We start from the raw sequence: 57,671 nt of genomic DNA on the forward strand, positions 1-57,671 counted from the left end.
AAAGCTTGAATTGCAGCAAATTGTTCTGGATTGTCAGTCTTAATTTCTTCAGCCAAGTAGGCTTTTTGAATTTTCATTTCTGAAAGAGTTGCAGCCAAAACATCAATGAACAAAGGAAGTCCACGAACTACTGAAAGGTCAATTTTACGACCATCATCTTTAACTGGAAGACCTGAATCACCAATGGTTAACCATTGTGTGTGCCCAATTTCTGAAATGGCATTTGATAACTTAGTATTTAAAAGATTTGTCTTACGCATAATCTATCTCCAATTCAATAATTAATTAATTATTTGTGTGCTTCCAAAACAGCCAAAACTTCGTCTTCAGTTGGAATACTTGGTTGTGCACCGGCACGTGAAACTGTCAAAGATGAAGCAGCTGAACCGTAACGCATTGATTCTGCTAAGTTATCCAAGTTAGCGTGCAAACGAGTTGCAGTAGCTCCGATAAATGTATCTCCGGCTGCAGTTGTATCAACAGCACTAACCTTAAAGGCTGGCACAATTCCTTCAGTTCCATTATCACGCATGAAGAATGATCCTTCTGAACCAATAGTAATGATCACAGTATCAATTCCGCGTTCGAAATAGTAAGCCGCATTGTGCAACATTGAGTGCTCATCAGTCACTTCAATCCCAGTCAACAAGAATGTTTCATGTTCATTAGGTGCAATAATGTCAGTTAATTCTAGTAATTCGGCTGGCAAACCACCAACTTCAGGCATTGGAGCAGGGTTCAAGATTGTCTTTACGCCATTTTCGTGCGCAATTTTGAATCCTTCAATAACTGTTTCCATTGGTGTTTCTAATTGTGCAATTACGAAGTCTGATTCAGCAATAGCATCTTCATGTGCACGAACATCTGCAGCAGTCATATCAGCATTGGCTCCACCATAAATGTGGATGATGTTATCTCCAGTTTCAGCAGAAACCGTGATATATGCTTGTCCAGTTTCTTCAGTTTCAGAAACCATTACATGTTCAGTGTTCAAATTAGCTACGTTCATGCTCTTAGCAGTGTCAAATTCAGCACCAACCTTAGTGATCATGTTAGTCTTAACACCTGAACGTGCTACGGCTACGGCTTGGTTCAAACCTTTTCCACCCATTGCTTCAACTTGATGATTTGGAGTGTGAAGAGTTTCTCCACTTGCTCCAAAACGGGGTACAGAAACAACTTTGTCAATGTTAGTTGAGCCTAAAACAGTAATAATCTTTGCCATTAAATTATCCTTCATTTCTTTAGTATATTTTTTAGTAGCACCACTTAACTGTCCGTATAAATTGACAAGCAATGTGAAGCAAATTTCAATAAATATATTATAATATACCTTTTTTTGTTTGTAAACGTTTTCTGAATGTTTTTTTCAAACGTTGTGGTTATTAGATGTTAAACGTTTTATCTATTTTAGTTAAACGTTTTATTTGTAATCGGTTAATGCATGTTTTTTAATATACTTTATATATACATTATCATATTAATGGTTTATACAAGCAATTTTGATTATTTTCATATTTCTTTTGAAATTTTAGTAAATTCAATTGACCATGAAAATTACTTACATTTTGTTTGAATTTCTTTACTTTAATCTCACCCAAAATTGAATTAAATCAAATTTTATGGGTTTTGTATTGTTTATCACAAATTTTATGGATTTTCATATAAAAAAGAAGCTGTACAAATAAATACAGCTTCTTTATATAATTATTTATTTTTATAGACTCCAAAGTCCAAAAATCAACAGTAACACCGCTGCAAAAGCAAAATTAACTATCATGAAAACTTTTAAGAAGGTCCAAGAAAACTTAGGATCTAACTGACGGAAAACACGATACCCTATTAAATTAGCCATTGAGGCGAAAATTGATCCATATCCTCCAATATTTGATCCAATAAATAAATCATAAGCATGATCTGTGAAGGTTGAAATCAAAATCGTTGAAGGTAGATTTGAAATAAATTGACTTAAGAAGAATGTTCCAAATAAAACGTGAGACTTGGTATCAAACAAGGTTTCAATTAAATGTTTTACCTCTTCTAAATGAGCTAAATTATTAGTCGCAATAAAGAAGAAAATGAACGTTGCCAATAAACCAAAATCCACTAAGTTAAACATCTTGGGATTATATAGAAAAAAGGCGATTAAGATTAATGGCACCACCAGATTAAACGGTGTCCAACCAAAAATCGTAATAATTAAAATAATTCCAGTAACCGTCAAAAGGCTCAAACGTCCCCGATGAATTTTATCTGGTTTTGGTAAATCAATTTGGATTGGTGTACTTCGAACAAAGCGCGTAATGATAAACATTAAAACTAAGGTAGCAATCGTTAACGATGCTGACCATTCAAAAAATTGAATGACATTAATCTTATAGTGTACAAACATATATAGATTTTGCGATTTACCAAAAGGAAACAAAATTGCCCCAGAATTAGCCGCCATGATAACCAAAGTCGAACCAACGACCTTTAAACGGGTTGTTAGTTGATCAGCTAATTTTAAATAAATAGGTAATATCGTTAAGATCGCGATATCATTTGATAACAACATTGCCCCAAAAAAAGATAGAAATGTAACACTTGTCATTAATGTTCGCGCATGATGACTTCGGTTCACTAACCAAACTGAAACGGTATGCAGAATTCCAGCTTTTTCTAAAAATCCTACCCAAATCATCATAGTCATTAAACTAAAAACAGTATGCCAATTGACCGCCCCAATGTCAGGACGAACCAGAAGAGATGTAATCACAGCTAACACCATACTAGCCGTAAACATTACATCCTCTTTCAAGTATGTAAAGATACGATTAATCATTAAGATGCTTCTCTTTCTCCAACATTGTGCCGTATGCGTTTGCTAATCGAATTATTTGATACGCCTTTGCAGCCATTAATGCTGTTATTCCTGCTGAAATCATCATTACAGGAATACTAGCCACTGCGATACTTCCCGTTGTAATTGAACGGCTCGTATGCGTTTTATGTGTCATGCTACAATCTCCTTAAATTATAAAACTCAACCTTTCTATTATCTGAAATTTGCTATTATTAATCAAACGCTAAACTGTAACATTCACACTATGATGTTATAACATTATCTGTCTTTAGAAACTATTTAATCGTTTATTTTCATAAAAAAGTTATAAATGCAGTTAAACACGAACTTCAAGACGTGAATACCTTTTCAAAGTTAGTGTTTTTCTGTAACAATCTTTACAAATATATTTTTTAAATTTTATAAAAATTAACACATTTAAATACGTTTTAGATTGATCCAATTTTTACCCTTGCAAATTGTCGTAATTCAAACAATTACAAAACATCAATTATATAAATATAGACATCCTAATGTACATACTTTTAACTTCTCACCATCGATCATTTTATTATTTATTTCTATAACTTAATGTTATATTGAATGCAAAAAGGAGAACTACTAATGAGAAAGATCGTTTTTTACGGTGAAGTCAGCCTCGATGGGTATTTATCAGACCAAAATGATAATTTAGATTGGCTTTTTCAAAGTGACCTTAATGGCATATCAACTTATGAAGAATTCGAAAAAAATGTCAGCACATTCGTCATGGGACGAATCACCTACCAAGAAACTCAAAAATATCTAAAAGGAAATGAGTTATATCCTGGGAAGGAAAAAATTATCTTTTCACATCATATTTTAAATCACAATAAGGATACATCTTTTGTAGCTGGTGATATTATCAAAATATTTAATAGCTTAAAAGCTCTCGACGGAGGGTTAATCTGGATTATTGGTGGCGGATCTATTGTCAAAGTATTATTAGAAAATAACATGTTAGATGAAATTTGGTTACAAATTGCCCCCGTCTTATTGGGAAAAGGTAAAAAATTATTTGAACCTGGTAATTATTATCAAAAATTCAATCTTAAATCAGTGAAACAAATGGGTGAATTAACGGAATTACATCTTGTTAAATAACATTTAATTTTTTAATTCAAATTTACTAATTTAACTAATAAAAAAAGCATCTTATCCAGATGCTTTTAATTATCTAAATCTTTTAATCAATGGCCCGAGCCAAACATATTTACTAAAATTACCCCAATCACAATTAGCCCCGTTCCTAAGATCGTTGGATAATTAATAGAATTATGGAATACAAAAACTGAGATTAAAGTCACTAAGACAATCCCCACTCCACTCCAAATTGCATATACAACGTTAACTGGTAGAGCTTTAACTACAATCGATAGGCAATAAAACGAGACCACGTAAGCTAACAAAGTCGCAACTGTAGGGTACATTTTTGTAAATCCATCTGTATATTTCAATAAACTGGTTCCAATTAATTCAGAAACAATTGCTAAAGCCAATAATAAATAATTCATAAATTCATCCCTCTGATTTCATATCCAATATAACTGATCAATAAAAGATGATGATTCACCACAATGTCTCCCAAGCAACATAAAAATATTTATATAACATTATTTTATAACTACCTCAAAATCAATTTTATAATATATCGATGCTCTTTGCCCATTAATGTAATTTATGTCTTCGTTAGCTCATTACTTTCTTGGATAATATTTTTGATCTCTTTTATCGTTAATTCTGTATTATTTATTAAAATGGTGGTCCAATACTTTTTATTCATATGATAACTAGGTTCTACGCCTTTTAACGTCCTTAAGCTCTCACTATGCTCGGGTAAAAGCTTAACATTCAATGATAGCTCATCATCTTTGATATAGACCATAGCTAAAATTTTATTATTTTTATGATGCTTTAAAATCGACCATTTAATCGTTGATTTTGTACCAGGCTTATTAAATGGATATGATAAATATGCATCCGTCTCAGAAATGATCATATCTATCAATTCTTGTTCTTTCATCATTATTTCCCCCATCTTTAAAAAAATTAAATTATACAATTCCCTTAGCTTGATTAAAATCCATATCCATCGGTCTGATGAATGACCAAGTTGAATGAATTACTTTCCATTCATCTGCTTCTAACTGATACACTTCAATACAATTATATTGCATGTCAATCAACGAAGTTTTTGCATACAATTGATAAGTTAGAACTGCCATATCAGCGACTGCTTGCACCCGTGGGGATTCAAAATTATATGTATCAGCAAATAATTTTCCTTCTACATTTTTTAGAACCATTTCTTTAATATCATTATATGTATCCACACGATGTTCCACAGCTCCATCAAAATAAGAAAACTGATTCTTTGACCAGATATCTAGATAACCTGATGTATCCCCTTTAAACCACTTATCCAAAGCACCTTTTTCAAGTGAAATTATTTTTTCTTCTAAATTATTTTCTTTATTCATCATAATTCTCCTATTACTTTTTAGTTTCTTAACATCTGGTGCAAACGGTGGGAATCAAATCCTATGTAGAATTAATTACCTTCCACTCTTTTGCCTCATTTTTTATCTGTCTTTTTTAATGTACATTTTATTATAAACTATAACGTAACAAGACAATCAAATGTTTATTTACAAAAATATGAATTATTTTTATTAAGCATCTCTAAATTTCAAGTAAAGAATCATGGTCGTAAATAAAAATGAGAACAATCATAACAACTGTTCCCATCAAATATATAAAACCAAACATTTTTCTAATCTTTTTCATGTTGAGTTAAATATGCAATTATTTGTTTCCGATTTAAGTACCCTAAAATTTGGGTCTTATCAGTTACAGCAACATATTCATATTCGGCTAATACAGCAAAAGTATCTCTCAATGTAGCTTGTTCATCTAAAGTCTTAATTTCACCGATAGGCTTTTCTGTTAGATACCCTTGAACAATCCCAACACGGCCGAGATAAATATCATAAATATTTTTAGCTCGACTGGCACTGAAAAAATTACGGACAAAATCATTCGTTGGATTTTGAGCAATCTGGGTCGGCGTATCAACTTGGACAATTTCACCTTTACTCATGATCCCCACTCTGTCGCCTAACTTTAAAGCTTCATTCATATCATGAGTAACAAAAACAATGGTACTATGATATTTATCATGCATTCTTATGACTAAATTTTGCAGTTGTTGCCGCGATAAGGGATCCAATGCACTAAATGGTTCATCCATTAAAACAATATCCGGTTGGGCTGCAATGGCACGTAAGATCCCAATTCTTTGCTGTTCACCACCCGATAATTCATTAGGTTTTCGATTCCAATAACTTTTTGGATCCAATCCAACATCCATTAACAATTCATGCGTAATTTCATTAATTTTACTTTTATTCATCCCCTTCATTTCAGGAATAACGGCAATATTTTGAGCAACGGTCATGGTAGGAAATAAGGCAATTTGTTGTAATACATAACCAATATCTTGTCTCAATTCACGATTAGAAAGATTAGCTATATCATTTCCATTAATTATAATCTCACCGGCATTTAGTTTCTCTAATCGGTTAATCATTTTTAAAGTTGTAGTCTTTCCGCTTCCAGATTCACCCACCAGCACGAATAATTCACCTTTATTGATAGCTAAATTCAAATCTTGAATAACGTTTTGTGCTTGATATTCTTTTTTAACATGTCTAAATTCAATTGCAATAGTCATTCTAATGTTACTCCTTTATCAAGTCATGCTGAACCAAATACTGATGTGCCACAGATGCAGCCGGCTCTTTCTTTACATTCACCGCATAGTTCATTGCTTGCATATCTTGATTCGATATTTTCCCAGCTAATTTATTCAAAGCCTTGACTACTTTAGGATGTTGATTAGCAAATTTTGTCTTCATCAAAGGGGCTCCTTGATAAGCCGGAAAGAAATTTTTATCATCTTTTAAAAGTGCTAAGTTATACTCCTTAAGTTCACTGTCAGTTGCGTAAGCATCCACCAAATTAATTCGTCCATCGTTTATCGCCTCATACCGTAACGCTGGCTCCATAGACTTAGCTGATACCTTAAAGCCATAAGCCTTTTGTAGTCCCCGCATTCCATCATCACGATCGATAAATTCTAATGTCATTCCGGGTTTTAGTAAACCATTGATTTTAGCTAAATCACTAATATTATTTAAGTTATTTTCTTTTTTAAATTTTTCAGTTACAGATAATGCATAAGTATTGTTATATTGCATTGGCTTAAGATAAGTCAACTTATCTTCTTTACTTAACATATTTTTCGCCAAATCATAAGTTTCTTGAGCCGTTTGATGTTTCGCCACTTTTCCTTTAACTAATGTTTCCAATACTGATCCACTAAATTCTGGATAGATATCAATCTGATCATTTTGTAATGCACTAAATAAGAAAGTGGTCTTCCCAAAGTTGGGTTTTAATTGGACATTCGCATGTTCATCATTGTCTTCGATTAATTCCTTATACATATTAATTAATATTTCCGGTTCTGAGCCAAGTTTCCCAGCAATTGTAATATTTTCGATGCGATTATAGTAAGTAGTATAAACACTTCCACTACCAATCAGCAAGAGCAGACTTAAAAAGGCAAGTATTGCATGAATTGGTTTAATAGACTGAAACCACCTGACCACTAAACTTAAAGTAACCGCTAAAATGGCCGACGAAACCGCCCCAATAATCAATAGCGAAGTATCATTTCTATCAATCCCTAACATAATGAAAGTACCCAACCCACCAGCACCAATCAAGGCAGCTAACGTAGCAGTTCCTATAATTAAAACTAGAGCCGTTCTAATCCCCGAAATTATTTGGGGCATTGCAATCGGCAATTCAACTTTAAATAATTTACGTGCTGATGACATTCCAAATGCATCAGCTGCCTCCTCAATTGATGGATCAATTTCTGATATACCTAAATATGTGTTTTGAAAAATAGGCAATAAAGCATAAGCAACGAGCGCTATGATCGCAGGCAACGTTCCAATTCCAACAAATGGAATTAATAATCCCAACAATGCCAACGATGGAATTGTTTGTAAAATACTAGTTAGTTGTAAAAAAAATTCTGAAAAACGTCGATGTCTGACAACCCAAATAGCTAATGGAATTGCTATTAACATAGCAATCACGAGCGCTATAATTGAAATCTGTACGTGTTGCCATAACGCCAATAATAAATCTGTCTTTCGTTCAATAATGACTTGTATTAATTTTTGCATTTTATTCCCCTAATTGATTTAAGCAATATATGAAACTATACTCGTTATATATTTAAATGTTAATATTAATTTGAAGGTATTTTGCCTTTTAACTTTAAAAAAGAAGGATATAAATTTTGCTTGATTCAACAGATCTAAATATTCTAAAAGAACTGAATAAAAATAGTCGTATAAAAACAAGTCATCTAGCGCAAAAAATACACCTAACTCCACCCGCCGTTAGCGAAAGAATTAGGAAACTTGAAGAAACTGGGGTTATTGAACGTTACCGAATCGAAGTTAATTTAGAGAAAATGGGATTTTCTCGACAGATATTTATTGAAGTTACTATGGATACCCCCAATTCCGATATGTATCTTAAGCTTATTCATAGATATAGAAATTCTATATTGCATCATTATAAAATAACCGGAGACAGTAATTATTTAATTGAAGGTGCTTTTTACACAAAAGTTGACTTAAACAAATTCTTAAATGAGCTAGATCGCTTAGCTACATATAGAATTTCTGACGTCATTGACGAATTAATATAAAATAATCAATAAGGTGGTCTTAAAACATGAAAGCAATTGTCGTTAATCAACCAGGTGGTCCTGAAAATTTAGTCTATCAAGACGTTCCTAAGCCCAAAACAGTTCCTGGATGGTCTTTAATTAAAATCAAAGGATTCGGTATTAACCATTCTGAAATTTTTACTCGTGAGGGAAAATCCCCTTCAGTTAATTTTCCAAGAATATTAGGAATTGAATGTGTGGGGGTTATTGAAGAAACAACTGATCCGAATAGATTACCTAACCAACAAAAGGTCATTTCGATTATGGGGGAAATGGGGCGTGCCTTTGACGGAAGCTATGCCGAATACGTCCTTGTTCCAAATGAACAAATTTATCCGGTTAATACTGAACTGGCATGGGGTGAATTAGCTGCAATTCCAGAAACATATTATACAGCCTATGGTTCAATGTTAAATCTTAACATTACTGAGTCTGACGAATTACTCGTTAGAGGGGCCACCAGTGGTGTTGGAATCGCATTTTTAAATCTAATAAAAAGTAAATATCCTTCCATTAAAGTTACTGGGACTACTCGGAACCTCGATAAAAGCGCAAATTTAAAAAAAGTTGGCTTTGATCATATCATTGAAGAAAAAAATGGTGTAATTCAAGGAGACAATTCCTTTGACAAAATTCTCGAATTAATTGGCCCTGCAACTATTAAAGATAGTTTTAATCACTTAAATGAAAAAGGAATCGTATGTAGCACTGGCCAGTTAGGTGGACAATGGGATCTTAATAATTTTGATCCCATTATGGACATTCATCAAAACAGCTATCTAACAAGCTTTTATTCGAACAATGTGGATGAACATAAATTAAATGATCTTTTGAATTACATTACTAGAAACAAAGTAAATGTTAAACCGGAAAAAATTTTTAATTTAAGCGATCTTTCTAAAGCACACAGTTACCTCCAAAGTAGCCAAAGCTTTGGTAAAGTCATTGTCTTAACTGAGCAATAAATATATAACAATCAATCTAGCTAAAGGAAGATTAATACTCACAAATAAATATTCATATATGCAAAATTAAATCAAAATCAGGACAAAAAAACCGTTATACAAGCATAAATGCCTATATAACGGTTTTTAATTTACCTTTTGAAAGGTATTAAGCCTAAATGAAATTACTTAACAGTAACTTCGGCTCCAGTTTCTTCCAACTTAGCCTTTAATTCGTTAGCTTCGTCTTCTGAAACAGCTTCCTTGATAACTGAAGGTACGTTGTCAACAAGTCCCTTAGCATCCTTCAATCCCAAACCAGTAACTTCGCGGACAGCCTTGATTACTTGAACCTTAGCGTTACCTGCTGAAACCAATTCAACATTAAATTCAGTTTGTGCAGCAGCTTCGCCACCAGCAACACCAGCAGCTGCAACAGGGGCAGCAGCTGAAACACCAAATTCTTCTTCGATAGCTGAAACCAAGTCAGCCAAGTCCATGATCGTTGCTTCCTTCAATGAAGCGATGATTGAATCCTTATCAAAAGCCATGATAATAATCTCCTTTAATTTTAGCCATATTGGCATAATTTATTAGTAAGTAATATAACTTTATGGTTAAATTTACATTTAGCAAAAAGTTTAAAAGCTTTATGCTTCTGCTTCTGCCTTCGCGTCTGACACAGCCTTAACGGCATAAGCGACGTTACGAACAGGTGCTTGCAATGTTGACAACAACATTGAAAGCAATCCATCGCGGTCTGGCAAAGCGGCATACTTGTTAATGTCTTCGACACTAGCAATGTTTCCGTCAACCACACCACCCTTGATTTCAAGGGCTTCGATTTCATCAGCATACTTCTTCAAAATCCGGGCTGGAGCAATTGCATCTTCGTTTGAAAATGCAACGGCTGAAGGTCCGGCAAACAAGTCATTCAAGGCTGACAAGTCAGCAGCTTCGGCGGCACGCGTCAAAACTTTGTTCTTGATAACCTTCAACTCAACGCCTTCCTCACGTAATGACTTACGTAAGTTGTTAGATTGCTCAACAGTCAATCCACGGACGTCAACTACAACAGAAGTAGTTGCATCTTTAAACTTTGATGCAATTTCTTCTACTTTTTGTGCTTTAACAGCAATAGTTGCTTCACTCATGGTATTTGATTCCTCCTATATTAGATTTGATCCTAACTAAGAAACCCCCAACACCATAGTGCCGGGGGTTCCAATTTGCTTTCGCTCATTTTCACTTCCTCGGCAGGATATATTAAGGCCAAAAGGCCTCCGGCGTCTTAGGTAGAATCTATTTAATTCATTAGACAATATACCAGAAATATCCGGGAAATGTCAATAAACGTCTACAACTTTTTTATTACAATGATGTAATATCTAAGTTAATAGCAGGTCCAAATGTAGAAGCAATTGATACATGTTGTACATATGTTCCCTTAACAGCAGATGGGCGAGCCTTGATAACAACGTCAGAAATTGACTTGATATTTCCAGCAAGCTTGTCAGCATCAAATGAAACCTTACCAACAGGAACAGCAACGTTTCCGTCACGATCAGTACGGTAAGTAACCTTACCAGACTTAGACTCTTCAACGGCCTTAGCCACATCAAAAGTAACTGTTCCAGTCTTAGGGTTAGGCATCAATCCCTTAGGTCCAAGCACACGTCCAACACGTCCAACTTGAGCCATCATATCAGGAGTAGCGATGGCAACATCAAAGTCCAACCATCCATCAGCGATACGCTTAACTAAGTCAGCACCACCGACAACATCGGCTCCAGCTGCTTCAGCTTCTTTTGCCTTATCTCCTTGAGCGAAGACAACAACTGTTTGGTCCTTACCAGTTCCGTTAGGCAAAACTACAGCCCCACGCAATTGTTGGTCAGCTTGACGTGTATCCACGTTCAAGTTGAATGAGATTTCAACAGTTGAATCAAACTTGGCGAAGTCAATTTCCTTCACCAATGCAGCAGCTTCATCCAAGTTGTATAACTTTTCAGCTTCAACTTTTTCTGCGGCTGCTAAATACTTTTTTCCATACTTCTTAGCCATGGTAGCTATTCCTCCTTGCAAATGCGGTCAAACGGTCGTCTAAGACCTCCCGCTTGATCATGCTTAGTTTCCTAATGCGATCCGTCTGAAACGGCAATAGTAATTCTTGTGAGATAAAAAATTATCCTTCAACAACGAATCCCATTGAACGTGCAGTACCTTCGATCATGCGAACAGCTGCATCAACGTCAGCCGCGTTTAGATCTTGCATCTTAGTCTCAGCGATTTCTTTGACTTGCGCCGCAGTAACCGTTGCTACCTTCTTGGTGTTAGGTTCTCCTGAACCCTTTTCAACACCAGCAGCCTTCTTCAAAAGAACGGCAGCAGGTGGTGTCTTAGTTACGAATGTAAATGAACGATCTTCATACACTGTAATAACAACAGGAATCAAAAGACCCCCTTGATCCGCTGTACGAGCATTAAACTCTTTGGCGAACCCCATGATGTTAACACCAGCTTGTCCCAATGCAGGACCAACTGGAGGAGCAGGTGTAGCCTTACCGGCTGGAATCTGCAACTTAACAATACTTGAAACTTTCTTAGCCACGATTGTATCCTCCTTCGTGCTTGTGGTATAAAATGGCGAGTTTCGATTTCCGCCTCCCACATATACATGTCACCACGCATACAATGAGTATAATAACAAATAATCTAGATAAAAACAAGAACATCTCTATTTGTTTCTACTATAAAATAAAAAATGTTCTTTAATTACTACGCCATTCCTTCATTTAATTAAATGCATCAAGTTTATTTAATATAACCTATTATTGATGATATTTATTGTTAAATCTTAAAAAAATAATATTAAAAAGGCTGAGATCCAAAGGGTCTCAGCTTCAATTTTAAATATATTCTATACTAATATTTAACAGGTTCAACGTCCGCAAATGAAACTTGAGTGGGTGTTTCGCGTCCAAAGAAAGTTACCAAAACCGTAACTTCAGCTTTATCTTCATCAATTTCAGTGATTGGTCCCTCTTGATCAGCCATTGGTCCGGCGATAATCTTAACGTAATCACCAACAACAGCATCCAACTTTAACTTGTCATGTGATACTTCTTCTTCAGCATCTATTTCTAATGGATTTCCATTTTCATCATAACGATGCAAGAAAGTTGCAGCTTCATCCGCTGTCAAAGAAACAGGTTTAGCACCTCCACCACGTGAACCTAAGAATCCAGTAACGTTTGGTGTATTTCGCACGACATACCAAGCTTCATTGGTCATGACCATCTTCACCAAAACATAACCAGGATATTCATTTTCCATATGGGTCTTAATTTCCCCATCAGCGTCACGAACAGGCATTCCGTCTTTATCACGATCTACCACTTCTTGTTCTGGTACAATCACGCGATAAATGAAATCGGTCATATTCATTGTTTCAATACGAGATTCCAAACTAGATTTAACTTTATTTTCATACCCTGAATACGTCTGTAAGACGTACCATTCCGCTTCAACTGATTCAACCATTAGAGCCTCCATTTTTTCCAAATTAAAAACCCCCTTCATCAGAGGGCCGTTCTATATCTCAATTAGTAACTTAATTATAAGCTGTTTTAATTACTTGGACAAGAGCAAAATTCCTTGTTCTAAGAGCCAGTCAACGCCACCAAAAAATAGGGCGAAGAAAATCGATGTACCCAACACAATTCCCGTATCCCGCATATTTTCACTAAACGTTGGCCATGTCACACGGCGCATTTCTGATGCAACTGATCCTAAAAACTTCATTTTACCAATCTCCTTATCCAAATAATTTAAAACGAAACTTACATTGTTTCACGATGTAAAGTATGATGTCCACAAAATGGGCAATACTTTTTTACTTCAAGGCGTTCCATGCGTTCTGGCTTTTTAGTAACCATATAATTACGTGAAGCGCAGACGCTACATGCTAAAGCAACCTTTTTAACTCCCATGTCGTTTCCTCACTTATTCAATAGTGCAATTATTATAACATACTTATTTGATCCGATACTAACTATAAGTCACTAACAATTAAATATGGTCCTATACTATTAAACGATTTGTATTTAAATAATGAATATACCCTATTAAATTACCAAAATTATAAACATACAATAATCATTCAATCCCTTTGATCTTCTTGCGAATACGCATTAAATTTGTGCGAACTTGATTAATAGTTTGGTTCAACATTAGCGCGATTTCAGAGCCTTTATAACCTTCAACTGAAAGTTTCAGAATTTGTTGTTGAATCGGATTTAATTTAGCAGTGGTCCATTTGCTATTTAATAAATTTTCCAATATTTGAAGATACTGTTCCCGACCTAATGGTAAAATTTCCTCAACTGTTTGATTTTCTAACTGAACGATAATAGTGTTTTGATTTTGAGCCTTCGTCTTCAAACGGTAAATACGACGCCAACATGCCGTTTGAAAATACTTTGTAAACGCTCGATAATCTCCTGGCGCTAAAGCTCGAGCTGTTTTTATCAACAAAATACTAACTTCCTGACGCCAATCAGCTTCCGTTAATTCAGCTGGTCGTTGCCGAAATTGTTTCCAAATTAAGGGTCGATATAGCTGATACAATTCTAAAAAGACCGTACCATCATTAGCTTTCAATCGGTTATATTGTTCAAAAGTTATCCCTAGTTGATTCATTTAATACACCTCCACCCTCAGTATGCCAAAAACTTTGTCAGATGGGGAATAAATGTTGCCCTGCTTCACTTCTTAATCGTAAATGTTGTTACCTAAGATTTATTATATGTAAAATCAGCAAATATAATATTAGTTTTAACCATCAAATTGACCTATTAAACCCATAATAATCTCTCATCAAATCCTAAATAATCTAAATAATTTAAAATAACCCAATACGTGTCATAAAACTTTTTTAGCCATTAAAAAAATCGTCACCTCATTGATGACGATTTACATAATTCAATATTTTTACAATGGATGACGTGAATTGAAGCCACCATATATTAACAAACTTGCAGCAACTGAAGCATTCAATGATTGCACATGTCCAACCATTGGAATGGTCAACATTTCGTCAACAGACTTCTTCAAAAGTTGGGCAATCCCCTTACCTTCATTCCCAATAATCAAAGCAACCGCTCCTCGGGCATCCCATTGCCGATAATCAGTACCATTCATATCAGTTCCAAAAATCCACAAGCCACGTTCCTTCAATTGTTCCACTGTTTGAACCAAATTAGTTACTCTGGCCACGGGGACATGTTCAATTGCTCCGGTTGAAGTTTTAGCCACCGTAGCCGTTAATTGAACTGCACGACGCTTCGGAATAATTACTCCATGAACCCCAGCTGCATCAGCTGTTCGCAAGATCGATCCTAAATTATGTGGATCTTCAATTGAATCTAAGATTAAGAAGAAAGGTTGTTCCCCTGCTTCTTCCGCTTTTTTAAACAAGTCATCAATCGTTGCATAGGTGTATGCTGCAATCGATAACACAATCCCTTGGTGATTTTGTCCGTCTACTAATTCATCTAATTTTGATTTAGGGGCATCTTGAATAACTAAGCCTCGTTTTTTGGCTAAGGCAATAATTTCTTGATGTAAAGTATCAGCCAATCCAGTTTGTAACCATACTTTGTTGATCTCAGTCGTTCCCTTTAGCGCTTCAACTGAGGCATGATGGCCATATACAAATTCTATCGTGTCATCAATCGGCGCACTCATATTTTCTTGATTTTGCCTAGACTTATTTTTAAAATTACGTTCTTTATTATCTGACGCTTTAAAATTATTTTTACGTGGCTTTGCTTGTTTATTTCTTGCTTCCATAATATCTGGTCCGTCCGCTTTCTACTTGATTAATAACCCATGTAACTACTTCATCGAGCCGTTCAAATTGTTGACTTGCATGTAAATAACCGATCAAAGCCTCAAACCCAGTTGAAATACGATATGTAACAACATCGGTATTCTTAGCTTTTGTGTGGGAATTAGCATTTCGACCACGTTTAAAAAACGTTAATTCAGTTTCTGTCAAATATTCATCAGCCTCCATTAATTCAAATAAAGCTGCATGCGCTTTGGCGGAAACGAAAGCTTTTGCTTGCCTTTGCAAGCGTCCAGGTTTAGTAATACCTTGCGCCAACAAATGTTGCCGGATGTAAGTCTCATAAACGGCATCACCCAAATATGCTAAATCGAGACCATTTAATTGTTGATAATTAATTTTTTCATTCATATTGATATCTTGTCGCCCATTTCTAAATTAAAGCATCATATAATTTCGTCTTTTTAATGTTTCACATGAAACATTTGCGCTTGTTCTACTGTTTTTACTTACTCTACATTAAACAGCCTTGAACAGCAACTACTTCCTAGTCCAGCGAACGCCTTGGAGTGTATCTTCTAAGATAATACCTTGCTGCGTTAATTCATCACGAATTTGATCTGCTCGAGCATAGTCCCGATTTTGTCGAGCAATTTCACGATCCTGAATTAAATCATCTATAACTTGATCTAATTCTTCCGTCTTAGCCAAACCATCAACCCCAAAAATCATCATCAATTCACTCATTGTCTTTAAAATAATTTCAATGGTTGACTCTTGTACTTCAGCTTGAGTTCCATAAATATTAGCTAACTCTGCCAAATCAAAAATGGCTGCTAATCCATTTTGAGCATTAAAGTCATCATCCATTGCTAATATAAAACGGTCAACAATCACTTGGACTTGTTTTTCAATTTCATGATCATTCCCTGCCTGGCTTGTTTCTAAACGAAAAGCCAAATTTTGGTAGGCCGTTTTAATCCGTTGTAAATTACGAGTAGCAAGTTCAATGTTCTTTTGTGAATAGGCAATTGGTCGTCGATATTGAGTAGTTGACATCATAAAACGAAGTACCATCGGATCATCTAGTTCTTCTAATAAATCGTGTACTGTTGTGAAATTACCCATTGACTTAGACATCTTTTCTTCGTCATCCCCAACCGTTACAAATCCGTTATGAAGCCATTGGTTCACAAATTTTTCGCCAGTTTTTGCTTCAGATTGCGCAATTTCATTTGAATGATGCGGAAATGCTAAATCAATTCCCCCACCATGTAAATCAAAATGGTTTCCCAAATATTTAGTCGACATCACTGAGCATTCAATGTGCCATCCAGGTCGACCCATTCCCCAAGGGGACTTCCATGCAATTGACCCATCATCTTCAGCACTCTTCCAAACGGCGAAGTCCATTGGATCTTCTTTACGTTTCATTTCTTCCTCATCTAAACGTCCCGCCGAATTATGTTCCATTTCATTTAAATCTTGATGAGCCAAAATACCATAATCTTTATATTTTTTAGCTCGGAAATAAACATCGCCTTCTGAAACATAGGCATATCCTTTATTAATCAATTCTTGTACGAATTCAATAATTTCGGGAATATTTTCCGTCGCTCTTGGTCGAACCGTAGCAGGCAGAATATTCAAGGCTTTCGTATCAGCTTCATATGCTTCTATGTAGCGATCAGCTAATTCTGGTACTGAAATCCCCTGTTCCTTCGCTGCCTTAATCATCTTATCATCCACATCAGTGAAATTAGAAACATATCTGACTTCATATCCTCGATAAATAAAATAGCGCCGAATTGTATCAAAAGCAATTGCTGAACGCGCATTCCCAATATGAATATAGTTATAAACGGTTGGTCCACAAACATACATACTGACCTTCATTGGTTCAATTGGGGTAAAGGGTTCCTTTTGTAAGGTCATGGTATTAAAAACATTAATCATAACTAATCCACCTCCGCGATGCTAATTTTGTAACTGATTATTCTATTGCCACCATTGTGAGAATACTGTAACAGCGCCTTGTCGCTTATGTTCTGTCCGTGCATACCAGCGTTCAATTGTTTGAGCATCTGATTCGTCAACCATTTGACCTTCCAAATAGTTATCTAAAACTTCATACGTTACTCCAAGTGCTGTTTCATCAGGTAAAGCTGGATGATCTTCTTCCAAATCAGCTGTCGGAACTTTTTCATAAAGCTGTTTAGGTGCCTGTAACCAGGCTAAAATAGCACGTCCTTGACGTTTATTCAAACGATACAAGGGCATGATATCAGCGGCCCCATCGCCAAATTTTGTATAAAAACCAGTAACTGCTTCAGCAGCATGATCTGTTCCAATCACCGCTCCTTGCGTTGCCCCAGCTACTCCATATTGCGCAATCATCCGTTGACGGGCCTTGATGTTACCTTTATTAAAATCAGTGACTGGTAATCCAGCCATAGTTAAGCTTTGAACCGTTGCTTCTGTAGCTTCTTTAATATTACTAATGATTACTCGATCTGCCGCCTGCCACTCAATAGCAGCTAAAGCATCATCCTCATCATTTTGAGTCCCATAGGGTAAACGCATAGCAATAAATTGATAATCTGACCGACCCGTTTCAGCTCGTAATTCAGTTACAGCTGTTTCTGCCATATGACCAGCTAAAGTCGAATCTTGACCGCCAGAGATTCCAAGAACATAGCTTTTCAACCCTGTCTTAATTAAATATTTCTTTAATAAATCAACCGAACGGCGATATTCTTCCGCTGGATCAATTTCCGATTGTACACCTAATACTTTAATAATTTCTGCTTGTTGTGCTCGCATTTGATGCCCCCCATTTTCAACGACTTGATCTTAATCATCTATATTAAAATTGACCATGCTTTTGATCATCATCTTTTTTCAAATTGCTCACATAATCTCGTACATCATTAATCAATTTCATCTTATTATCCCAAGCCTCTTTTGACAAATCAACGGGATATTCTTGTGGATTTAATCCTCGACGATACTCTGACCATAAATGTTCTAAGCGTTGTGCTGAATAAGCTTGAACTGCTTGTACATCAGGTAAATCATATACAACTTTACCATCAACGACCATTGTTTCTAATATCGGACGCGCAGTAAAATCAGTGATCGTTTTATTCAAATAAGTGTATTGAGGGTGGAACATGTATAATTGCTCTTCTTTTTGTGGATTTTCATCCCAAAGGGCGACATAATCACCTTGTGACTTACTATCAGTATTGCGTGTAATTCGCCAAACCTGTTTTTTGCCTGGCGTCGAAATTTTCACGGCACTACCTGAAATTTTAATTGTATCAACCATCTGGCCATTTTCATCTTCAACTGAAACAACTTTATAAACTGCTCCTAAAGCCGGTTGATCAAAGGCTGTAATCAGCTTAGTTCCAACACCCCAAACATCTATTTTAGCTCCTTGTAGCTTAAGTGATGTGATCGTTTCTTCATCTAGATCATTTGAGGCATAAATTTTAGCATCTTCAAATCCAGCTTCATCCAAAAGTTTTCGTACACCCTTTGAAAGATAAGCCATATCTCCAGAATCAATTCGCACACCTAAGAAATTAATCTTATCACCCATTTCTTTAGCCACTCGAATCGCACTTGGTACCCCTGATGCCAATGTGTCATAAGTATCAACTAAGAAGACACAATCACGATGCGTCTCTGCGTAAGCTTTAAAAGCTTCATAGTCATTGCGATAAATTTGAACTAGTGAATGAGCATGTGTTCCACTGATCGGAATACCAAATAATTTTCCAGCCCGTACATTGGATGTTGCATCAAAGCCACCAATAAAGGCTGCTCGGGTCCCCCACAAAGCAGCATCCATTTCTTGAGCACGTCGGGTTCCGAATTCTAACAAAGGTTGATCGCCAACTACCGAACGAATTCGCGAAGCTTTGGTAGCAATCAAAGTTTGATAATTAATAATATTCAAAAGTGGTGTTTCAATAATTTGCGCGTCAAAAATTGACCCTTCAACTTGTAAAATCGGTTCATTATTAAAAACAACTTCCCCCTCATGTGGAGCGCGAATTGTTGCTTTAAAATGCCATTGCTCTAAATAATCTACAAAATCGTCAGCAAACATTGGCTCTGAACGCATATATTCAATATCACTTTTTGAGAAATGTAAATCTTCAACGAATTCTAAGACATGTTCAAGACCAGCAAAAATAGCATAACCATTTTTAAAAGGTAGGTCCCGAAAATATAATTCAAAAACGGCTTGGCGTTCGTGAATCCCTTCTTGGAAATAGGTTTGCATCATTGTTAGTTGGTAAGTATCTGTGTGAAGCACTAATCCGTCATCGGGAAATTGGGTTTTCATGGTTTTTTCTCCATATTTTTCACAATTCATTTAATTCAATCTTCTAAATTTTATCATATTTTAAAAGAAATCGTTTACTTTGTCCATGTTTTACTAATTCAAAAGCGCAAGGTGTATAATATTAAGAATTGTTTCCATTAATAAGTATAAATCCGAACTTCTATCATTAGTTCTCGTTTTATGCTTCACAAAATCATTTTTAGTAATCGAGGTTATAAAATAAAATGGTAAATAATATTTTCAAAATGAAAGAATCTGTCCGAGTTGGAGCCTTATTAGCAGCGACAACTGGTTTCATTGATTCTTATACCTTCGCCTTTCATGATGGCCGGTTCGCTTCATTCCAAAGTGGAAACATGCTCCAATTTGCGGTTAATATAGCTCACGGAAATTTTAAACATTCCTTGATTTTTATATGGCCTGTCCTAGCCTTCGTCTTCAGTGTAATGCTAAATCAGGTTGTTAAACGCATTCGTTATGTCAATAAAGCTCAATGGGAAGAATTTGCAATCCTCTTCGAAATGCTTGGCATCACTATCGCAGCAATTTTAGAAATTTTACATGCTCCAAGTGTCTTGAATCTTTCTATTTTAGCCCTCAGCATGGCCTTCCAGAGCGATACCTTCACTAAACTGCATGGGGATGCCTACGCAACTACCATGTTCACTGGAAATCTAAAACGTTTCGGAGCAACACTTGCAAGCTACGGGTTAAATCATCAAAAATCTGAACTGATGAAAGCTCGTAATATCGGTGTAGTCATTCTTAGTTTTATCATCGGAGTCGTTTTAGCTACTTTTATTGGGATTAAATTAAACGGATGGTCATTATTTATTCCAGTCTTATCACTTGGGTTAACTTGGTTTATCATCACTGCTGATCGTCAAAATTAAAATTAAGTTTGACAAATTTTATAAAGCAATTTATGATTGTGCATATAGAAATGAAACAAGTTGAGCAGAAAAGTAACTACCAGGCAATCGCTCAGAGAGACAACGTTGGTGAGAGTTGTTCGAAAGGCCAGTAGTGAAAATGATCTGTGATTGGCAATGGTGAGTAGCAAGTCTATCAGCCGTTGACGGATTGGTCTACGTTACAAGACACGCGAATCGGTAGCGCATCATATCGCATACTACCCGCTCGTTGTTAAGGCTTTAAAGTGCACACGTTTCTTTAAGGTGAAGTAGAATGGTACCACGGACACCCGTTTCTATTTGATATTTATTTATCAAATAGAAACGGGTGTTTTTTGTTACTTCACTGCCCTAGTTATAACCATACAAACGGAGGATTATCATGAAAAACATATTCAAATTGAGCATCACACTCTTAGCTCTTCCCCTCGCTCTAAGTATTTTAACACCTATAGAATCAGTTTCCGCCGCACAAAAAACGGTAACAGTTGGAATTGTCGGAACATCTGAACAAGAATTATGGAAATCCGTCGCAAAGACTGCAAAGAAAGATTCAGGCATTACGGTTAAAACCAAAATTTTTACTGATTACAACACTCCTAACAAAGCTTTAGTAGATGGATCATTAGATCTGAACGCTTTCCAACACACTAATTTCTTAGACAATTGGAATAAGTCCAATGGTAATCAATTGGCATCAATTGGAAAAACCTATTTAACTCCTATGAGAATTTATTCTAATCATGCTCATGATGTCAAAAACATTAAAGACAATACTACTATTGCGATTCCAAATGATCCAACCAATGAGGGTCGTGCTCTGACCCTTCTTCAAACAGCTGGTTTGATTAAACTCAAGAAAACTGATCTACCAACCATCAAGGACATAAAAGAAAATAAACTAAACATCAAATTCAAAGAAATTGCTGCCGATCAAACCCCCAGCGCTCTTAAATCCGTTGATGCAGCTGTCATCAATGCAAACTACGCTCAAGAAGCACATTTAGCTGTTAAAAAATCAATCTATGTCGAGCCCATTAATAAAGCATCAAAACAATGGATCAATGTTATTGTTGCTAATAAAAAACAAGCAAAAAATAAAACTTACCAAGCCGTTGTAAAAGCCTACCAAACTAAAAAAACAGAACAATATTTCGATCAGACTTGGGGTGATACTCAATTACCTGCTTGGAATATCAAGTTAAAATAAAAGGGAGGAACCGTCGAATGTCCCTAATTGAATTATCCAATATCAAAGTTGATTTTAAACAATCCAATCAAGTCATTACTGCAGTGCAGAATGTTAACTTAAAAGTTGAACGAGGCCAAATTTTTGGAATTGTAGGTTATTCGGGCGCTGGTAAATCAACATTAGTACGGACAATCAACCTATTACAACGGCCAACCCATGGTTCAGTAAAGATCAACGATATCGAAATGACTAGCTTATCGCCAGTTGAGCTTCGTTTAAAACGTCAAAAAATCGGTATGATTTTCCAACACTTTAACCTTTTAGAAGAGATGACCGTTAAACAAAATATTTTACATCCACTTAAACGTTCAAAACAAACTACCAATCAAAAAGAAAGCAAAGCCAAGCAACTCTTAGAATTAGTAGGATTAACTGATCAAGCAAACGCCTATCCGCACCAACTTTCAGGTGGTCAAAAACAACGAGTCGCGATCGCTCGGGCTTTAGTAAATGATCCTGATATTTTAATTTCTGATGAATCAACTTCAGCCCTAGACCCTAAAACTACTCAACAGATTTTAGAACTCCTGAATCATTTAAATTTGACTTTACATCTAACTATTTTAGTAATCACTCATGAAATGCAAGTAATTGAAGCCTTAGCTGACCAAGTCGCTATCATGGAACACGGTCAAATAATTGAACAAGGATCAGTCCAAAATGTTTTTAATCAACCTAAACAAGCTTTGACTCAAGAATTTATTACCTTGTCACAAGGTTTTTCAATTCAAAAACCGCAATACAACTAGAAAGGTGACTTTTGTATGCAAAATTGGTTTAATCTTCATGTTCAAAACATTACAGTGCTCGGTTGGGGTGGTGATACTGGTTTTGGCACTGCTTTATGGGAAACTTTATACATGACTTTAGGATCTGCACTGATTGGTGGCATTTTAGGTCTTGCCTTCGGTTTAAGTTTAGTTTTAACAGCACCAAAGGGTTTAAATCCCCATCCCCGTTTGTTTAAGTTACTGGATTTATTAGTTTCCATAGGCCGAGCAATTCCTTTCATCATCATGGTCGTCGTAATTTCACCTTTGACCCAATTAATAACCCATACCACGATTGGGCCAACCGCAGCCCTCATTCCTTTAGCATTTGGAATTTTTCCATTTTTTGCCCGTCAAGTTCAAGTTGTATTATTAAGTATTGATTCCGGTAAAATCGAAGCGGCTAATTCCTATGGTGCAACCCATTTTGATATAATTTGGGATGTCTATCTACGAGAAGGACGAGCAGAACTAATTCGAATTAGTACCGTTTCTTTAATTTCACTTGTTGGTCTAACCGCAATGGCCGGAGTAATTGGCGCTGGAGGCTTAGGAACCACTGCAATCGTAACTGGTTATCAACGTTTCCAGCCCGACGTGATGTGGTTAGCTACTTTAATGTTATTAACGTTAATTTTAATCATTCAGTTTATTGGTGATTGGTTGGCTAAACATTTACAACATTAGTTTAATAAGTCATCGTATTATTTAAATATGATGACTTTTTATTTTTAAAAATAGGCATTAAAAAGAGATTAGGATTGAAACGTCCTAATCTCTATCTCAAATTTTTTAATCAGTCTTAAATTATTCTATTAATCAAAAACTAATGATTAGTCATATAATCAACAAACCGATTCAAATATTGCGGATCATTAATCCGTGCATTACACTCCGCATTATTACGGCAAATTAAATTTACCCGCTTAGTGTAATTACCGGAAGCTCCGCGTGCTTTAAGTTTTACTGAAAACATTGAAACAGTACTCAACTCATGGCAGATTGCGCACAAACCATTCAACGGTTTAGGATCCATATCGCCATACAGACCAATATAACGTTGATTTTGCGGCATAATTAAATATTTCTTTTGATTCCCATAGTCATCCCAACCCCAATAAGTTTGTTGGTATCGGTCTGTTTCCCAATTACTAGGATATTGAACTTTTTTTTGCTTTTTAAAGAGTTTATCTATTTGTTTCTCATCCATCTCTGGGAAAGGTTGAACTAAACTTTTCAACCCTTGCAAAGCCTTATCTGCACGTTCATGTGTACAGTCTTTCGCTAAGATAATTTCTAATAGCTTTTCTACAACTGCTTCAGTTTTGATTCCCATTTCATCTAACAACTTAATCAAATCTAGTTGTAAGACACCTATAACTTTACTATCATTAACTGATTTATAAGCGCTAATGACATGGTGAACTTCTTGACTAATTTGCACAAATTGAAATGGTTGTAATTGTTTTTCTTTTTCCATAATTCCTCACGTGATTAACGTGATTTAGGGCCTGGCGTAGACATAATTAATGTCATTTTACCCTTCAGAGTCCATTCCGCTACCGTAGCTGGCATCACAAAACTAGTTGCTAACTCCAACGGATAACTTTGACCATCAACAATGACTGTTCCTGAACCCGCGATCACTGTATATTGTGCATAAGGAGCCTGTTTAACGATATATGCTTCACCATCTAACTCATCCTTATACACATTAAAGTACGGTGCTTCCACCATAGTAGTTTCTTGTAACGCCCCCATTTGGAGCGTTCTTTGCGCGGGGCTTTCCGCCTTAAATGGAACAGTCGTGACATTTTTAGCATCTTCCAGATGCAAATCTCGTAATTCGCCAGTCTTCTTATCAGGACGATCAAAATCATACACTCGATAAGTTACGTCCGAACTCTGTTGCGTTTCAAGTGCCAAGACACCAGTTCCTAAGGCATGCAAAGTTCCAGATGGAACATAGAAAAAGTCACCCGCATGAACTGGAACTTTTTGCAAAAGATGTTCCCAATCAGCTTGATCAATCATTTGATTAAATTCAGCTTGTGTTTGAGCCTTATGACCATAATAAATCTCAGCGCCCGGTTTAGCTGCCAAAATATACCACGATTCAGTCTTACCCAATTCACCATTATTATGTTCAGCAGCATAATCATCACCAGGATGAACTTGAACTGACAAATCTTGATGAGCATCTAAAAACTTCACTAAAAGGGGGTAAGGACGATTAACATCATTATTTTCGAATAATTCAGGATGAGTTTGCCAAACTTCAGCTAATGTTTTACCAGCTAAAGGGCCACGGGAAATCGGTGAAACACCATTTTGATGGCCTGAAATAATCCAAGCCTCTCCCGTTGTATCACTTGGGATAGGTAAATCGAAAACATCTTTTAATGCCGTTCCGCCCCATATTTTTTCATGTAAAACTGGTGTTAAAAATAATGGCTCTGTCATATCAATTTCCCCTTCCTCGTTTTCCAATAAAACAACATTACCCCCCTCAATCCAACCTTGGCTGCCTATTTCATACCAGTCATTTTTAGAAGGATCATGGACAATCTGAGTTAATAAAACGTCCAACCCAGCCATTAAAACATTCTTATGACTTCCATACGGTTTTGAGTAAACTGGAACTTGTTTCGTTTGATTACTAGCAAACAATCGGCCTCTTTTTTGAAGCGGTTGAGGATCCCAATCATAATGTTCAAATTTATTGCTAGTAGTGGCTTTAAAAGGGACTTGATTTGTTAAAATTTGATCATTAGCTTGTGCTCCTTTTTTGATCGTCATTAACTTACGATCATAAAGAATCCACCTGGAATCACCCAATTGATGCCAAAAAAGTCCTTTTGTAGTTGACAGACGTTTAATCACCGGCCAAGTACCTATAGTTAACGACTCTGATAGCATACTGTTTAAGTCAGGCTTTGCATAAGTTGGTGTAGGAGACTGGATTTCTACTTGATAATTAGTCAAGGCTTCAATTTGCGCAACATTCCCTTGGCGGTAATAGATCGTAACCCTTTGTAATTGATCCGTAAAAAAACCTTCCAAGCTTCCATCGATATGATCAATAACATAATCATTAATGGTTTGTGGCTGCAATCGAAATGGCTTACCTAAATCACCCTCGATAATTTGTGCAGGTGCTAAATTTTTATTAGTACCTTGTTCTTTGGTATAAACCCAAATCGGCACTCCTTTTAACGCTAATCCCATGAATCAAACCTCCCCTACTAAATATGACTAATTATCCTCAACGGCAATATCAACAAATTCACTATGGACAAATTTGGCTATATCCTCAGCTTTCACCCGGATGGAACGACCAACTTCACCCGCAGATAAAATTATTTCTCCAGCCTGTTGTGCTCGAATGTCAAAGTAGATTGGGAATTTCTTAGTTTGCCATATACCAACTGGATTATTAGCTCCGTGTACATACCCAGTAGTCTTTTGTAAGTCTTTGGTTGGAATCATATCTGTTCGTTTATTACCAGAAATGGCGGCTAATTTTTTCTCACTTAAATGCATATCAATTGGCACAATTCCAATCAAAGGACCTGTTACATTTCCTTGTAATGCGAGCGTTTTATAGATATCATGTTCATTAATTTGATACTTTTCCAGTTCATCAGTCGATCGATCCATGCCATGACTAAAAATAATTGACTCATATGGTATATCTGCTTTATCCAATATTTGTTCTATTAAAATTTTTTTAATTCTATCCTTTTTAGCCATAAAACACATCGGCCCCCTATTCGTATTATTCCTTATTACTATTATACCTGATCATTGATAATTAGAAGATTTTTTATAAAAACTTATAGATTTATATTAAATTTGATAATTATGACTCACTAGCTACATCACCATCAATTTCTATCAGCTGCATGCAAATAATCTTATAAATTACAGCTTGTATAGCCATTTGTTGAAAATCTGGAACTCCAAACGCTGCCTGCTGAAACTGTACAACGGGATTTTTAATATCTAATCCCGCCAAAGCATGATTGAAACGTTCCACAAAATTGTCATAAGCCACCTGGGTATTTTCTTTATTTGAGCCAAGTTGCTTAGCGACTCCCTTTTTGACCGTATCTAAAGGAAAAACCACCTTCATAATACTGATCAAAATAATTTCGACCAATTGTTGCCTTTGATATTTTTTCTTAATAGGACGTTGAACCATATCATTTTTAACATAACTATTAATCATCGCTTTTGTGATTGTGGTTTGTAAAATTGGCGTAAAAATTTTATTCACCTCAGTCACTACTTGATCCATATATAAGTCCAAATCGGGTAAAGAATCCCAAGTTGGAATTTGTTGGCGCTGTAAATTTTCTAACCATCGTTTATATTCGATTGATTCCATCTTGCATTTACCTCATCGCTCATCTTTTGTAAGTGTAATTATGGCACAAAAAACATATTTTGTCATCTTACGTAATGTTCAATTCTACATAACCTTGACTTTGGTTCTATCAAACTTTTATAATAGCAATATCTTAACAGAGAGGAACTTTACTATGAAATTAGATATTACAAACCATAAAACCGTTATTTATGAAATATGGAACGCGATCACTCACGGTATCGCTTTAATTATTAGTTTAATATTAATAGTATCTCTAATTCAACGTGGAAACCTACACCATTTACCATTCTATCAAATGACCAGTTTATGGGTATACAGCGGAACTTTACTACTTTTATATTTAGCTTCCACTTTATTTCACTGCTTAGCATTTACTTCAGCCTATCGCTTTTTTCAAATTTTTGATCACAGTAATATATTTTTATTAATTGCTGGAACCTATACTCCTTACTGCTTAATTACTCTAAATAATCAAAAAGGATTTATTTTATTAATTTTAATTTGGATTTTAGCTATCAGTGGAATTTTAAATCACGTATTAAGTCATGGTCGTCATCAAAAAATTGAAACCACCTTTTACATCATCATGGGTTGGCTATGCTTATTAACTGGAAAAGAATTATACCAAAATTTATCAACTACAGGATTTTGGTTATTAGTATCTGGCGGTCTTGTCTTTACTATAGGTGCATTTATTTATAGTTTTTCAAAAATACCCGGACTTCATTTAATTTGGCATTTCTTTGTCATGGCTGGAACCTGGTTAATGTTCTTCTCAATATATTTCAATATTTAATCAAAATAGCCAGCATAAAATAACATTATTTATCACACATATAATTGAACAACAAAAAAGCGTTTAGGATTTACATCCTAAACGCTTTTATTGTATAACCATAATTTAATTAATTAAAATTAAACCAATGGTGACCACTTCCAGTCAGTGAATTCTTCGATATCACGACCTTCGTTACGAGTAACTTCGAAGTGCTTTGCCAAAATAGCATCCATCTTCTCGAAGAAGACATCAGCCTTATCAGATGCAACAACTCCATTTTCAAGCAATGCTGAAACAGCATCCTTGGCTTGGTGGAATCGATCCAATTCTGAGTAGACACGCATATCGTAAGTAGTAGTGATGTCACCATCTTCACGGTATCCGTGAACATGAAGTCCAAGATGTCCGCGCTCGTAGAAGAATGATTGGATCAAATCTTCATAACCGTGGAATCCAAAGACAACAGGTGTTCCTGACTCACCGAAGAACTTAGTGAATTCTTCATCAGTCAATGAACGTTCTGAGTTCATGGCACCATTCTTGTTTTGCAAACGCATTAATTCAACAACGTTGACATAACGCATTGCAACTTCAGGGAATGCTTCGTTAACAAGGTGCAAAGCAGCCAAAGTTTCGATTGTTGGTTCAACACCAGCAGATGCGAAGACGATGTCAGCCTTACCTTGTGGAGCAGTAGAAGCCCAGTCAACAACCATCAAACCTTCGTTAGCAAGAGTTTCAGCTTCAGAAACTGAGAACCATTGTTGACGAGGTTGCTTTGATGCAACCACGTGGTTAACCTTGTGACGTTCAGTGAAGGCACGGTCAAAGACGGCCAACAATGAGTTACCATCAGCTGGCAAGTATTGACGGATAAAGTCTGCTTTCTTTTCTGCCAAGTGAGTCAACATACCAGGATCTTGGTGTGTGTAACCGTTGTGGTCTTGTTGGAAAACAGTTGAAGTTGAAATCAAGTTCAATGATGGGTAATCATTACGCCATGATTGTTCTGAAGCATGACGCAACCACTTGAAGTGTTGAGTAATCATTGAGTCCACGACACGCAAGAATGATTCGTATGATGCGAATACTCCAACACGTCCAGTCAATGTGTAAGCTTCAAGCCAACCTTCAGCTTGGTGCTCTGAAAGTTGTGAATCAAGAATACGTCCTTCAGGAGCTTGATGTTGGTCATAAGGTTCGTTGATTGGTTCCATCCATTGACGGTTCGTCATCTTGAACATATCCCATAGACGATTTGACATCGTCTCATCAGGTCCGAAGATACGGAATGAAGTAGGATTCATCTTAGCAACTTCAGCGAAGAAGCCTGACAAAACGTTCATATCCATATTACGGTTTCCATCAGCTAATTCAGTTCCGCGGTTGTCCGCATTAACATCGTTAGCAAACTTCTTCCAGTCTGGCAATTCCAAGTTCTTTGCAGCTTCACCACGGTGACGTCCACCGTTAGTGATAGGGTTAGCAGCCATACGCTTGTCACCCTTAGGTGCCATTGCAGCTACTTCATCCTTCAAAGTTCCATCAGCATTGAACAATTCGGCTGGCTTGTATGAATTCAACCATTCTTCGAATTGTGGCAATGTTGCCATCTTCTTTTGTGAAAGGTTCAATGGAACTTGGTGCGCACGGAATGAACCTTCGATTGGTTCTCCAGCTTCATTGTGCGTAGGTCCACCCCAACCCTTTGGCAAGCGAGCGATGATTACTGGCCATGCGGCAACAGTTCCATCTTCATACTTTCCGTTTTCACGGGCATCCTTTTGAATTGCTTGGATATCTTCGATAGCTTGGTCAAGAACCTTAGCAGCCATCTTGTGATATGCAGCATAGTCACGAATATCATCATTTTCAATGAAACGAGGTGAGTATCCAAGACCTTCAAAGAACTTAGTAATTTCTTCGTCTGACATACGTGAGAACAAAGTTGGGTTTGAAATCTTGAATCCGTTCAAATCCAAGATAGGCAAAACAGCCCCATCATTCTTTGGGTTGATAAACTTAATTGAGTGCCATGCAGTCATTGCAGGACCAGTTTCAGCTTCACCATCACCAACAACAGCAAATGCGATTTGGTCAGGATTGTCCAAAATTGCACCAGTTGCGTGTGACAATGAGTATCCAAGTTCTCCACCTTCGTGAAGAGATCCTGGAGTTTGAGCGGTCATGTGTGATCCAATTCCACCAGGGAATGAGAACTTCTTGAACAACTTTGCCATACCATCAATATCTTGAGTAATCTCAGGATAATTTTCAGTGTAAGTTCCATCCAAGTATGAGTTCGTAACCATAACTTGTCCACCGTGACCAGGTCCACCAACGTAGAACATGTTCAAGTTGTACTTGTTAATCAAACGATTTGCATGTGCATACAAGAAAGTTTGACCTGAGATAGTTCCCCAGTGTCCGATAGGCTTAACCTTAACGTCATCAGCAACGATTGGTGTATCAGTAACTGAGAACAATGGGTTGCTCTTCAAAAAGATCATACCGGCTGAAAGATAGTTGGTAGCGCGCCACCAAGCATCAACTTTAGCAAGGTATTCTTGTGAATCAAAATCTACTGCCATTTTGATTAAATCTCCTTTATAGGTTTGAGAATTGTAATTCCAACTTAGGACCATCCCTAAGAATATGTTCATAATAACATCAATTTAACAGTTTTTCAATCATTATTCTTCAATTGGACCGTTCCAATTCAGTTAAATTTTAAATTGTTTTTATGTTTTTAACCTGCTATGATACATAAAACCACTTTAAATTGATCCCGTGAGATCAATAAGGATATAAATTAAAGCAATCGGTGGTCCCATAGTATCCTGTACTGCGGGGCCTTTATTTTGCTCAATTTACTCAACTAAGAGGTGTCTGATTTTGAAGGAGGAAATTATGCAAAAGTCATTTGGAACAGTTCACCCAATTCCCCAAGTTGCTCGCTATTCGAATAAATGGGATATGTTTGCCACATGGGTCGGTGCTAATGCTAATAATGGAACTTGGTATATTGGGGGGGTGATCGCTGCTGCCGGAATGTATACCGCATCTACTGCCTTGATTGTAGCTGGAATATTATCGTATACTCTACTAGCCTTTTCTAGTTTAATGGGATATCACACCGGCTTATCCGCGATGACATTAACCCGAGCTTCCTTTGGGATTCGTGGTTCATTTCTACCGTCTATAATTAATATTGTCCAATTCATTGGCTGGGCTGCTGCAAATACTTTCATTGCGGCAATCTCTGTCTCAACTATCTTTCATACTATTCTAGGCTGGCCCAGCTATGGTCAACCTGGTGGTCAATGGGGCTTAATTATTGGAATTATAATTATGTCTATTTTGCATTTAATATCCATTTCACTGGGCGAAAAATCAGTTCGCTTAATTGAAAGAATTGGAATTATTTTGGTCATCATATTCGTAGTCTGGGAATCAATTGTCGTCTTTAAAACCGTTTCTCTACATGCCATTTTTGCTTGGCAACCACCCAAGCATATGCAAATTAGTTCGGGAGCTGCGATTGACATCTTAGCAGCTTTCAACTTAGCTTGGGTTACCGCTGGTTCTGATTTTTCTAGATTCAGTAAATCTAAACATGGAGCGACTTCAATGGCCTTCTTGGGCGCCAATATTGGATTATTCTGGTTTGCTTTTATTGGTTTAACTGCCACAATTGCTACAGCTATCGCGCTCAATAACTACGATCCCAATTATTCTGACCCTTCTACGATTGCCATGCGACTGGGGCTTGGAACCTTGGCTTTGATTGTTATTATGATCACTTCAACTACTGCCAATGCAGTTAATTTAATGGCGGCTGGGTCTGCGCTTACTAATATTTGGCATAAATTAAGTTTGAAAGCATCTCTTTTAATTGTCACCCTCACAGCGACTTTGGTTTCATTTATTCCCCTCTTTGTCGCTAGTTTCTTGACCGACTTTATTGCCTTTTTGGACTTAATTGGAATGGTATTGGGCCCTGAAATTGCCATTTTCCTAGTTGATTACTTCCTAATTAGAAAAGGAAATTACCAAATTTCTGAATTTACGAAGATTAATGGTCAGTATTGGTACAATGGCGGCATTAATTGGCGCGCCATTGGTTCTTGGATATTTGGCCTTCTAGCTTATTGGGGGCTTGGTTACATTGCTTTAATTAAAGAAACAATTGGTGCTACTTTTGTCGCCATGCTACTAACAGCAATTGTATATTTAATACTCGCCTGGCCTAATAGAAATAAGTATAACAATCATTAATATTAATTAAATTCAAAAAATTAAAAGGCGTCTTCAACAGCTGTAATGCTGCTGGAGACGCCTTTTGCTTACGTATAATTACTCACCGTCCATTGAGATAAACGAATTGTAATGCATATATTTATAATGTACTCGCATCGTACCATATTCAAATGGCGTACCATCATCAAGAAAATAAATTCCGGCCATAATTCCAACCGGCTCATTAACATTTAGGTCAAGCATTTGTTGGTCAAATTCATTTGAAGGCTCCACCGTAACTGTCACAAATGACTTGGAAACCGATTTTTTAGTCGCCTTTTCTGCATAGTGAAACATGGAATATTTAAAATCCTCTTTGCTAGCTAGCGGAATTAATTTCACTGGAATTAAAGCATTCTCAATCATGAAATAGGTATTCCCTAACGTTCTTAATCGTTGAACTTCCCAGACTTCTTCACCAGGTTCTAAGAATAAAGCCATTCTGGTTTCTTCGTCAGCTTCATGAACTTGAGCCGATAACAAATGGATAGCTGGCGTTTCACCATGATGACGGAACGAATCTGAAACTCCCAGATTAGAACCAACTGATCGAAACATCGATTTATTTTTTAAATATAACGGATTAACAAAAGTTCCTGAACCACGTTTCTTAAAAATAATTCCTTGCCCTACTAAACCACTAACAGCACGTTTGATTGAACTACGGGATACGCCATACTCTAACGCCAAAGAACGCTCATCGGGCAATTTTAATGCCGAAAATTGTTCCGCATCGATTCTCTTTTGTAAATCTGCCATGATGCGAACATAGATTGCTTCTTGCGTCATTTTTTGCCTCTCCTCATTGTTTTTAATAATTAATTTTAACATAAAAAGTGGTTGGACCAAATAATTTTGGCCCAACCACTTATTAATAATTTTATCGTTTGCGTAATAAGCGCGTAAGTACGGCAGAAATAAATACTATGAAAGCCGCAACATAAAATGCAGTCTGAATCCCACTTAATTCAGCTAATTTGTAACTAACGCCTTGATGTCTTTGACTAAGGCTAACCAAGCTATACAAAGTAATCAAGGCTGCTGTTCCAAATGAAGCAGATACTTGACGAACAGTTGTAAAGGCGGCCGAAGCATCAGGCATTAATTCAAGTGGTACAGCATTAAATGCTTCCGTTTGAATTGGCATTGTAACTAAGACCAAACCAACCTGACGAATTAGTTGACCTAATACTGGTACCCAAAGTGGTGTGTGCATCCCCAAATTGGCCAATAATAATGTTCCAATTAATGTAATCGTCAATCCAATTGGCGCCAACATTCTAGCACCATAACGGTCATATAATTTTCCAGATGTTGGTGACAAAAGGGCTGTCACAATCGCTCCCGGCATCAAAACCATCCCTGAAACCATCGCTGATTGTCCACGAACTGATTGTAAGTAAAGTGGCAACATTAATGCTCCACCATATAACGCTGTCATCAAAACAACGTTAATAATCACTGCCACCCAAAAATTATGGTATGAAAATACTCGTAAGTTTAAAAGCGGAACCTTCGTATGCGTTTGTTGATAAACAAAGGCAAACGTAGTCACAATACCAACTAATCCATACGCCCAAACATTAGGACTCGTCCAATTTCCAGTCCCCGCATTAGAAAATCCATACAATAGCGTTCCTAATCCAATAGATGACAAAACTACTCCAGTAAAGTCAAATTTCAAGAACTTTTGTTCTCCAACGTTTTTCAAGCGTACCATGGCAAAGATCAAATCAATGATCATTAATGGTGCTAATCCCAAGAACAACCATCGCCAAGAAACAAATGACACAATTGCTCCAGATAGCGTTGGTCCAATCGTAGGAGCAAAATTCAAGGCCAGTCCGATCATCCCCATCGCTGCTCCTCGACGGTCGCTAGAGAATAAATTCATTACTACTACGTTCATCAAAGGTCCAAAGACCCCTCCACCCATGGCTTGAACCATTCGGCCAAGAATCAAAACTCCGTAATTGGGTGCAAAACCTGCAATAATCGTTCCGACCGTAAACATGGCCATGGCCGTCAAATAAAGTTGGCGTGTTTTAAAACGTTGAATCAAGAAGGCCGTCAATGGAACCATCACACCATTAACCAACATATATCCGTTGGTCATCCATTGTCCTAGCGAAGTATCAATGTTGAATTCTCGCATAATACTAGGCAAAGCCGTATTCATTAAGGTTTGGTTCAAAAAACTCAAGAATACCCCGGCCATTAAAATATATAACGCTCCTCGTTGGCGTGTTGTTAAATCTTGCATAATCATCCTTCCCTAAAAGTACACTAAACTCGTAAACGAGCTAACACTGTTACTACAATTCTAATTAAAAAGCTCAAAATCGTTAGTGCAAAAAAATAATAAACAACTTGTTTGGCTGCAAATTGCCAATATTGAAATCCTGTGGTTTTAAAAAGCCAACTACAAATTAAACTAACAATAGTCAGTAACCCTAAATATAATAGCATTCCTGTTTGAGCTCCAGCCCAATCGGCTTTACTCAAATCAATTCCAAAAAATAAAGTTAAAAATAAATATCCCCAGATAATCCCTTGCAAAAAAGAAGGTGATCCTGTTGGTGACCCTGTCAACAAGCTGGGCCATAACCAACGAGTAACAAAATACATACTCAAACTGATCCCAAAGATTGGGGCAATTCCGATAAAAAAGTTTCCTAATGTTTGATACCAATTATGTGGATCATATGTATGCTCTACATAACCTAAAGTTCCCTGGGCATCAGCTGGCTGCAAAAATGATATCGATTTAATTTTATGACCAAATATAATTGCTACCACAGCATGTGATAATTCATGAACAATAATACCTAGCCAAGCCCACCAAATTTTATGACCAAAAAGATTGCTACTAATAGCCATATTTTTTGATATCAGCCAGCTTGCACAAACTGGAACTAAGAAATTTACACCTAAAACTAAAACCCACAAGCCTAACACTGGGTGTGCCAACATCATTTCTTGCCAAATCATGTTTAATTCCTCCCTTATTTTTAATGATCGGAAGGACCGGATTCATTTTTAGCAAATGTTATTTGCCCACTAACACTATCTAGGACCCCTTGAAACAATTCTTTCACCATATAATCATTAGAATTAAATCCAGCTGGTAGTTTAATATCTGAAAATTTAACCATCTCATAGCCATATGCTTCTAATTTTTTAAACTTATTTTCAGCAGTCAAAAGGACGGCCGGCGTTGATGTTATTAGCGTATCTTCCAATATAATTAAAAATTGTTCAATTGCACCCGCTAGTTTTAAATCACCATTAAAAGTTAGATCTAAAACATTTCCTACAATCCAACCATCTGATTCATCATCTGACATTAAAACGCCTAATTCCACCATAGCATGACCCTGAACGTTTCCATTCATTGTCATCACTATTTCAATATTACTATACTTTCGTACACGTTTTTTTCGTGCATTTTTGATACGTTTTAATAATATTGGCCAATCTAAGGGCCGATTAACACGCAATATTTCCTCAATCTGCTCGTTATCATTTGGCTGAGCAAATCTATATTCCAAAGTATTGTTAATCTCAGCTGATTCAACCACATTAAGATTTAAGCGATCTAATATGTAACCATGCGCTTCTAGATATTTCATCATTGCTATATCTTGTTTTTTTAACTCATCCGAACGATTTGGTAAGCGTAATAATGCATCTAAAACCTCAATTGTATAAGTAGCTGGCATTATTTTATAATTTGGTTTTTGATTTTTATGAAGATCTTCCATCACAGCTAGTTGAAATCCAGTGTAAGCCTCATATTCCTCATAACTTAATAAATCTAAGGTAATAATTCCATCAGAAAAGAGCATTACATCATCCCCAACACCGGGTTTGAAATTTAAATTCCCCATAATTTCAATGATTTTATGAGTATCATACATCCATTTTACATCAATCACCAATGGGATCATCACTGCATCAAAATCCAGATGTGACAGCAATTCAACTGAAGCAGTTCCAACAACTATAGGTTCTATTTCATATTGATTTAATACCATCACGATCTTTCTAAAGTGATTATATTTATATTGATCCATTGCAAGACCTCCATTCTTTTACATTTAACTTGGCACACAGCATTTTTTACAATTCCATTGTTTGACGTTCAGATTAATAAAGTCTATTAAATAAAACTTTTATAGTATGCTGATTTTTTATCTCAGACCAAAAACAAAAGGCCGGGACAAAATGTTCCAGACCTCTTTAATAACAATGCATTGCATTTTTCTGATTAATACCAAGGCGCTTTATTAATTATTAATATTAATAATTAAACTTTCACTCCATTCTACACCTTTTAATTTAAAAATCTATTCTTCTAACAAAAGTCAATTTATTCTACAAATGAACTCCTCGTTGATGATCGTAAAAGGTATAAATAAATGAGCTCCCCGCCGGTAGTTTTTGTGTACTCCTGACATTATAAGGTGCAAGTCGATAGTCTAAAAGCGCCACACTCCAAACTTGTTGTACTTGATTAGTTTTATTACGCAGTTCCATTTTATAATATCCTGCAGCCAACGGGTGTTGATTAGTCATAAACGTTCCCTTTGATGTTGACACAAGTTTAAGTTTATAACTTTTTTGCTCATCTAAATTAATTAAATGTCCTGTAACTTGTGATCCCCGTGGAACTTGTAAGGTAAATTGGTTGATTTTAGTTCCTACTCTCACTTTTTGCGACAGAATTTGATTCGGTAATAATTTCGTTGGCTTTGCATGATATTGCTGCGATAATTGGCTTCGTTGTGCAATCGTAATAATATTTTCATTCTTACGTGGCGCAAACATTATCGTAACCCCTAACACTACAATAAACATGGACAAGCCCCACCAGAATATCTTCCGTAAGCGTGGTTTTCGAAGACTTATACTACTATTCAAATATTCATAATTGTGCCAAATAATATAAAACAACATTGGTATCAATACTAACCCATAACGAGCCTCTGTTTCCCAAATCAAAGTATGCAAGGCAACATATCCTAGCAAAATCAAGTTAACAAACCCCAACTGGTCACCATGGCGTTCAAATTTTATATTTTTAAATGATTGAATAGTTGAAAGCAAGGCTAAACCATACAGGCTTCCCCATAGCATTCGTTGCACTAAGACAATGAACTGAGACAAATTTGCTTGATGTTTCTGATACCAATTTGGTGCTTCAACATGGCCACCAGTGTAAGCCATCGGTAGCGGTTGACTAGATAATAAAATTCCCATTTTAGTAAATGAATGTTCAATCCAACCAATAAATGTATATGTTTGCAAACGCTCTGGAATTTTATGATTCAACGCTTGCTGACGCTCTTCTTTATCCTTGAGTTTCAAGAGGCCATGAACATCATCACCCGCATAAATCCCATGTTTATGCTGATTTAACCCCATATAAATCCATGAAGTAGTTGGAAGCTCATACTTAGCATTTTGATGATAATTAGCTGAATTTAAAATCACTTGCTTTGCCGGTACAGAAACCCCAAATCCAACAATAAGTAACATAATCGGTATCATAATTTCTTTTTTAAAGATTTCTCGATAATAAATTAAATTCCATAGCGCCCATAATAGACCAGCAATTAATACAATAATCAAATTTGGCTTAACCAATTGACCTAAAATAGTTAAGCAAACTAACCACACTCCATTAAAATAACGTCTTTTTTTATTATGCTTACCCCAATCTAAGACAATATAAACGATCCAAGTCAGGCACAACAAAACAATTGAATCAGTATAAAATACTTTAATCATATAATTATATGATAAAGGTAACACAGCGAAGAAAGTGATAATTCCAACTTGAATCGCTGGAGAATTATTAACTTTTTTACGCGCAATATACAACATTGATGCAATAAAACCATCAAAACAGATTAGCGATAACCCATACATCGTTAATTGCGTCGAAATCCCCAATAAATGTGTAATTTTCAAGACCCATGAAAGCAAAACTGCAATCACTGCATTATTAGGATAACGCCAGAAATACGATGTCCCCGCCCAACTTTGATGATTTAAAGCTAGCTGTTCGGCCTGATAATAAACTCGAAATGGATCATGATAAACCGAACTTGGTAAATATTTCAAGACCATAATCTGCCCTAATATCATTAGAATAAAAATAACAAAAACTATCAATTTCGTTTTATGAGGTTCTAAATGATTAAGCTTTGGCGAAAAATACAACCAGCCGATAACAACTAATATTATGCCTATCAATGTTAATAACGAGAAAGGCGCAACGATACTAGTAATAAGCCCTACGCTCAAAACTAAAACCGTAATTCCTAAAATTATTTTTTGTAAAAATTTAGCCATTATTCTTCTCAACTTATCTTTTTCTATTAATTAAGTATCTTTAAATATCCTATATTAAAACTATATAACAATTAGCATATCATACAACATTGCTAATAGGCATTACGACCTATTTATATCTTAACTTAGAATAAATTTTACTAAATTTCAAGAAATACATAAGTAGAGCTTTATTTTCCAAAATACAAAATTAAATTATCGCTTCCGAAAATACCAACAGAAAGTTACTATGCTCATTATAATCAAGCTGATTATCCCCCTAATAAAAGAGCATGATTGAATGTCACTATGTGTGGTCGGTAATTTTGGATAATTTAACTTTTTGGATTTAACAACATCAACTGTCGCCATTTCTTTTGGCTGATTTTTAACTACTTTCAAATACGTTATTGGAATAACATTTTTTATACACATTTTATTTATATTTCGTTGATCTATTTTCTGAATAACCGTTTGCTTATTTTCTACTAACGTCTTTAATCCGACGATATTTAATATTCCAATCTGTTTTTCCATAGTACTAGATACTTTTTTAACCACAACTATGTCAGAACTTTTCACTTTTTCTACTTTAGTTGAATCAGGCTTAATTACTAAATCAATTATTTGTTTATTTTCAACCGTCTTAGATAATTCATTTGATTTCATTAATAATTCTACATTTTTAACATCATCAATTTTTTCTTTAACTACCGGTATTTCAGCCTTTTCTTCCACTTTGGCTGAATTAGGCTTATTTTCTGATTCAACTGGTTGTTTAAGTTCAACTTGATTAGTCAATTCAATGATATTAGGTAGTTCAATTGCCTTCGTTAACAACTTTAAATCTTTACCATTGTCATTATTTTCTTCTTTAACTACCGGTATTTCAGTTTTTTCTTCCACCTTAGTTAAATCAAGAATATCTTTTGATTCAGCTGGTTTTTTAAGTTCAACTACCTTAGTCACTTCAATGATATTAGGTAGTTCATTTACCTTCGTCAACAATTCTATATCTTTACCATTGTCATTGACTACCGGTATTTCAGTTTTTTCTTCCACTTTGGTTGAATCAGGAATATTTTCTGGTTCAACTGGTTGTTTAAGTTCAACTGGCTTAGTCAATTCAATAATATTAGGTAGTTCATTTAACTTCGTTAACAATTCTATATCTTTACCATTATTTTCGTCTTTAACTACCGGTATTTCAGTTTTTTCTTCCACTTTGGTTGAATTAGGATTATTTTCTGGTTCAACTGGTTGTTTAAGTTCAACTGGCTTAGTCAATTCAATAATATTAGGTAGTTCATTTAACTTCGTCAACAATTCTATATCTTTACCATTGTCATTATTTTCTTCTTTGACTACCGATATTTCAGTTTTTTCTTCTTCCTTGGTTGAATCAGGAATATCTTTTTTTTCAACTGTTTGTTTAAGTTCAACTGGCTTAGTCAATTCAATGATATTAGGTATTTCATTTGCCTTCGTTAACAACTTTAAATCTTTACCATTGTCATTATTTTCTTCTTTAACTACCGGTATTTCAGCCTTTTCTTCCACCTTAGTTAAATCAAGATTATTTTCTGGTTCAACTAGTTTTTCCAGTTCAACTGCCTTAGTAACTTCAATAATATTAGGTAGTTCATTTGCCTTCGTCAACAATTCTAAATCTTTACCATTGTCATCAATTTCTTCTTTAACTACCGGTATTTCAGTTTTTTCTTCCACTTTGGTTGAATTAGGATTATTTTCTGGTTCAACTGGTTGTTTAAGTTCAACTGGCTTAGTCAATTCAATAATATTAGGTAGTTCATTTAACTTCGTCAACAATTCTATATCTTTACCATTGTCATTATTTTCTTCTTTGACTACCGGTATTTCAGTTTTTTCTTCCACTTTGGTTGAATCAGGAATATCTTTTGTTTCAACTGTTTGTTTAAGTTCAACTGCCTTAGTAACTTCAATAATATTAGGTAGTTCATTTGCCTTCGTCAACAATTCTAAATCTTTACCATTGTCATCAATTTCTTCTTTAACTACCGGTATTTCAGTTTTTCCTTCTTCCTTGGTTGAATTAGGATTATTTTCTGATTCAACTGGTTGTTTAAGTTCAACTGGCTTAGTCAATTCAATGATATTAGGCAGTTCATTTTCCTTAGTCAACCATTCTAAATCTTTACTATTATTATCAATTTCTTCTTTAACTACCGGTATTTCAGTTCTTTCTTCCACCTTAGTTAAATAAGGAATATCTTTTGATTCAACTGGTTTTTCAAGCTCAGATGACTTAGTCACTTCAATGATATTAGGTAGTTCAATTGCCTTCGTTAACAACTTTAAATCTTTACCATTGTCATTATTTTCTTCTTTAACTACCGGTATTTCAGCCTTTTCTTCCACCTTAGTTAAATCAAGATTATTTTCTGGTTCAACTAGTTTTTCCAGTTCAACTGCCTTAGTAACTTCAATGATATTAGGTAGTTCATTTTCCTTAGTCAACAATTTTAAATCTTTACCATTGTCATTATTTTCTTCTTCGACTACCGATATTTCAGTTTTTTCTTCTTCCTTGGTTGAATCAGGAATATCTTTTGTTTCAACTGTTTGTTTAAGTTCAACTGGCTTAGTCACTTCAATGATATTAGGTAGTTCATTTTCCTTAGTTAACAAATTTAAATCTTTACCATTGTCATTATGTTCTTCTTTGACTACGAGTATTTCAGTTTTTTCTTCTTCCTTAGTCGAATTAGGATTATTTTCTGATTCAACTGGTTGTTTAAGTTCAACTGGCTTAGTCAATTCAATGATATTAGGTAGTTCATTTTCCTTAGTCAACAATTCTAAATCTTTACCATTGTCATCAATTACTTCTTTAACTACCGGTATTTCAGTTTTTTCTTCCACCTTAGTTAAATCAGGCTTATTTTCTGGTTCAACTAGTTTTTCCAGTTCAACTGGCTTAGTCAATTCAATGATATTTGGTACTTCACTTATTCTCGTCGAAAAATCTATCTGTTTCCCACTAGCATCAATATGTTCCTCTATAACTGACAGATCTATATTCTTCTTATTTTCCAACTTAGTTGAATTAAGATTAATTTCCGTTTCAACCAATATTCGCGGCATCCGTAATATTTCCGGTTGGACCCCCGATTTAAGTGGCTTATTTAATTCCTCAATTATCGTCGTAGAAAACATTTTATAGTCCATCAAAAACGGAATCATTTCTTCCACTGATTCCCATTGCTGTTTTGGCAAAACATTGATATTTGCTTGATGCAACATTGGATGTATAGTCTTTATTTTTAACGGACTTGTTTTTTTAGTCAGTTCATTTTTTTGTTGCTCTAATGTCTCATTATTTATTAGTAACGATATTTGCTTTGATTTTTCTCCATCGACTGGTTTAATGATTGGCACTACCAGATTATTTTCAACCTTTTCATTATAAATCACTGGATTTAATGTTGTAGTATTATGCTTCAAATTTTCGTCTGGTGCGGCTACCACAATTAATGGTTTAATTTGATTGATAAAATCATTTCCCTGTTGTCTACTATCATAACCAGGAACTTTATTCTCAGAAACTGTATATTGATATGCTTTACCTAATTGATCATACTTGGGCAACGCCTTAAAAGTATAATGCCAACCATCTTTAGCTCCAATTTTAGCCGTTCGATAAATTGCTCCATTTTGTAATAATTTGATCGTAATTTTTTTAGGACGTAACCCAGCTTTATTATCTTGGTCTTTCCAATACTTTTGACCCGTTACTTGGGTTGTTCCCACTAACGTATTGTAAATATCATTATTTTTATATTTAATCTGATAATATTCAACTGGTTTTTCACGAACCTGATAATTCAATTTCACACCATTTTGATATTTAGGTAGTTTTTTAAATACATACTGCCACTGAGTTTGTTTAGTTACAATTTGAGTTGCTACCACATTGTTTGCTTGCATCAATTCTAAAATAATTTCTTTGGGACGGAATTTATCATGATCATTATCGTCCTGCCAAATTTTCTTTCCTTGTATTTTGGTTTGACCATCTTTCAAAGTATTCTTCAAATTAAAACCATCAATATGAGTTTTATAACCTTTCACTGGGTCTTCCTCAATTTGATACCGATTCAAATCACCTTTTTCATCATACTTTTCCAATTGATTAAATTCATAATTCCATTTTTGATGAGCTGTGATCACCTTCTTATGAATCATTTTCCCATTCTTTATCAATTTAACTGTAATTTGTTTTGGTCGTGTTTTTTCTGCATTATCATTATCAATCCATGTTTTATGACCATGGATTTTGATATAAATTGGTTTAAAAACATTTATAAAATCATAACCATCCTTTTGAGTAACATAATTTTTATTCACTACTTCCGCTACATCATATTTATATTCACGTCCTCGATTATCATATTGTGCTAAATTATCAAATTGGTACTGCCATTGATTTTTTGCTCCAATTTGAATCTTTTGAACCACTTTTTTATTTCTAATTAATTCAATTTCAACCTTTCGTGGACGTAATCCTGCCTCATTATTTTGATCCTGCCAGATCTTCTGTCCTTGAATACTAGTCGTTCCATTTAGAACATGAATAAAATCAAATCCATCTTGTTTAGTCTTATATTTAAATATCTCTGATTCATTTACTGTATATTGATAGCGTTGTCCATTCTCGTCAAATTCAGGTAATTTTTCAAAATGATAATTCCATCTATCTTTAGCGCTGACAATTGTAGTCTTTAATAATTGTCCATTTTGCATTAAATTTACTCCAACTTGCTGAGGCCGGTAATTTTTAAGATTATGTTTGTCGAACCATTTTAAATTTCCATTTACCTCTGTTAACGTTGGCTGTAATTTATTTTTAACTGTGACAGTTTTTAATTGTCCTTCGTCAATTTGCACAGTTAAATCTTTATTATCAATTTGGTACCCCACTGGCGCTTTCATCTCTTTTAAAAGATATTGACCTGGTTTCAAATTATCTACCAAAGCATATCCATTTTGGTCCGTTTTTAAATTAGATTTAACTAAATTATTGTTTTGATCATATAAACTGAATTTAGCTCCTGCTAATAATTTTTGATCATTTTCGCCTTGCTTAATAATCGCCAATTTGCCAGGTTCAATGTAATTACTAACTCCTTGACCAGTTGCCAAAAACGATAGATTTGTAACATCACCACCCAAAACATTCCCATAATTATCTTCAAGTTGCACCACATTTTTAACCTTTATGTCATTTCCCTCACGCAAATATTTAAAATTAGCATCGTCAGTTCCAATTGATGTAGTGTAACTAATTTCATAATCATATTGATAACCTGGCACAACCTTTCCTTGAATCACTAATTCTCGGTCATGAACTAACTTAACCGATATATCTTCTCCTGAGACCTCTCCCTGTCGATTAAAATTATTTACATAGATTCTATTATCAGCATCCTTTTTCAAAATTAAATGTCCATAATGCACGCTTAAATTTTCCGCATCAAATTTTAAATATTCGGGAAGGGTATCTCGAATAACGAATTCATCGTTATTTAATTTGGCATGATTTAAAAATATACGCCATGTATAAGTTAATTGTTTAGTCTTTGGATCATAATCATAACGTCCACTTTTTTTAATTGGTAAATACTGATCATTTAAATCATTTGTGGTCACGGGCGTATCACGTTGTTGATATCGATCGTCAAAAATTCGATAATTTTGTTGATTAATTTTAAAATTAGCCCAACCTTTTTCATTATAGGTCGCTTTAAAATTAATCTTTAAATACCCTTTTAGATCATTGGCTGGTAAATCATTTTTGAAAATAAATTTAATTTTATTGGCATGTCCATTATATTGTCCATTAGCAATCACTTGTCCTCTGGCATCTACAACATCAATATTCAATCCCAAAGCACTCGCCGCTTGAAAGGACTTAGGAATATCATTAACCATAAAATAATCATTTGCTTTAATTTGCTGTCCATCAGGTATTTGCCAGTCATATAAAACTTCAATTTCCTGATTTTGACTTTCAACCACCGTATTAGCTGGAATTTCCTGACCATTTTGTTGGACTCTGATTTGTGTATATTGGATCTTAATTTTTTTCGGTAGAGAAGACCCCTGCTGCAAACTACTCGCTAAAACATCAATTGGGCTTACTAAGCTACTTAGACTCACTATGAATATTTGAAGACAACAAAAAAGTTTTTTCAACATACTCCCACCTTTTCCTTAAAGTTCATACTTAATTTCTAAAAACGCATCTACCATTCTTGATTAAGTCAAACATCTTTAATAATGTTAGTTGTATGGAATGTGATTAATTTTAATAAAATCAATGTTTCTTTCCGCCCCTAACGGTCTTCACATAGTAATATACAAAACAGCCCTTGGCAACATTGACCTTCTATTCACAATCGAATTTTAATTTAATACCCACGAAAGTGCCAAAGACACCAACTATAAGCCATCTTTAATGTTTAATACAGCAATTACAAAATCTTTTTTTCTCATAATTTATGTCTAAAAAAACATCACAAGCCTAAATTTGTTCACAAAAATTTCACAAAATATCCTATAATTTTTCATGAATTTATTCATAATATCTACCTACATTCAATATTATTTATCTATTTATTTGAATTTTTTAAACAAAAAAGCCGGAACAAAAAGTCCCGACTAATTTATAACTTTATTTTAAATATTCTAAATTAAACACAATTTCTAACTACAAGAATAGTTAAAAATCGATCAATCTAGTTTTATAAGATAATTTGTTTCTCTTCTAATTGTTTTTGCACTTCAGGATGTTCGATAAATTCATCGTAGCTCATCTCAGCACGATCAATTGAACCTTGATCTGATACAACCACAACATGATCAGCAATAGTTTGAGCAAATGTTCGGTCATGCGAAGTAAATACTAATGATCCTTCGTATTCAACTAAACCATCATTCAATGAGGTAATTGATTCCAAATCCAAGTGGTTAGTAGGATCATCTAGCAACAAAACATTAGTCTTAGTTAACATCAGCTTTGATAACATCACCCGTACTTTTTCTCCCCCAGATAAAACATCCAAAGTCTTTTCAGCATCTTCACCACGGAACAACATCCGGCCAAGCAAACCACGCAAGAATGTATTGTCATTTTCTTCCTTTGAAGCATAATCGCGTAAGAAGTCTAGAATTGGCATCTCAGGCTTTTCAAAATTGGCTGCCATATCTTTAGCTAGATAATCACGAGTAGTCGTTACACCCCAAGTGACTGAACCTGTATCAGGTTCCATACGACCAGCCATGATATCCAATATTGCTGTAGCAGCAATATCGTTTTCAGCCATGATCAAAGTCTTTTCTTTTGGAGACAAAGTGAATGAAATATCATCCAAAATTTTAACCCCATCAACAGTCTTTGAAACATTTTCGACCCGAACTAAGTCATTTCCAATTTCACGAGTTGTTTCAAAATGAATATATGGGTACTTACGAGATGATGGTTGAATGTCATCTAGTGTAATTTTATCTAATTGCTTTTTACGTGAAGTAGCTTGCTTTGACTTTGAAGCATTGGCTGAGAAACGTGCAATGAAATCTTGCAATTCCTTAATTTGTTCTTCCTTCTTTGAATTAGCATTAGATTGCAAACGAGCTGCTAATTCTGATGATTCTTTCCAGAAGTCATAGTTACCAACAAACAACTTAATCTTACCAAAATCAACATCCAAAATCATTGTTGAAACGGCATTCAAGAAGTGTCGATCGTGGGAAACCACAAGGACGATATTTTCATAATCTGCCAAGAAATCTTCCAACCATGAAATTGTCTTAGTATCTAGTCCGTTGGTAGGCTCGTCTAAGACCAAAATATCTGGGTTTCCAAATAATGTTTGTGCTAACAAAACCTTAACTTTAGTAGTTTCAGGTAAGTCAGCCATCAAAGTGTAATGAAGTTCTGAAGGAATCCCCATATTTTGAAGAAGTTGAAGTGCATCAGTTTCAGCGTTCCATCCATTCATTTCTTCAAAACGAGCTGATAATTCTCCAACTTGGATTCCATCTTCATCTGTAAATGGATCATGAAGATACAATTCATCCATAGCTTGCTTCACATCGTATAACTCTTTATAACCGCGCATCACGGTTTCTAAAACTGTATATTCATCAAAAGCAAAGTGATCCTGAACCAATGATGACATTCGTTCATTAGCACCCATTGAGACATTTCCCGTTGTAGGAGCTAATTTACCTTCTAAGACTTTTAGAAAAGTTGACTTACCTGCACCGTTAGCTCCAATAATTCCATAGGTGTTCCCTGGTGTGAATTTTAAATTTACATCGTCATAAAGTTTTTTTCCGTTAAATGCGACGGAAATATTTGATACTGTTAGCATTAATGATTCTCCTTTTACCTGTTTCATAAAGCAGTTACCACTAAAAATGGTACCTCTGCTATAATTTCAAATTAATTCAAATTGATTTTTATCAATTTCAGCTTTAAATCATTTCTGTTATCAAAATGACAAGACTTAACCATTCTAACAGAAACAAAGCAACCGCGCTGACTTTTTATAAAATTAATGAGCCCGAGCCAAGCTTATAAAATAAATTCCCGCTTCAATCAGAGCAATATAGAAGCTCACGGGAAGATTCGTCCAATACGCTAAAGCTAAGCCACCCCAAACCCCAATTAAGGCAAATATAATTGCTAATCCAATCATTTGCCAGACTGTTCTTCCCCAGCGCATTGCTGAAGAAGATGGTAACACTAATAAAATAAAAATTAATAATGATCCGACCACCTGAGCTGAAATTGCCACCGTTACAGCGATCATCAATAAGAAGATGATCTCTAATCCCGTTTCATGATGAAGGCTATATTTTGCAGTTTCATAGTCGAAAGCAAAATGACGAAAAGGTCGATATAGCACCAACATCAGTACTAAAATAATCAAAGCTAATACAATGACTTGCCAGACATTTTCATCACTAATACTAAAAATGGATCCAAATAAAATTCCCGTTGCTGAACTAGCACTTTTTTCTGATAACGAAAGAAAAGCTACTCCCAATCCAATTGCCACTGCACTAACTGCTGAAATGATCGATTCAGATCGATGTTCGCTCAAACCTAACTGACCAATACTAATCGCCGAAACCGCAGTAAATAAAAGCATCCCCCACAATGGAGACCAACTCATAAAAATTCCAAATGAAGCTCCTGCAAAACCAATTTCACTCAAAACGTGACCAAAAAAAGACATTCGCTTGGCCACCACAAAGACCCCCATCATCGCTGAAATAATTGCAATAAGCGTCCCCACAATCCATGCATTTTGCATAAACGTATAACTAAACATTTTGCTCCCCTTCACGCATTTTTAAACTTTGGCAAGGCCCAAGCTCACTTCCATCAGGTCCCAACCTTAAATAGTCATCTGCATAGCCCTGAATAATTTCTAGATCATGACTTACCATAATCACACTTAAATTATGATGATCACGATAATGTTTAACCACATCCATTAATTCAAATTTAGCGGATTGATCCAAATTAGCAGTGGCCTCATCTAAAATTAAAACATCGGGATTTTTCAAAAGTGCCTGAGCTAAAAAAGCTCGTTGCCGTTCGCCGCCCGAAGCTTGATCAATACGTCGTTTAGCAATTTGATCTAATTTCGTATCTTTAATGATGTGTTGCAGCCAATCCTTTTCAGTGCGTGACAACCAAGGGCGCCAACCACGATCAAAGCTTAGCCCAATATATTCTTTAATATTCAAAGGAAAAGCCTGCATATCTGAACGATATTGTGGAACATAAGCAATTTCAACGTCTTTTTTTGCCCATTCAAAGTTTCCTTCCGTCAAGTTTATTTCCTGCATTAATGCTTTTAATAACGTTGTTTTCCCAACTCCATTTTCCCCTAATAAAGCTAAAACTTGATGTTCTTGGACTTCAAAGTTAACATCTCGATATAACCAGCGACCATCTAGATTGATTCCAATTTGATTTCCCGTTAAAATTTTCATGATTTTAATGCCTCTTCAATTTGATCTAATATTTCTAATTGCCACTGTAAATAATTTTTATCATCCGGCTTGGTTTCCGTCACTTCAACTACTGGAACCTTGTCTTGACGTGCCATTCTCACAGCCCGTTTTGTCACAGTATTTTCAGCTTGCGGATTATTTACAACAAAAGCCACCTCACCTTGCTTTAAAGTATCATTCCAGGCTAAAACATCAGTGGGTATTGGATCATTCCCAGCTTCAATTGCACGCGAAAAATTCTGATTAATATTTTTTACCCCTAAACCGGTCAAGGCATTATCATAAACCGGTTCAGTCACCATAATTTTTTTACCTTTAAGTTGTACTGATAATTTATTCCGTTTATTTTCCAAGGGACGTAAAGTTGCCATGTACTTTTTTGCATTGGCTTCAAAATATGACTTCGATGCGGGATCAATAGAACTTAATTTATCCACTAATGGTTGCTTCATTTGCTTAGCGATCATCGGTTGATACCAAAAATGTTCATTATCCCCAGCTTGATATCCAACAACTTGATTCACATTAATCTTTTGGGCTTTTTGATTAGCCTTAGCAAATTTTGTTGACCAAGCATCATATCCTGCTCCATTGGAAATAATCAATTGCGCCTTAGCGTACTGTTTAGCAGTTTCTACACTGGGCTCATATTCATGCGGATCAATGGAAGCTTTAGTAAGAATGCTCTCTACTTGCCCCCGATTACCCACTACAGCTTTCGCCATTTCACCATAAACAGCAAGACTCGTCACGATGTTTATTTTTTTTGTCGCTTCTAATCCCTGATTCGCCTTTTCATTTTGCCAAGCTCGTTGAAAAATTAATCCCAATAAAATAATAACCGCTATGACCGGAATCAGTACCCAGCGCAAACGACGATTCTTTTTTTGCATAATCCTACTCCTCTTTTAGACAATGCCCCAATTCAGTGATAAAACGGCTAATCACCTGTTGTTCGCTTGCTGAAAATTGTTGAATAATTGCATCATAAACTGCTAACGTTTCTGCGTGCTGCTCCGCATGTATTTCTGCCAATGCTGCTCCTTGTTGATTAACGGTAAATCTTACTAACCGTGCATCTTTTTGATCAATCACTGGTACCACACAATTACAATCATCTTTCTGCAGCCCCTTCATGGCCTTGGTAATAGCTGCCGGACTAATCTGCAAAGCTTCTGCTAATTCCTTATTAGTTTGTAGGCCTTTTTGATTTAACAACATTAAGATATGTCCCTGGGTATTAGTAATCGTACTCTGAGTCTTACTAAAAAGAATTTCACGTTGTTGTTCAGCAACTGTATGTAATTGGTTTAATAAAGCATCAATTTGGATCGCTTTTATTTCAATTTGTTGGTCCATTTCACAAACTCCTTAACTGGTTAATAAACTGGTTAATAATATACCATAAGTTTTATGAAACTGTCAACTTATAAAATAATACAATATAAAAAAAAGATCAGGACTTCCCAGTCCCAATCTCAATTTAATTATAATTTAAGATCAAATGTTATTTTTGATCTCTGTATTTTCCAAACAATACATTTTTTGTGCTTGATTATGATTAATAGACCTACTGATCTTTTCCAGTATTTAAAATAATTCTAAGAATACTCTTCGTGTATTCAATCGATCCAGTCGGCGTTGGATGAACCCGATCATTTCCCAACCATTCTGAATGTTGAGATGCCAAAATGTTCCAATTTACAATTTTTAAATTTTGATATTTTTTGGCTTGTTGCTGGAGATTTTGATTGTTCAATCCAACCCAATTACGATCTGCAAAGTCATTCACCCAATAAACTTGACGTTTATCCCCAGCAATCTTCATAACTTGACTAATTTGTTCCTTTGAGATCGTCCCATTGGTTCCACTCGTAATCAAAATACGATCTGCTAGATTATGTTGATCTTTTAAAGTTTTCAAAATGTTAATCACATCTGTCATCTGACGCCCGATTTTAGCATCAACCGTCATTTGCGGTATAACTTTTTGTAAATTAGGCGCTGCATTCAACAATAATGAATCGCCTACAGCTGAAACTGGAATTTTCTGCATTTTTTCGAATTGTTGCTCATTAATCGCATATTGATCCAATAACGTTTGATCAGCTGGTTTCACGCTAGAGGCTGCCTTTTTATTCTGCTTAGCAATTATTTTAGCCTTTTTATTTGCTTGAGCCAATTGTTGTTTATTCTTAGTTAATCGATTCTCCAAGCTGGTTTTAGGCGGATCTTGTCCAGCTTGTGGCGTCAATATCGCCTGAGTCCCACTTACCAATAAAAACAAAGCGCTCGCCGCATAGATTTGAATACCACCATTTCTTGGAATTTTAGACCAAATCGGCGTACCTTTAAATATTTTTTCAATATAACGATAACTAATTTCGGCTAATACTAATACCCATATAATCTCAATTATATTATCTAGTAGTTTAGCTGGATGCCCGGTAAAACGGCTATAGATCACAAAGACCGGTAATTGATACAAGTATATACTATATGATCGAGTCCCTAAATATCGCAAAATACGATGATGTAATAATTTACTGAAGGTCGAAGCCGGATGTGCAGTAACGGCCACTAGTACCATCATCACGATAGTAATCAAAAACATGCCAACATAATATGTGAAAGCCCATTGTCCATTCAATGTGAATAAAGCAAATAGGAGAATAGCTAATGCAAGCCAACCGATTAAATCTAGACTTCTTTTAACAGCTGGTTTAACCACCAATTTAAATTTATTTGATGGCCAAATAAATGCTAAAGATGCTCCTAGCAAAATCGCAAATAGCCTCGTATCGGTCCCATAATAAACTCGATTTAAATTGGTTGAACTATAAAATACTGCCATTAAAATAGCTGATAACAGAGCACCAATCATTAATCCACTACTAATCTTACGCCTTGATACTTTTAAACGTACCAATATCAAAACAATGATGGGCCAAAATAAATAAAATTGGCCTTCAATTGATAATGACCAAAGATGCGTGAATGGAGATGGATTATGCCATTGATCAAAATATGATCCGCCGTGCTTTATAGCCCAAAAATTATAAACATAAACCAAATTAGTCAATACAATTGAGCGCAAATTATAAAGCAACGGTTTAAAATACCAAAAAATAATAACTGAAGTTGCCAGTAGCATTACTAGTAATGCTGGGATCAAACGTTTCAAACGTCGAATCCAAAACGACCAAATCTTAATTCGACCCGTCCGACCATATTCTTGGAGTAATAAATCCGTAATTAAATAACCCGATAAAATAAAGAAGAGAGGCACACCAAGCCACCCTCCCACAATGCGATCTGGCCACAAATGATAACCAATCACGCCTAGGACCGCTATTGCTCTTAAACCGTCAAATCCAGTTATATATCGTCGCTTTGACGCTATCTGTTGTTCCATCTAAATTACCCCTAAACTAGATCTAACATTCTTTCTTGTAAAATAAAACCGGAACAAAGCGGTTCCAGTTTCAGTGTTAATCGTTTATTTTTCATCAGCAGTTTAAGAAACTTGCTTTAATTTACACCTAAATCATCGGCTTGTGCTTTTTTTAAAGCTAGATAAAAATTAGTCGTTGCTAATTCATAATATGGAACTACCCAGATGGTCGCCAATCCACTAGTCAAAGCAACCAAAATCCACCAAGGAATAAATGAAATTTGCAAAACAAAATATTCCCACTTATGTCCATCCATCATCACACGTGAGCGTGAAATGTATTCATTAATTGACTCAATAGCAACTCCACGCTTTACATCTTCAGCATAAATAAATTCTGCTTGCGAATATGCGAAGTTTTTAATAATTCCTGGAATCACGAATAAACATGACCACAACAATGTATATAAAAATCGAATAGCCATCAAAACAACCGTATCAACGACAGTTTCCCGATTAAAGAAGCGAAAACTTACTAAACCAACTTGCTTTAGCTCCATTTTACCATTATTACGACTCCATTCGACCATGGTCCACATCACACCTAGTGAAACAGCCCCAATCACGATTGCTTCAATTAAACCAGCCCATAACGTCCGACTTAACGCAAATAGAATGGACGAGGGTTTAACTAATGTCACGCCTTCTTGAAAGCCATCACCATATGATAATAACAATGTAAAGATCTGCCAGGCAATTAATGGCCAAGCTAAGACCACGAAAAATCGCCAATTATTTTTTAATTTTTGCCACGCATCTTTTTTTAATGTGGTAATTCCCATTATTTATTTTTCTCCTCAAAATATCAATTAAAATACTACCCTTATTTATATAGTTAATTGTATCATAATCAGAATTTGATTAATTGTCTGAAACTCTTTAAATTTGATTTGATAAATAATTTTTATTATCTAATTCACCATTCTAAAATAAAAAAGGAGGTCGAAACAAATCGTCTCAATCCCCTTTTAATTCAGTTAACTATTTAACTCCATCCATCAATCGAACGATCATTCGAACCAAGAAAATCATAACAATTCCCAAGATAACGGCGATCAATCCAAAGATGAAGAAGTATCGAACTTCTGTCTGAGGTGAATATAATCCAACAAATTGGGCATTCAAAGCTGATCCAACAGCTGATGACAAGAACCAAAGCGACATCATTTGTACTGTATATGCACGTGGTGCCAATTTAGTTGTGACTGAAAGTCCAACTGGTGAAATTAACATTTCTCCAATAATAATCAGTGCCCATGATCCAAGCAACCATAATGGTGATACTCGACCACTTGTTCCCCAAAGTGCACCAGGGATTGATAGAAGCAAGAATGATGCTCCAGCAAAGATTAACCCAATTGCAAACTTCAATGGTGCTGAAGGTGCATTCTTTTTCCAACGGCTCCATAATGTTGCAAAGAATGGTGTGTACAACATAATGAAGAATGGATTAAGAGACTGGAACCATGCCGCCGGGATCCATGAATGGATCACACGGGTTTGCGCAAAAGTTGCCAAGACAACGGATCCTTGTTCTTCTAAGGCCCAGAATAGGACAGCTCCAAAGAATAATGGAAGGTATGCTAAGACACGTGAACGTTCCTGCTTAGAAACTTTACGTGACGTTAACATTTGCACGAAATACATTACCGGAATGGCAACAGCAACAATAGTTAGCAAATTAATGAAATCTGCAATATCGTTCCAGCCCATCAAAACCATCAAGGTAACTACCAATCCCAAAGCAACAAGCGCTAAAATAACTTTGACAATTAATGGCCTAATTTCTTCTGGTTGTAGTGGATCAGTTGGATACAAACCATCTGTTGGCAAATTTTTCTTACCACCAATATAGTATTGTATTAATCCAAAGAACATTCCAATGGCAGCTAACCCGAAGGCTAAATGGAACCCAAAGTTTTCTTGAGTCCATCCCACTAAGAGGGGCGAAATGAACGATCCAAGGTTAATCCCAAATACAAAGATTGAGAACCCAGCATCACGTCTGCGGTCTTGCGGGGTATAAAGCGAACCAACTAATGAAGATACATTAGGTTTCAGAAGTCCGGTTCCAATTATAATTAATATAATCGAACCAAACAATGCCGAAGAGCCCAAAGGTAATGCTAGCACGATATGCCCTAACATTATGAATACCCCACCGATGAAGACCGCTTTACGCGACCCGATCATCCGGTCTGCAACGTATCCTCCTAATGAACCTGATAGATACACCATCGACGCATAAATTGCCATGACAGATGCTGCAACTGATCTCGTAATGTTCAAGTCACCAACAGCAATTAAATGCCACATATAATACAACAGGATGGCCCGCATTCCATAATATGAAAAGCGTTCCCACATCTCAGTCATAAATAAAGTTGAGAGTCCAATTGGTTGACCGAAAAATTTCTTTTCTTTTGTTTCTTCTGTACTCATACACGCCCAATCTTTCCTTTTACATTATAATATGCAAAAATCTAATAATGTTTTAATTTTAACAAAACAGTATCTTAGATACAAGGAATAATTAAGGCCGTTGTTAGATACCCGGACACACTTTCTCATTTTTATCCCATAAGTCCAGATTTTTAGCCAATACCAATTTTCGATTATTTTTCAAAAAATATCCGTGTTTATACCATTTAAATTTATTTAAATTAATTTATAGCTTAATCATCAAAGGGAGAGGGTAAATCTCTAACGACATCTTCAGTTCCAGCTTGCACTGCTTTTTGATAATAATCTTCTTTCCAGTTGATAAAATTCATTTGTTGCTCTAGATTTTCAATCTGAATTTGTAGTTGTACTTTTTGATCTTGAATATAATTCAAGCGTTCGCTCAACGTTTCATCACCCTCCATGCACAAATCGATAAATAATTTAATCTTACTTATCGGTAATCCAATTTCTTTTAAGCAATGAATCACATTTAAATATTTGATACTTGCTTCTGAAAAAATTCGTTCATTTTGAGTATTACGCTCTGCAAATGGTAATAATCCTTTTTTGTCATAATATCTAATAGTAGAAATCGGAATCTTAAAGCGTTTTGAAATTTCACCAATATTATAATTCATTTTTTCTCCCTTTTTTATTCGACCTAAACCATAGTTTAGCATGTATGCTAGTTTATATTGATAAATAAAATAAACAGGAGCAATCAAATGACCAATAAAAAATTAATCGTAATCACTGGTGCCAGTTCCGGCTTCGGAGCTGAAATCGCCAAAATTTTTAATCAGGCTGGTAATCCCCTACTCTTAATTGGCCGTAATATTGCCAAAATGGAGGCTTTACCACTTGATTTTACTAATATTATGTTAGCTCAAGCCGACGTTACCAATTTAACTGATTTCACTGCCAGCATTCGAAGGGCTGAAGCTAAATTTGGTCCTACTGATTTATTAGTTAATAATGCTGGCGTCATGTTACTTGGTAATGTTGAAAACCAATCTTCACAAGAATGGCAAACTATGCTGGATACAAACGTAATGGGAGTTTTAAACGGAACCCAAATAGTGCTTCAAAATATGATCGATCGTCAAGGCGGAACTATCATTAATATGTCTTCAATCGCTGGTTTTAAGGCCTTCACCAATCATGCCGCCTACGTTGCTTCTAAATTCGGGGTACATGGCGCAACAGAAACCATTCGTCAAGAAGTTGCAAGTAAAAACGTTCGCATTTCCTTAGTCGCCCCTGGTGCAGCTGAGACTAATCTATTAACTCATGTCACCAGCAAATCTGCGTTAAACGACTATCAAGCCTGGAAAGAATCAATGGGTGGTCTTACGCTAGATCCTAAATATGTAGCTCAAACAGTGAAATTTATTTATGATCTTCCTCAAGCTGTTGAGATTCGCAAAGTAGATATTGATGCTACTCGTCAAGATGCATAATTTCGTTTAAAACCATTTAAAAACAGTAATTCATCTGACAATATAACTGTTTACAATCCTAAAATATTTTTAGTCACCCACTTGTATTTAGGCAAGTATGTGGCTTTTTATTTATAATTAAATGAATAATCATTTAGTATGATGGTTACAATTCATTATTTTAATTTATCTTTGTCCCATAAATAAATTTAAGATCAAAGACACAAAAAAACGTCTTAACAATTAAGTTAAGACGCACATGCCCAGCGGGATGAAACTCGATTATTGGGGTAGTAGGAATCGAACCTACGCTGCATGGTACCAAAAACCACTGCCTTACCGCTTGGCTATACCCCAAATACTGGTGGGGGGTAGAGGATTCGAACCTCTGAACCCGAAGGAATGGATTTACAGTCCACCGCGTTTAACCAGACTTCGCTAACCCCCCAGTATTATGTGACTTGTTTTTAACAACTCATCAACGTATATATATATTACACGGTGTTAATATATATGTCAACAGTTTTGGAAAAGTTTTTTTGACCAATTTTCAAAAAATGTTTTTTCAGTCCATTCATTGGCTTTAGAACGGCGATACCCGACACTAACATTATAATATTTAGTCGTTGTAATTTCCCGTGTAGGCACATTTAAATGAGCATGACCATAAACTACTTGCTTTATTCGAGAATCATTTTGATATAAATTCATGTAACGTTTGGATCCCATTACCCCATTAATCATTTGCCATTTCGGAAAATCTGCTGGATAAATTAAATCAAGGTTATGCGGAGCAAAATGTTGAACCATTAATACCTTTTCTTCATCCTCAATTGATTTTAGCTGACTTTTTATTTGATTAATACTAAAAGTTGTCCGCTCAAAATCACTCATGGACTGCTTAATTAAGCCATCATAATAAAAGCCATTTTTAAATTGCTCAGCTTGTTCTTTTTGTGGTCCTTGAGCAAAAGAATAATCATACCAACCATTATTACCAATTAATGTTAAATCGTCTAATTTCAAGCTTTTATTATGAAAATACAAAGGGCTCAAATCCTGTTCTAATTCATCAAATGATACTCCATGTCCCATCTCGTGGTTTCCTGCTAAAAATCTAATTAAAATTGATGGTCCCACAATATTTTGCAAATTCTCTGCAAAACGCAACGTTTTTTCAAAATAATTATACCAATCACCAGCCATAATATAGACATCTATTTTATGGTTAATTAAATACTCAGCTTGTTGATTTAAAACCATTTGACGTTCCAATCGATTAACATCTAAGTGATTGTCGCTGCTAATAGCAATTCTTGACATATAAGCCTCCTAAAAACTTTCACCGCATAACAGACATCTTTATACATATAATAAAAATGAATACTTTTGATTTGACATAAATATAGCCCAAATATAGTAAAAAGCCAAAATTAATTTCTAGGTTAATCCCACAAAATAATTTTGGCTTAATTTTTTTTTAAACTTCTAACTGTAACGGCAAAGTTAAAATAAAGGATGTTGCCTCATCATTTGATTCAACTCGGACCGTTCCATTATGAGCTTCAATAATTCCGCCGACAATTGCTAAACCTAATCCTGAACCACCGGTATTCAAATTACGTGAACTTTCCACTCGATAGAATCGATCAAATACATGACCAAGGGCCTCTTCTGGAAT

Annotated in this window: 54 protein-coding genes, 2 tRNA genes, 1 pseudogene and 2 other annotated features (2 of these 59 cut by a window edge); of the genes and pseudogenes, 10 read left to right on the plus strand and 47 right to left on the minus strand. The window is 35.5% G+C overall.

Annotated features, from left to right (window positions below):
* The 4 genes from rbsD to WKK_RS03095 form a co-directional block, all read right to left on the minus strand.
* Positions 1–260, minus strand: partial view of a D-ribose pyranase gene (gene rbsD, locus WKK_RS03080; protein WP_006846051.1) — the 5' portion only. 163 nt of this gene lie to the left of the window's left edge; only the first 260 of its 423 coding nucleotides appear in the window; its start codon is at positions 258–260; the stop codon falls past the left edge of the window.
* 29 nt (positions 261–289) lie between these two features.
* The gene (gene rbsK / locus WKK_RS03085) at positions 290–1,225 is read right to left on the minus strand and encodes a ribokinase (RefSeq protein WP_006846052.1); all 936 of its coding nucleotides are present in this window, start codon (positions 1,223–1,225) and stop codon (positions 290–292) included.
* Between the two features lie 492 nt (positions 1,226–1,717).
* On the minus strand, positions 1,718–2,824 hold the full coding sequence (locus WKK_RS03090) for an SLC13 family permease (protein WP_013989419.1): 1,107 nt from the start codon (positions 2,822–2,824) through the stop codon (positions 1,718–1,720).
* Positions 2,817–2,999, minus strand: coding sequence for a hypothetical protein (locus WKK_RS03095; protein WP_006846054.1), 183 nt, complete (start codon positions 2,997–2,999; stop codon positions 2,817–2,819). Before WKK_RS03095 ends, WKK_RS03090 begins: the two co-directional genes overlap by 8 nt.
* Before the next feature lie 449 nt (positions 3,000–3,448).
* On the opposite strand from WKK_RS03095, the gene WKK_RS03100 reads away from it, so the two are divergent.
* The gene (locus WKK_RS03100; protein ID WP_013989420.1) at positions 3,449–3,967 is read left to right on the plus strand and encodes a dihydrofolate reductase family protein; all 519 of its coding nucleotides are present in this window, start codon (positions 3,449–3,451) and stop codon (positions 3,965–3,967) included.
* Positions 3,968–4,053: 86 nt separating this feature from the next.
* Here the strand turns inward: WKK_RS03100 and WKK_RS03105 are convergent, their stop codons facing one another.
* The 5 genes from WKK_RS03105 to WKK_RS03125 form a co-directional block, all read right to left on the minus strand.
* Positions 4,054–4,377, minus strand: a complete 324-nt coding sequence (locus WKK_RS03105; protein ID WP_006846056.1) for a DMT family transporter — start codon at positions 4,375–4,377, stop codon at positions 4,054–4,056.
* Positions 4,378–4,541: 164 nt separating this feature from the next.
* Positions 4,542–4,889, minus strand: coding sequence for an MmcQ/YjbR family DNA-binding protein (locus WKK_RS03110; protein WP_081461280.1), 348 nt, complete (start codon positions 4,887–4,889; stop codon positions 4,542–4,544).
* A gap of 28 nt (positions 4,890–4,917) precedes the next feature.
* Entirely contained in the window at positions 4,918–5,343 is a 426-nt protein-coding gene (locus WKK_RS03115) for a nuclear transport factor 2 family protein (RefSeq protein WP_013989422.1), read from the minus strand.
* 293 nt (positions 5,344–5,636) lie between these two features.
* Positions 5,637–6,596 carry an ABC transporter ATP-binding protein gene (locus tag WKK_RS03120; protein WP_013989423.1) on the minus strand — a complete coding sequence of 320 codons (960 nt, stop codon included), beginning with the start codon at positions 6,594–6,596 and terminating at the stop codon, positions 5,637–5,639.
* Positions 6,597–6,603: 7 nt separating this feature from the next.
* Complete coding sequence (locus WKK_RS03125) at positions 6,604–8,124, minus strand: ABC transporter permease/substrate-binding protein (RefSeq protein ID WP_013989424.1); 1,521 nt, start codon at positions 8,122–8,124, stop codon at positions 6,604–6,606.
* Between the two features lie 116 nt (positions 8,125–8,240).
* On the opposite strand from WKK_RS03125, the gene WKK_RS03130 reads away from it, so the two are divergent.
* Together WKK_RS03130 and WKK_RS03135 are read left to right on the plus strand one after the other, a co-directional pair.
* Positions 8,241–8,657 (plus strand): Lrp/AsnC family transcriptional regulator, encoded by a 417-nt coding sequence (locus tag WKK_RS03130; RefSeq protein ID WP_013989425.1) that lies wholly within the window; start codon positions 8,241–8,243, stop codon positions 8,655–8,657.
* A gap of 26 nt (positions 8,658–8,683) precedes the next feature.
* Entirely contained in the window at positions 8,684–9,643 is a 960-nt protein-coding gene (locus WKK_RS03135) for a zinc-binding alcohol dehydrogenase family protein (RefSeq protein ID WP_013989426.1), read from the plus strand.
* Between the two features lie 164 nt (positions 9,644–9,807).
* Here the strand turns inward: WKK_RS03135 and rplL are convergent, their stop codons facing one another.
* From rplL to WKK_RS03195, 13 genes are all read right to left on the minus strand, one after another.
* Positions 9,808–10,173 (minus strand): 50S ribosomal protein L7/L12, encoded by a 366-nt coding sequence (gene rplL / locus WKK_RS03140; RefSeq protein WP_006846063.1) that lies wholly within the window; start codon positions 10,171–10,173, stop codon positions 9,808–9,810.
* Between the two features lie 99 nt (positions 10,174–10,272).
* Positions 10,273–10,776, minus strand: coding sequence for a 50S ribosomal protein L10 (gene rplJ / locus WKK_RS03145; RefSeq protein WP_006846064.1), 504 nt, complete (start codon positions 10,774–10,776; stop codon positions 10,273–10,275).
* A gap of 29 nt (positions 10,777–10,805) precedes the next feature.
* Positions 10,806–10,936 (minus strand) — a sequence feature (ribosomal protein L10 leader region).
* Between the two features lie 57 nt (positions 10,937–10,993).
* Positions 10,994–11,686 carry a 50S ribosomal protein L1 gene (gene rplA, locus WKK_RS03150; RefSeq protein ID WP_006846065.1) on the minus strand — a complete coding sequence of 231 codons (693 nt, stop codon included), beginning with the start codon at positions 11,684–11,686 and terminating at the stop codon, positions 10,994–10,996.
* A gap of 121 nt (positions 11,687–11,807) precedes the next feature.
* Complete coding sequence (gene rplK, locus WKK_RS03155) at positions 11,808–12,233, minus strand: 50S ribosomal protein L11 (RefSeq protein ID WP_006846066.1); 426 nt, start codon at positions 12,231–12,233, stop codon at positions 11,808–11,810.
* 314 nt (positions 12,234–12,547) lie between these two features.
* Positions 12,548–13,165 carry a transcription termination/antitermination protein NusG gene (nusG, locus tag WKK_RS03160; RefSeq protein WP_006846067.1) on the minus strand — a complete coding sequence of 206 codons (618 nt, stop codon included), beginning with the start codon at positions 13,163–13,165 and terminating at the stop codon, positions 12,548–12,550.
* A 90-nt stretch (positions 13,166–13,255) separates the two neighbouring features.
* Positions 13,256–13,426 (minus strand): preprotein translocase subunit SecE, encoded by a 171-nt coding sequence (gene secE, locus WKK_RS03165; protein ID WP_006846068.1) that lies wholly within the window; start codon positions 13,424–13,426, stop codon positions 13,256–13,258.
* Between the two features lie 38 nt (positions 13,427–13,464).
* Positions 13,465–13,614, minus strand: a complete 150-nt coding sequence (gene rpmG, locus WKK_RS07075; RefSeq protein ID WP_006846069.1) for a 50S ribosomal protein L33 — start codon at positions 13,612–13,614, stop codon at positions 13,465–13,467.
* Positions 13,615–13,780: 166 nt separating this feature from the next.
* Positions 13,781–14,323: an RNA polymerase sigma factor gene (locus WKK_RS03170; protein WP_006846070.1), complete on the minus strand. Its 543-nt coding sequence runs from the start codon at positions 14,321–14,323 to the stop codon at positions 13,781–13,783.
* A 291-nt stretch (positions 14,324–14,614) separates the two neighbouring features.
* Positions 14,615–15,370 carry a 23S rRNA (guanosine(2251)-2'-O)-methyltransferase RlmB gene (gene rlmB, locus WKK_RS03175; RefSeq protein WP_193387214.1) on the minus strand — a complete coding sequence of 252 codons (756 nt, stop codon included), beginning with the start codon at positions 15,368–15,370 and terminating at the stop codon, positions 14,615–14,617.
* Between the two features lie 88 nt (positions 15,371–15,458).
* Positions 15,459–15,884 (minus strand): Mini-ribonuclease 3, encoded by a 426-nt coding sequence (locus WKK_RS03180; RefSeq protein WP_006846072.1) that lies wholly within the window; start codon positions 15,882–15,884, stop codon positions 15,459–15,461.
* A gap of 129 nt (positions 15,885–16,013) precedes the next feature.
* Positions 16,014–17,429: a cysteine--tRNA ligase gene (gene cysS, locus WKK_RS03185; protein WP_013989429.1), complete on the minus strand. Its 1,416-nt coding sequence runs from the start codon at positions 17,427–17,429 to the stop codon at positions 16,014–16,016.
* Positions 17,430–17,471: 42 nt separating this feature from the next.
* On the minus strand, positions 17,472–18,296 hold the full coding sequence (gene nadE / locus WKK_RS03190) for an ammonia-dependent NAD(+) synthetase (protein ID WP_013989430.1): 825 nt from the start codon (positions 18,294–18,296) through the stop codon (positions 17,472–17,474).
* Between the two features lie 43 nt (positions 18,297–18,339).
* Complete coding sequence (locus WKK_RS03195; RefSeq protein ID WP_041942387.1) at positions 18,340–19,833, minus strand: nicotinate phosphoribosyltransferase; 1,494 nt, start codon at positions 19,831–19,833, stop codon at positions 18,340–18,342.
* Positions 19,834–20,057: 224 nt separating this feature from the next.
* On the opposite strand from WKK_RS03195, the gene WKK_RS03200 reads away from it, so the two are divergent.
* The 4 genes from WKK_RS03200 to WKK_RS03215 all read left to right on the plus strand — a co-directional run bounded on the left by WKK_RS03200 (position 20,058) and on the right by WKK_RS03215 (position 23,456).
* Positions 20,058–20,726, plus strand: coding sequence for a YoaK family protein (locus WKK_RS03200; protein ID WP_013989432.1), 669 nt, complete (start codon positions 20,058–20,060; stop codon positions 20,724–20,726).
* 51 nt (positions 20,727–20,777) lie between these two features.
* Positions 20,778–21,048 (plus strand) — a binding site (T-box leader).
* A gap of 81 nt (positions 21,049–21,129) precedes the next feature.
* Positions 21,130–21,957, plus strand: a complete 828-nt coding sequence (locus WKK_RS03205; RefSeq protein ID WP_006846077.1) for a MetQ/NlpA family ABC transporter substrate-binding protein — start codon at positions 21,130–21,132, stop codon at positions 21,955–21,957.
* Positions 21,958–21,974: 17 nt separating this feature from the next.
* Positions 21,975–22,748 (plus strand): methionine ABC transporter ATP-binding protein, encoded by a 774-nt coding sequence (locus WKK_RS03210; RefSeq protein WP_013989433.1) that lies wholly within the window; start codon positions 21,975–21,977, stop codon positions 22,746–22,748.
* Between the two features lie 15 nt (positions 22,749–22,763).
* Positions 22,764–23,456: a methionine ABC transporter permease gene (locus WKK_RS03215; RefSeq protein WP_013989434.1), complete on the plus strand. Its 693-nt coding sequence runs from the start codon at positions 22,764–22,766 to the stop codon at positions 23,454–23,456.
* Positions 23,457–23,595: 139 nt separating this feature from the next.
* Here the strand turns inward: WKK_RS03215 and WKK_RS03220 are convergent, their stop codons facing one another.
* From WKK_RS03220 to WKK_RS03235, 5 genes and pseudogenes are all read right to left on the minus strand, one after another.
* Positions 23,596–24,249, minus strand: coding sequence for a FusB/FusC family EF-G-binding protein (locus WKK_RS03220; RefSeq protein WP_013989435.1), 654 nt, complete (start codon positions 24,247–24,249; stop codon positions 23,596–23,598).
* A gap of 14 nt (positions 24,250–24,263) precedes the next feature.
* Positions 24,264–25,232, minus strand: coding sequence for a mannose-6-phosphate isomerase, class I (manA, locus tag WKK_RS07255; protein WP_038241330.1), 969 nt, complete (start codon positions 25,230–25,232; stop codon positions 24,264–24,266).
* Between the two features lie 561 nt (positions 25,233–25,793).
* A pseudogene (locus WKK_RS07260) lies at positions 25,794–25,997 on the minus strand (MucBP domain-containing protein); the annotation flags it as partial.
* Between the two features lie 27 nt (positions 25,998–26,024).
* Entirely contained in the window at positions 26,025–26,522 is a 498-nt protein-coding gene (locus tag WKK_RS03230) for an aminoacyl-tRNA deacylase (RefSeq protein WP_013989437.1), read from the minus strand.
* A gap of 109 nt (positions 26,523–26,631) precedes the next feature.
* Positions 26,632–27,159, minus strand: a complete 528-nt coding sequence (locus WKK_RS03235; RefSeq protein ID WP_006846083.1) for a DUF1836 domain-containing protein — start codon at positions 27,157–27,159, stop codon at positions 26,632–26,634.
* Between the two features lie 154 nt (positions 27,160–27,313).
* On the opposite strand from WKK_RS03235, the gene trhA reads away from it, so the two are divergent.
* Positions 27,314–27,958 carry a PAQR family membrane homeostasis protein TrhA gene (trhA, locus tag WKK_RS03240; protein ID WP_013989438.1) on the plus strand — a complete coding sequence of 215 codons (645 nt, stop codon included), beginning with the start codon at positions 27,314–27,316 and terminating at the stop codon, positions 27,956–27,958.
* Positions 27,959–28,077: 119 nt separating this feature from the next.
* Here the strand turns inward: trhA and WKK_RS03245 are convergent, their stop codons facing one another.
* Positions 28,078–30,531 carry a phosphoketolase family protein gene (locus WKK_RS03245; protein WP_013989439.1) on the minus strand — a complete coding sequence of 818 codons (2,454 nt, stop codon included), beginning with the start codon at positions 30,529–30,531 and terminating at the stop codon, positions 28,078–28,080.
* A 319-nt stretch (positions 30,532–30,850) separates the two neighbouring features.
* Here WKK_RS03245 and WKK_RS03250 point away from each other — a divergent pair, with 319 nt between their 5' ends.
* Positions 30,851–32,218, plus strand: coding sequence for a cytosine permease (locus WKK_RS03250; protein WP_013989440.1), 1,368 nt, complete (start codon positions 30,851–30,853; stop codon positions 32,216–32,218).
* A 78-nt stretch (positions 32,219–32,296) separates the two neighbouring features.
* Here WKK_RS03250 and WKK_RS03255 read toward each other — a convergent pair whose 3' ends face one another.
* From WKK_RS03255 to WKK_RS03325, 15 genes are all read right to left on the minus strand, one after another.
* Positions 32,297–33,028: a GntR family transcriptional regulator gene (locus tag WKK_RS03255; protein ID WP_006846088.1), complete on the minus strand. Its 732-nt coding sequence runs from the start codon at positions 33,026–33,028 to the stop codon at positions 32,297–32,299.
* Between the two features lie 91 nt (positions 33,029–33,119).
* Positions 33,120–34,502, minus strand: coding sequence for an MDR family MFS transporter (locus WKK_RS03260; RefSeq protein ID WP_013989441.1), 1,383 nt, complete (start codon positions 34,500–34,502; stop codon positions 33,120–33,122).
* Between the two features lie 23 nt (positions 34,503–34,525).
* A complete protein-coding gene (locus WKK_RS03265; protein WP_013989442.1) occupies positions 34,526–35,230 on the minus strand; it encodes a hypothetical protein in 705 nt (234 codons plus the stop codon).
* Positions 35,231–35,250: 20 nt separating this feature from the next.
* Positions 35,251–36,315: a hypothetical protein gene (locus tag WKK_RS03270; protein ID WP_013989443.1), complete on the minus strand. Its 1,065-nt coding sequence runs from the start codon at positions 36,313–36,315 to the stop codon at positions 35,251–35,253.
* A 301-nt stretch (positions 36,316–36,616) separates the two neighbouring features.
* Complete coding sequence (locus WKK_RS03275; protein WP_013989444.1) at positions 36,617–38,599, minus strand: hypothetical protein; 1,983 nt, start codon at positions 38,597–38,599, stop codon at positions 36,617–36,619.
* Positions 38,600–38,794: 195 nt separating this feature from the next.
* Positions 38,795–44,779: a Cna B-type domain-containing protein gene (locus WKK_RS06995; protein WP_158306222.1), complete on the minus strand. Its 5,985-nt coding sequence runs from the start codon at positions 44,777–44,779 to the stop codon at positions 38,795–38,797.
* 584 nt (positions 44,780–45,363) lie between these two features.
* A complete protein-coding gene (locus WKK_RS03285) occupies positions 45,364–46,995 on the minus strand; it encodes an ABC-F family ATP-binding cassette domain-containing protein (RefSeq protein ID WP_006846096.1) in 1,632 nt (543 codons plus the stop codon).
* A gap of 183 nt (positions 46,996–47,178) precedes the next feature.
* A complete protein-coding gene (locus WKK_RS03290; protein WP_006846097.1) occupies positions 47,179–47,961 on the minus strand; it encodes a metal ABC transporter permease in 783 nt (260 codons plus the stop codon).
* Positions 47,954–48,631 carry a metal ABC transporter ATP-binding protein gene (locus tag WKK_RS03295; RefSeq protein ID WP_013989446.1) on the minus strand — a complete coding sequence of 226 codons (678 nt, stop codon included), beginning with the start codon at positions 48,629–48,631 and terminating at the stop codon, positions 47,954–47,956. Before WKK_RS03295 ends, WKK_RS03290 begins: the two co-directional genes overlap by 8 nt.
* Positions 48,628–49,545 carry a metal ABC transporter solute-binding protein, Zn/Mn family gene (locus WKK_RS03300; protein WP_013989447.1) on the minus strand — a complete coding sequence of 306 codons (918 nt, stop codon included), beginning with the start codon at positions 49,543–49,545 and terminating at the stop codon, positions 48,628–48,630. Before WKK_RS03300 ends, WKK_RS03295 begins: the two co-directional genes overlap by 4 nt.
* Positions 49,546–49,549: 4 nt before the next feature.
* On the minus strand, positions 49,550–50,011 hold the full coding sequence (locus tag WKK_RS03305) for a MarR family transcriptional regulator (RefSeq protein ID WP_006846100.1): 462 nt from the start codon (positions 50,009–50,011) through the stop codon (positions 49,550–49,552).
* A gap of 211 nt (positions 50,012–50,222) precedes the next feature.
* On the minus strand, positions 50,223–52,067 hold the full coding sequence (locus WKK_RS03310) for an acyltransferase family protein (RefSeq protein WP_013989448.1): 1,845 nt from the start codon (positions 52,065–52,067) through the stop codon (positions 50,223–50,225).
* A 116-nt stretch (positions 52,068–52,183) separates the two neighbouring features.
* Positions 52,184–52,888: a DUF975 family protein gene (locus WKK_RS03315; RefSeq protein WP_013989449.1), complete on the minus strand. Its 705-nt coding sequence runs from the start codon at positions 52,886–52,888 to the stop codon at positions 52,184–52,186.
* Between the two features lie 199 nt (positions 52,889–53,087).
* Complete coding sequence (locus tag WKK_RS03320) at positions 53,088–54,548, minus strand: peptide MFS transporter (protein WP_013989450.1); 1,461 nt, start codon at positions 54,546–54,548, stop codon at positions 53,088–53,090.
* Positions 54,549–54,781: 233 nt separating this feature from the next.
* Complete coding sequence (locus WKK_RS03325; RefSeq protein ID WP_013989451.1) at positions 54,782–55,189, minus strand: MerR family transcriptional regulator; 408 nt, start codon at positions 55,187–55,189, stop codon at positions 54,782–54,784.
* 87 nt (positions 55,190–55,276) lie between these two features.
* On the opposite strand from WKK_RS03325, the gene WKK_RS03330 reads away from it, so the two are divergent.
* Positions 55,277–56,011 (plus strand): SDR family oxidoreductase, encoded by a 735-nt coding sequence (locus WKK_RS03330; RefSeq protein WP_013989452.1) that lies wholly within the window; start codon positions 55,277–55,279, stop codon positions 56,009–56,011.
* A 264-nt stretch (positions 56,012–56,275) separates the two neighbouring features.
* On the opposite strand, the gene WKK_RS03335 is transcribed toward WKK_RS03330, so the two are convergent.
* The 4 genes from WKK_RS03335 to WKK_RS03350 all read right to left on the minus strand — a co-directional run.
* Positions 56,276–56,347 (minus strand) — tRNA-Gln (locus WKK_RS03335).
* Positions 56,348–56,352: 5 nt separating this feature from the next.
* A tRNA-Tyr gene (locus tag WKK_RS03340) sits at positions 56,353–56,438 on the minus strand.
* 68 nt (positions 56,439–56,506) lie between these two features.
* Positions 56,507–57,313, minus strand: a complete 807-nt coding sequence (locus WKK_RS03345; RefSeq protein WP_013989453.1) for a metallophosphoesterase — start codon at positions 57,311–57,313, stop codon at positions 56,507–56,509.
* Between the two features lie 157 nt (positions 57,314–57,470).
* Positions 57,471–57,671, minus strand: partial view of a sensor histidine kinase gene (locus WKK_RS03350; protein WP_013989454.1) — the 3' end only. The gene runs 900 nt beyond the window's last position; only the last 201 of its 1,101 coding nucleotides appear in the window; its start codon lies beyond the right edge, outside the window; its stop codon occupies positions 57,471–57,473.

It is taken from the genome of Weissella koreensis KACC 15510, assembly GCF_000219805.1.
In the GTDB taxonomy this organism is placed as follows: Bacteria; Bacillota; Bacilli; order Lactobacillales; family Lactobacillaceae; genus Weissella; species Weissella koreensis.

Coding starts and splice junctions, on each gene's coding strand:
- rbsK (WP_006846052.1), bottom strand. CDS start 1,225: ATGGCAAAGATTATTACTGTTTTAGGCTCAACTAACATTGACAAAGTT.
- WKK_RS03090 (WP_013989419.1), bottom strand. CDS start 2,824: ATGATTAATCGTATCTTTACATACTTGAAAGAGGATGTAATGTTTACG.
- WKK_RS03095 (WP_006846054.1), bottom strand. CDS start 2,999: ATGACACATAAAACGCATACGAGCCGTTCAATTACAACGGGAAGTATC.
- WKK_RS03100 (WP_013989420.1), top strand. CDS start 3,449: ATGAGAAAGATCGTTTTTTACGGTGAAGTCAGCCTCGATGGGTATTTA.
- WKK_RS03105 (WP_006846056.1), bottom strand. CDS start 4,377: ATGAATTATTTATTATTGGCTTTAGCAATTGTTTCTGAATTAATTGGA.
- WKK_RS03110 (WP_081461280.1), bottom strand. CDS start 4,889: ATGATGAAAGAACAAGAATTGATAGATATGATCATTTCTGAGACGGAT.
- WKK_RS03115 (WP_013989422.1), bottom strand. CDS start 5,343: ATGAATAAAGAAAATAATTTAGAAGAAAAAATAATTTCACTTGAAAAA.
- WKK_RS03120 (WP_013989423.1), bottom strand. CDS start 6,596: ATGACTATTGCAATTGAATTTAGACATGTTAAAAAAGAATATCAAGCA.
- WKK_RS03125 (WP_013989424.1), bottom strand. CDS start 8,124: ATGCAAAAATTAATACAAGTCATTATTGAACGAAAGACAGATTTATTA.
- WKK_RS03135 (WP_013989426.1), top strand. CDS start 8,684: ATGAAAGCAATTGTCGTTAATCAACCAGGTGGTCCTGAAAATTTAGTC.
- rplL (WP_006846063.1), bottom strand. CDS start 10,173: ATGGCTTTTGATAAGGATTCAATCATCGCTTCATTGAAGGAAGCAACG.
- rplJ (WP_006846064.1), bottom strand. CDS start 10,776: ATGAGTGAAGCAACTATTGCTGTTAAAGCACAAAAAGTAGAAGAAATT.
- rplA (WP_006846065.1), bottom strand. CDS start 11,686: ATGGCTAAGAAGTATGGAAAAAAGTATTTAGCAGCCGCAGAAAAAGTT.
- nusG (WP_006846067.1), bottom strand. CDS start 13,165: ATGGTTGAATCAGTTGAAGCGGAATGGTACGTCTTACAGACGTATTCA.
- secE (WP_006846068.1), bottom strand. CDS start 13,426: ATGAAGTTTTTAGGATCAGTTGCATCAGAAATGCGCCGTGTGACATGG.
- rpmG (WP_006846069.1), bottom strand. CDS start 13,614: ATGGGAGTTAAAAAGGTTGCTTTAGCATGTAGCGTCTGCGCTTCACGT.
- WKK_RS03170 (WP_006846070.1), bottom strand. CDS start 14,323: ATGAATCAACTAGGGATAACTTTTGAACAATATAACCGATTGAAAGCT.
- rlmB (WP_193387214.1), bottom strand. CDS start 15,370: ATGAGTGCGCCGATTGATGACACGATAGAATTTGTATATGGCCATCAT.
- WKK_RS03180 (WP_006846072.1), bottom strand. CDS start 15,884: ATGAATGAAAAAATTAATTATCAACAATTAAATGGTCTCGATTTAGCA.
- cysS (WP_013989429.1), bottom strand. CDS start 17,429: ATGATTAATGTTTTTAATACCATGACCTTACAAAAGGAACCCTTTACC.
- nadE (WP_013989430.1), bottom strand. CDS start 18,296: ATGCGAGCACAACAAGCAGAAATTATTAAAGTATTAGGTGTACAATCG.
- WKK_RS03195 (WP_041942387.1), bottom strand. CDS start 19,833: ATGAAAACCCAATTTCCCGATGACGGATTAGTGCTTCACACAGATACT.
- WKK_RS03200 (WP_013989432.1), top strand. CDS start 20,058: ATGGTAAATAATATTTTCAAAATGAAAGAATCTGTCCGAGTTGGAGCC.
- WKK_RS03205 (WP_006846077.1), top strand. CDS start 21,130: ATGAAAAACATATTCAAATTGAGCATCACACTCTTAGCTCTTCCCCTC.
- WKK_RS03210 (WP_013989433.1), top strand. CDS start 21,975: ATGTCCCTAATTGAATTATCCAATATCAAAGTTGATTTTAAACAATCC.
- WKK_RS03215 (WP_013989434.1), top strand. CDS start 22,764: ATGCAAAATTGGTTTAATCTTCATGTTCAAAACATTACAGTGCTCGGT.
- WKK_RS03220 (WP_013989435.1), bottom strand. CDS start 24,249: ATGGAAAAAGAAAAACAATTACAACCATTTCAATTTGTGCAAATTAGT.
- manA (WP_038241330.1), bottom strand. CDS start 25,232: ATGACAGAGCCATTATTTTTAACACCAGTTTTACATGAAAAAATATGG.
- WKK_RS03230 (WP_013989437.1), bottom strand. CDS start 26,522: ATGGCTAAAAAGGATAGAATTAAAAAAATTTTAATAGAACAAATATTG.
- WKK_RS03235 (WP_006846083.1), bottom strand. CDS start 27,159: ATGGAATCAATCGAATATAAACGATGGTTAGAAAATTTACAGCGCCAA.
- trhA (WP_013989438.1), top strand. CDS start 27,314: ATGAAATTAGATATTACAAACCATAAAACCGTTATTTATGAAATATGG.
- WKK_RS03245 (WP_013989439.1), bottom strand. CDS start 30,531: ATGGCAGTAGATTTTGATTCACAAGAATACCTTGCTAAAGTTGATGCT.
- WKK_RS03250 (WP_013989440.1), top strand. CDS start 30,851: ATGCAAAAGTCATTTGGAACAGTTCACCCAATTCCCCAAGTTGCTCGC.
- WKK_RS03255 (WP_006846088.1), bottom strand. CDS start 33,028: ATGACGCAAGAAGCAATCTATGTTCGCATCATGGCAGATTTACAAAAG.
- WKK_RS03260 (WP_013989441.1), bottom strand. CDS start 34,502: ATGCAAGATTTAACAACACGCCAACGAGGAGCGTTATATATTTTAATG.
- WKK_RS03265 (WP_013989442.1), bottom strand. CDS start 35,230: ATGATTTGGCAAGAAATGATGTTGGCACACCCAGTGTTAGGCTTGTGG.
- WKK_RS03270 (WP_013989443.1), bottom strand. CDS start 36,315: ATGGATCAATATAAATATAATCACTTTAGAAAGATCGTGATGGTATTA.
- WKK_RS03275 (WP_013989444.1), bottom strand. CDS start 38,599: ATGGCTAAATTTTTACAAAAAATAATTTTAGGAATTACGGTTTTAGTT.
- WKK_RS03285 (WP_006846096.1), bottom strand. CDS start 46,995: ATGCTAACAGTATCAAATATTTCCGTCGCATTTAACGGAAAAAAACTT.
- WKK_RS03290 (WP_006846097.1), bottom strand. CDS start 47,961: ATGTTTAGTTATACGTTTATGCAAAATGCATGGATTGTGGGGACGCTT.
- WKK_RS03295 (WP_013989446.1), bottom strand. CDS start 48,631: ATGAAAATTTTAACGGGAAATCAAATTGGAATCAATCTAGATGGTCGC.
- WKK_RS03300 (WP_013989447.1), bottom strand. CDS start 49,545: ATGCAAAAAAAGAATCGTCGTTTGCGCTGGGTACTGATTCCGGTCATA.
- WKK_RS03305 (WP_006846100.1), bottom strand. CDS start 50,011: ATGGACCAACAAATTGAAATAAAAGCGATCCAAATTGATGCTTTATTA.
- WKK_RS03310 (WP_013989448.1), bottom strand. CDS start 52,067: ATGGAACAACAGATAGCGTCAAAGCGACGATATATAACTGGATTTGAC.
- WKK_RS03315 (WP_013989449.1), bottom strand. CDS start 52,888: ATGGGAATTACCACATTAAAAAAAGATGCGTGGCAAAAATTAAAAAAT.
- WKK_RS03320 (WP_013989450.1), bottom strand. CDS start 54,548: ATGAGTACAGAAGAAACAAAAGAAAAGAAATTTTTCGGTCAACCAATT.
- WKK_RS03325 (WP_013989451.1), bottom strand. CDS start 55,189: ATGAATTATAATATTGGTGAAATTTCAAAACGCTTTAAGATTCCGATT.
- WKK_RS03330 (WP_013989452.1), top strand. CDS start 55,277: ATGACCAATAAAAAATTAATCGTAATCACTGGTGCCAGTTCCGGCTTC.
- WKK_RS03345 (WP_013989453.1), bottom strand. CDS start 57,313: ATGTCAAGAATTGCTATTAGCAGCGACAATCACTTAGATGTTAATCGA.